The 55,761-nt window shown below is 43.0% G+C and carries 50 protein-coding genes, 21 tRNA genes, 1 rRNA gene, 1 pseudogene, 1 riboswitch and 1 other annotated feature (1 of these 75 cut by a window edge); of the genes and pseudogenes, 51 read left to right on the top strand and 22 right to left on the bottom strand.

Annotated elements, in window-relative coordinates:
• From rrf to ACFVS1_RS24255, 22 genes are all read left to right on the top strand, one after another.
• Positions 1-104: ribosomal RNA gene (rrf, locus tag ACFVS1_RS24360) — 5S ribosomal RNA — on the top strand; the annotation flags it as partial.
• 11 nt (positions 105-115) lie between these two features.
• A tRNA-Val gene (locus ACFVS1_RS24355) sits at positions 116-191 on the top strand.
• 10 nt (positions 192-201) lie between these two features.
• Positions 202-277: transfer RNA gene (locus ACFVS1_RS24350), tRNA-Thr, on the top strand.
• Between the two features lie 21 nt (positions 278-298).
• Positions 299-374 (top strand) — tRNA-Lys (locus ACFVS1_RS24345).
• 8 nt (positions 375-382) lie between these two features.
• Positions 383-464: transfer RNA gene (locus ACFVS1_RS24340), tRNA-Leu, on the top strand.
• 8 nt (positions 465-472) lie between these two features.
• Positions 473-547, top strand: a tRNA-Gly gene (locus ACFVS1_RS24335).
• A 12-nt stretch (positions 548-559) separates the two neighbouring features.
• Positions 560-648: transfer RNA gene (locus ACFVS1_RS24330), tRNA-Leu, on the top strand.
• 9 nt (positions 649-657) lie between these two features.
• Positions 658-734: transfer RNA gene (locus tag ACFVS1_RS24325), tRNA-Arg, on the top strand.
• Between the two features lie 11 nt (positions 735-745).
• Positions 746-822, top strand: a tRNA-Pro gene (locus ACFVS1_RS24320).
• Between the two features lie 17 nt (positions 823-839).
• Positions 840-915 (top strand) — tRNA-Ala (locus ACFVS1_RS24315).
• 28 nt (positions 916-943) lie between these two features.
• Positions 944-1,020, top strand: a tRNA-Met gene (locus ACFVS1_RS24310).
• A 10-nt stretch (positions 1,021-1,030) separates the two neighbouring features.
• Positions 1,031-1,107 (top strand) — tRNA-Ile (locus ACFVS1_RS24305).
• 21 nt (positions 1,108-1,128) lie between these two features.
• Positions 1,129-1,221 (top strand) — tRNA-Ser (locus ACFVS1_RS24300).
• Positions 1,222-1,323: 102 nt separating this feature from the next.
• Positions 1,324-1,397: transfer RNA gene (locus ACFVS1_RS24295), tRNA-Met, on the top strand.
• Between the two features lie 6 nt (positions 1,398-1,403).
• Positions 1,404-1,479: transfer RNA gene (locus tag ACFVS1_RS24290), tRNA-Asp, on the top strand.
• Between the two features lie 22 nt (positions 1,480-1,501).
• Positions 1,502-1,577 (top strand) — tRNA-Phe (locus tag ACFVS1_RS24285).
• A gap of 17 nt (positions 1,578-1,594) precedes the next feature.
• Positions 1,595-1,670, top strand: a tRNA-His gene (locus ACFVS1_RS24280).
• 4 nt (positions 1,671-1,674) lie between these two features.
• Positions 1,675-1,748, top strand: a tRNA-Gly gene (locus ACFVS1_RS24275).
• A gap of 5 nt (positions 1,749-1,753) precedes the next feature.
• Positions 1,754-1,830, top strand: a tRNA-Ile gene (locus ACFVS1_RS24270).
• A 12-nt stretch (positions 1,831-1,842) separates the two neighbouring features.
• Positions 1,843-1,917 (top strand) — tRNA-Asn (locus ACFVS1_RS24265).
• A gap of 1 nt (position 1,918) precedes the next feature.
• Positions 1,919-2,009 (top strand) — tRNA-Ser (locus ACFVS1_RS24260).
• 3 nt (positions 2,010-2,012) lie between these two features.
• A tRNA-Glu gene (locus tag ACFVS1_RS24255) sits at positions 2,013-2,084 on the top strand.
• Between the two features lie 41 nt (positions 2,085-2,125).
• Here the strand turns inward: ACFVS1_RS24255 and ACFVS1_RS24250 are convergent.
• Positions 2,126-2,875, bottom strand: coding sequence for a TraR/DksA C4-type zinc finger protein (locus ACFVS1_RS24250; protein WP_352926038.1), 750 nt, complete (start codon positions 2,873-2,875; stop codon positions 2,126-2,128).
• Positions 2,876-3,021: 146 nt separating this feature from the next.
• Positions 3,022-3,942, bottom strand: coding sequence for a 1,4-dihydroxy-2-naphthoate polyprenyltransferase (locus ACFVS1_RS24245; RefSeq protein WP_387551424.1), 921 nt, complete (start codon positions 3,940-3,942; stop codon positions 3,022-3,024).
• Between the two features lie 299 nt (positions 3,943-4,241).
• On the opposite strand from ACFVS1_RS24245, the gene ACFVS1_RS24240 reads away from it, so the two are divergent.
• The 8 genes from ACFVS1_RS24240 (at position 4,242) to ACFVS1_RS24205 (ending at position 12,527) form a co-directional block, all read left to right on the top strand.
• Positions 4,242-5,651 carry an isochorismate synthase gene (locus ACFVS1_RS24240; RefSeq protein ID WP_387551421.1) on the top strand — a complete coding sequence of 470 codons (1,410 nt, stop codon included), beginning with the start codon at positions 4,242-4,244 and terminating at the stop codon, positions 5,649-5,651.
• The gene (gene menD, locus ACFVS1_RS24235) at positions 5,644-7,395 is read left to right on the top strand and encodes a 2-succinyl-5-enolpyruvyl-6-hydroxy-3-cyclohexene-1-carboxylic-acid synthase (protein ID WP_387551418.1); all 1,752 of its coding nucleotides are present in this window, start codon (positions 5,644-5,646) and stop codon (positions 7,393-7,395) included. The genes ACFVS1_RS24240 and menD overlap by 8 nt, the downstream gene beginning before the upstream one ends.
• Positions 7,392-8,213: a 2-succinyl-6-hydroxy-2,4-cyclohexadiene-1-carboxylate synthase gene (gene menH / locus ACFVS1_RS24230; RefSeq protein ID WP_387551415.1), complete on the top strand. Its 822-nt coding sequence runs from the start codon at positions 7,392-7,394 to the stop codon at positions 8,211-8,213. Before menD ends, menH begins: the two co-directional genes overlap by 4 nt.
• A gap of 7 nt (positions 8,214-8,220) precedes the next feature.
• On the top strand, positions 8,221-9,033 hold the full coding sequence (menB, locus tag ACFVS1_RS24225; RefSeq protein WP_370029151.1) for a 1,4-dihydroxy-2-naphthoyl-CoA synthase: 813 nt from the start codon (positions 8,221-8,223) through the stop codon (positions 9,031-9,033).
• An 86-nt stretch (positions 9,034-9,119) separates the two neighbouring features.
• Positions 9,120-10,601 carry an o-succinylbenzoate--CoA ligase gene (locus ACFVS1_RS24220; RefSeq protein WP_387551412.1) on the top strand — a complete coding sequence of 494 codons (1,482 nt, stop codon included), beginning with the start codon at positions 9,120-9,122 and terminating at the stop codon, positions 10,599-10,601.
• Positions 10,598-11,701 (top strand): o-succinylbenzoate synthase, encoded by a 1,104-nt coding sequence (gene menC, locus ACFVS1_RS24215; protein ID WP_387551409.1) that lies wholly within the window; start codon positions 10,598-10,600, stop codon positions 11,699-11,701. Before ACFVS1_RS24220 ends, menC begins: the two co-directional genes overlap by 4 nt.
• A gap of 31 nt (positions 11,702-11,732) precedes the next feature.
• Complete coding sequence (locus ACFVS1_RS24210) at positions 11,733-12,005, top strand: hypothetical protein (protein ID WP_387551406.1); 273 nt, start codon at positions 11,733-11,735, stop codon at positions 12,003-12,005.
• 372 nt (positions 12,006-12,377) lie between these two features.
• Positions 12,378-12,527 (top strand): hypothetical protein, encoded by a 150-nt coding sequence (locus ACFVS1_RS24205; protein WP_352926052.1) that lies wholly within the window; start codon positions 12,378-12,380, stop codon positions 12,525-12,527.
• Between the two features lie 47 nt (positions 12,528-12,574).
• Here the strand turns inward: ACFVS1_RS24205 and ACFVS1_RS24200 are convergent, their stop codons facing one another.
• Entirely contained in the window at positions 12,575-13,270 is a 696-nt protein-coding gene (locus ACFVS1_RS24200) for a response regulator (protein ID WP_352926054.1), read from the bottom strand.
• Positions 13,263-14,873, bottom strand: a complete 1,611-nt coding sequence (locus tag ACFVS1_RS24195; protein WP_387551401.1) for an ATP-binding protein — start codon at positions 14,871-14,873, stop codon at positions 13,263-13,265. The genes ACFVS1_RS24200 and ACFVS1_RS24195 overlap by 8 nt, the downstream gene beginning before the upstream one ends.
• Positions 14,874-15,012: 139 nt before the next feature.
• Between ACFVS1_RS24195 and ACFVS1_RS24190 the strand changes: the two genes are divergently transcribed.
• Positions 15,013-16,077 carry a DctP family TRAP transporter solute-binding subunit gene (locus ACFVS1_RS24190; protein WP_387551398.1) on the top strand — a complete coding sequence of 355 codons (1,065 nt, stop codon included), beginning with the start codon at positions 15,013-15,015 and terminating at the stop codon, positions 16,075-16,077.
• A 49-nt stretch (positions 16,078-16,126) separates the two neighbouring features.
• Here the strand turns inward: ACFVS1_RS24190 and ACFVS1_RS24185 are convergent, their stop codons facing one another.
• Positions 16,127-17,062 carry a metal ABC transporter solute-binding protein, Zn/Mn family gene (locus ACFVS1_RS24185; RefSeq protein WP_387551395.1) on the bottom strand — a complete coding sequence of 312 codons (936 nt, stop codon included), beginning with the start codon at positions 17,060-17,062 and terminating at the stop codon, positions 16,127-16,129.
• A gap of 121 nt (positions 17,063-17,183) precedes the next feature.
• On the bottom strand, positions 17,184-17,405 hold the full coding sequence (gene yidD, locus ACFVS1_RS24180; RefSeq protein ID WP_245406465.1) for a membrane protein insertion efficiency factor YidD: 222 nt from the start codon (positions 17,403-17,405) through the stop codon (positions 17,184-17,186).
• Between the two features lie 209 nt (positions 17,406-17,614).
• On the opposite strand from yidD, the gene ACFVS1_RS24175 reads away from it, so the two are divergent.
• Positions 17,615-18,088, top strand: a complete 474-nt coding sequence (locus ACFVS1_RS24175; RefSeq protein WP_137019600.1) for an S-ribosylhomocysteine lyase — start codon at positions 17,615-17,617, stop codon at positions 18,086-18,088.
• A 38-nt stretch (positions 18,089-18,126) separates the two neighbouring features.
• On the opposite strand, the gene ytzI is transcribed toward ACFVS1_RS24175, so the two are convergent.
• Complete coding sequence (gene ytzI, locus ACFVS1_RS24170; RefSeq protein WP_387551391.1) at positions 18,127-18,282, bottom strand: YtzI protein; 156 nt, start codon at positions 18,280-18,282, stop codon at positions 18,127-18,129.
• A gap of 124 nt (positions 18,283-18,406) precedes the next feature.
• Between ytzI and ACFVS1_RS24165 the strand changes: the two genes are divergently transcribed.
• Entirely contained in the window at positions 18,407-18,847 is a 441-nt protein-coding gene (locus tag ACFVS1_RS24165) for a Dps family protein (protein WP_352926065.1), read from the top strand.
• Positions 18,848-18,942: 95 nt separating this feature from the next.
• Here ACFVS1_RS24165 and ACFVS1_RS24160 read toward each other — a convergent pair whose 3' ends face one another.
• Positions 18,943-19,209 carry a DUF6154 family protein gene (locus tag ACFVS1_RS24160; protein ID WP_370694063.1) on the bottom strand — a complete coding sequence of 89 codons (267 nt, stop codon included), beginning with the start codon at positions 19,207-19,209 and terminating at the stop codon, positions 18,943-18,945.
• A 226-nt stretch (positions 19,210-19,435) separates the two neighbouring features.
• On the opposite strand from ACFVS1_RS24160, the gene ACFVS1_RS24155 reads away from it, so the two are divergent.
• Both ACFVS1_RS24155 and ytkD read left to right on the top strand, forming a co-directional pair.
• Positions 19,436-19,786: a hydrolase gene (locus tag ACFVS1_RS24155; RefSeq protein ID WP_387551387.1), complete on the top strand. Its 351-nt coding sequence runs from the start codon at positions 19,436-19,438 to the stop codon at positions 19,784-19,786.
• Positions 19,787-19,893: 107 nt separating this feature from the next.
• The gene (ytkD, locus tag ACFVS1_RS24150) at positions 19,894-20,385 is read left to right on the top strand and encodes an RNA deprotection pyrophosphohydrolase (protein ID WP_387551384.1); all 492 of its coding nucleotides are present in this window, start codon (positions 19,894-19,896) and stop codon (positions 20,383-20,385) included.
• A gap of 158 nt (positions 20,386-20,543) precedes the next feature.
• On the opposite strand, the gene ACFVS1_RS24145 is transcribed toward ytkD, so the two are convergent.
• Genes ACFVS1_RS24145 through ACFVS1_RS24135 form a run of 3 tightly spaced genes read right to left on the bottom strand, consistent with a single transcriptional unit; the run spans position 20,544 to position 23,124 of the window.
• Complete coding sequence (locus ACFVS1_RS24145) at positions 20,544-21,335, bottom strand: ABC transporter permease (protein WP_387551380.1); 792 nt, start codon at positions 21,333-21,335, stop codon at positions 20,544-20,546.
• Positions 21,325-22,095, bottom strand: coding sequence for an ABC transporter ATP-binding protein (locus tag ACFVS1_RS24140; RefSeq protein WP_387551377.1), 771 nt, complete (start codon positions 22,093-22,095; stop codon positions 21,325-21,327). Before ACFVS1_RS24140 ends, ACFVS1_RS24145 begins: the two co-directional genes overlap by 11 nt.
• A gap of 27 nt (positions 22,096-22,122) precedes the next feature.
• A complete protein-coding gene (locus ACFVS1_RS24135; protein WP_387551374.1) occupies positions 22,123-23,124 on the bottom strand; it encodes an ABC transporter substrate-binding protein in 1,002 nt (333 codons plus the stop codon).
• A 96-nt stretch (positions 23,125-23,220) separates the two neighbouring features.
• Between ACFVS1_RS24135 and ACFVS1_RS24130 the strand changes: the two genes are divergently transcribed.
• Both ACFVS1_RS24130 and ACFVS1_RS24125 read left to right on the top strand, forming a co-directional pair.
• Positions 23,221-24,048 carry an alpha/beta hydrolase family protein gene (locus ACFVS1_RS24130; RefSeq protein WP_352926075.1) on the top strand — a complete coding sequence of 276 codons (828 nt, stop codon included), beginning with the start codon at positions 23,221-23,223 and terminating at the stop codon, positions 24,046-24,048.
• A 41-nt stretch (positions 24,049-24,089) separates the two neighbouring features.
• On the top strand, positions 24,090-24,332 hold the full coding sequence (locus ACFVS1_RS24125) for a DUF2584 domain-containing protein (protein WP_076370015.1): 243 nt from the start codon (positions 24,090-24,092) through the stop codon (positions 24,330-24,332).
• Between the two features lie 102 nt (positions 24,333-24,434).
• On the opposite strand, the gene ACFVS1_RS24120 is transcribed toward ACFVS1_RS24125, so the two are convergent.
• Positions 24,435-24,821, bottom strand: coding sequence for a hypothetical protein (locus ACFVS1_RS24120; RefSeq protein ID WP_387551370.1), 387 nt, complete (start codon positions 24,819-24,821; stop codon positions 24,435-24,437).
• 56 nt (positions 24,822-24,877) lie between these two features.
• Between ACFVS1_RS24120 and ACFVS1_RS24115 the strand changes: the two genes are divergently transcribed.
• Both ACFVS1_RS24115 and ACFVS1_RS24110 read left to right on the top strand, forming a co-directional pair.
• Positions 24,878-25,330 carry a 2-thiouracil desulfurase family protein gene (locus ACFVS1_RS24115; RefSeq protein WP_352926319.1) on the top strand — a complete coding sequence of 151 codons (453 nt, stop codon included), beginning with the start codon at positions 24,878-24,880 and terminating at the stop codon, positions 25,328-25,330.
• 42 nt (positions 25,331-25,372) lie between these two features.
• Positions 25,373-26,143 (top strand): sulfite exporter TauE/SafE family protein, encoded by a 771-nt coding sequence (locus ACFVS1_RS24110; RefSeq protein WP_387551367.1) that lies wholly within the window; start codon positions 25,373-25,375, stop codon positions 26,141-26,143.
• Between the two features lie 72 nt (positions 26,144-26,215).
• Here the strand turns inward: ACFVS1_RS24110 and ACFVS1_RS24105 are convergent, their stop codons facing one another.
• Positions 26,216-26,623, bottom strand: a complete 408-nt coding sequence (locus ACFVS1_RS24105) for a VOC family protein (RefSeq protein WP_352926079.1) — start codon at positions 26,621-26,623, stop codon at positions 26,216-26,218.
• Positions 26,624-26,998: 375 nt separating this feature from the next.
• Positions 26,999-28,135 (bottom strand): non-hydrolyzing UDP-N-acetylglucosamine 2-epimerase, encoded by a 1,137-nt coding sequence (gene wecB / locus ACFVS1_RS24100; protein WP_387551364.1) that lies wholly within the window; start codon positions 28,133-28,135, stop codon positions 26,999-27,001.
• Between the two features lie 196 nt (positions 28,136-28,331).
• On the opposite strand from wecB, the gene ACFVS1_RS24095 reads away from it, so the two are divergent.
• The 4 genes from ACFVS1_RS24095 to ACFVS1_RS24080 are packed head-to-tail and all read left to right on the top strand — an operon-like array spanning position 28,332 to position 32,484.
• Positions 28,332-29,537 carry a glycosyltransferase family 4 protein gene (locus ACFVS1_RS24095; RefSeq protein ID WP_387551361.1) on the top strand — a complete coding sequence of 402 codons (1,206 nt, stop codon included), beginning with the start codon at positions 28,332-28,334 and terminating at the stop codon, positions 29,535-29,537.
• Positions 29,538-29,560: 23 nt separating this feature from the next.
• Positions 29,561-30,877 (top strand): glycosyltransferase, encoded by a 1,317-nt coding sequence (locus ACFVS1_RS24090; RefSeq protein WP_387551358.1) that lies wholly within the window; start codon positions 29,561-29,563, stop codon positions 30,875-30,877.
• A gap of 41 nt (positions 30,878-30,918) precedes the next feature.
• The gene (locus ACFVS1_RS24085) at positions 30,919-32,220 is read left to right on the top strand and encodes a nucleotide sugar dehydrogenase (protein ID WP_352926084.1); all 1,302 of its coding nucleotides are present in this window, start codon (positions 30,919-30,921) and stop codon (positions 32,218-32,220) included.
• A 48-nt stretch (positions 32,221-32,268) separates the two neighbouring features.
• Positions 32,269-32,484 carry a hypothetical protein gene (locus ACFVS1_RS24080; RefSeq protein WP_387551355.1) on the top strand — a complete coding sequence of 72 codons (216 nt, stop codon included), beginning with the start codon at positions 32,269-32,271 and terminating at the stop codon, positions 32,482-32,484.
• A gap of 369 nt (positions 32,485-32,853) precedes the next feature.
• Here the strand turns inward: ACFVS1_RS24080 and pckA are convergent, their stop codons facing one another.
• Complete coding sequence (gene pckA, locus ACFVS1_RS24075; protein ID WP_101225563.1) at positions 32,854-34,440, bottom strand: phosphoenolpyruvate carboxykinase (ATP); 1,587 nt, start codon at positions 34,438-34,440, stop codon at positions 32,854-32,856.
• A gap of 405 nt (positions 34,441-34,845) precedes the next feature.
• A riboswitch (SAM riboswitch) is annotated at positions 34,846-35,008 on the top strand.
• A 163-nt stretch (positions 35,009-35,171) separates the two neighbouring features.
• On the opposite strand from pckA, the gene metK reads away from it, so the two are divergent.
• Positions 35,172-36,365, top strand: a complete 1,194-nt coding sequence (metK, locus tag ACFVS1_RS24070; protein ID WP_241594195.1) for a methionine adenosyltransferase — start codon at positions 35,172-35,174, stop codon at positions 36,363-36,365.
• A gap of 342 nt (positions 36,366-36,707) precedes the next feature.
• Here metK and ACFVS1_RS24065 read toward each other — a convergent pair whose 3' ends face one another.
• Complete coding sequence (locus tag ACFVS1_RS24065; protein WP_352926324.1) at positions 36,708-37,226, bottom strand: gamma carbonic anhydrase; 519 nt, start codon at positions 37,224-37,226, stop codon at positions 36,708-36,710.
• Between the two features lie 210 nt (positions 37,227-37,436).
• Between ACFVS1_RS24065 and ACFVS1_RS24060 the strand changes: the two genes are divergently transcribed.
• Positions 37,437-38,240, top strand: a complete 804-nt coding sequence (locus tag ACFVS1_RS24060; protein WP_352926086.1) for an alpha/beta hydrolase — start codon at positions 37,437-37,439, stop codon at positions 38,238-38,240.
• A gap of 66 nt (positions 38,241-38,306) precedes the next feature.
• On the opposite strand, the gene ACFVS1_RS24055 is transcribed toward ACFVS1_RS24060, so the two are convergent.
• From ACFVS1_RS24055 to mnmL, 3 genes are all read right to left on the bottom strand, one after another.
• On the bottom strand, positions 38,307-38,702 hold the full coding sequence (locus tag ACFVS1_RS24055; RefSeq protein ID WP_352926088.1) for a hypothetical protein: 396 nt from the start codon (positions 38,700-38,702) through the stop codon (positions 38,307-38,309).
• A gap of 131 nt (positions 38,703-38,833) precedes the next feature.
• A complete protein-coding gene (mnmM, locus tag ACFVS1_RS24050) occupies positions 38,834-39,409 on the bottom strand; it encodes a tRNA 5-(aminomethyl)-2-thiouridylate-methyltransferase MnmM (RefSeq protein WP_387551349.1) in 576 nt (191 codons plus the stop codon).
• A complete protein-coding gene (gene mnmL / locus ACFVS1_RS24045; protein WP_387551346.1) occupies positions 39,406-40,365 on the bottom strand; it encodes a tRNA modification radical SAM protein MnmL/YtqA in 960 nt (319 codons plus the stop codon). The genes mnmM and mnmL overlap by 4 nt, the downstream gene beginning before the upstream one ends.
• A 166-nt stretch (positions 40,366-40,531) precedes the next feature.
• Here mnmL and ACFVS1_RS24040 point away from each other — a divergent pair, with 166 nt between their 5' ends.
• The 5 genes from ACFVS1_RS24040 to ACFVS1_RS24020 all read left to right on the top strand — a co-directional run bounded on the left by ACFVS1_RS24040 (position 40,532) and on the right by ACFVS1_RS24020 (position 50,007).
• Positions 40,532-41,038: an SMI1/KNR4 family protein gene (locus ACFVS1_RS24040; protein ID WP_387551343.1), complete on the top strand. Its 507-nt coding sequence runs from the start codon at positions 40,532-40,534 to the stop codon at positions 41,036-41,038.
• 96 nt (positions 41,039-41,134) lie between these two features.
• On the top strand, positions 41,135-41,398 hold the full coding sequence (locus ACFVS1_RS24035; protein WP_101225556.1) for a DUF2524 family protein: 264 nt from the start codon (positions 41,135-41,137) through the stop codon (positions 41,396-41,398).
• A 154-nt stretch (positions 41,399-41,552) separates the two neighbouring features.
• Positions 41,553-41,783 (top strand) — a binding site (T-box leader).
• Between the two features lie 54 nt (positions 41,784-41,837).
• Positions 41,838-44,252 carry a leucine--tRNA ligase gene (leuS, locus tag ACFVS1_RS24030; protein ID WP_352926096.1) on the top strand — a complete coding sequence of 805 codons (2,415 nt, stop codon included), beginning with the start codon at positions 41,838-41,840 and terminating at the stop codon, positions 44,250-44,252.
• A gap of 332 nt (positions 44,253-44,584) precedes the next feature.
• Positions 44,585-47,752, top strand: coding sequence for an Ig-like domain-containing protein (locus tag ACFVS1_RS24025; RefSeq protein ID WP_387551339.1), 3,168 nt, complete (start codon positions 44,585-44,587; stop codon positions 47,750-47,752).
• Between the two features lie 503 nt (positions 47,753-48,255).
• A complete protein-coding gene (locus ACFVS1_RS24020) occupies positions 48,256-50,007 on the top strand; it encodes a right-handed parallel beta-helix repeat-containing protein (RefSeq protein WP_387551336.1) in 1,752 nt (583 codons plus the stop codon).
• A gap of 748 nt (positions 50,008-50,755) precedes the next feature.
• Here the strand turns inward: ACFVS1_RS24020 and ACFVS1_RS24015 are convergent.
• The 3 genes and pseudogenes from ACFVS1_RS24015 to gltC all read right to left on the bottom strand — a co-directional run bounded on the left by ACFVS1_RS24015 (position 50,756) and on the right by gltC (position 53,015).
• Positions 50,756-51,355, bottom strand: a complete 600-nt coding sequence (locus tag ACFVS1_RS24015; RefSeq protein ID WP_387551333.1) for a hypothetical protein — start codon at positions 51,353-51,355, stop codon at positions 50,756-50,758.
• Between the two features lie 127 nt (positions 51,356-51,482).
• Positions 51,483-51,976: pseudogene (locus tag ACFVS1_RS24010) on the bottom strand (spore coat protein).
• 136 nt (positions 51,977-52,112) lie between these two features.
• Positions 52,113-53,015, bottom strand: coding sequence for a glutamate biosynthesis transcriptional regulator GltC (gltC, locus tag ACFVS1_RS24005; protein WP_352926103.1), 903 nt, complete (start codon positions 53,013-53,015; stop codon positions 52,113-52,115).
• Positions 53,016-53,148: 133 nt separating this feature from the next.
• Between gltC and gltB the strand changes: the two genes are divergently transcribed.
• Positions 53,149-55,761: the 5' portion of a glutamate synthase large subunit gene (gene gltB / locus ACFVS1_RS24000; RefSeq protein WP_387551329.1), read on the top strand. It continues 1,938 nt past the right edge of the window; 2,613 of the gene's 4,551 nt are visible here — the first part of the coding sequence; it begins with the start codon at positions 53,149-53,151; its stop codon lies off the right edge, out of view.

Raw genomic sequence — 55,761 nt, 5'->3', positions numbered from 1 at the left:
AGCGAAGAGGTCACACCCGTTCCCATTCCGAACACGGCAGTTAAGCTCTTCAGCGCCGATGGTAGTTGGGGGTTTCCCCCTGTGAGAGTAGGACGTCGCCAAGCAGGTTTTATATGGAGGATTAGCTCAGCTGGGAGAGCATCTGCCTTACAAGCAGAGGGTCGGCGGTTCGATCCCGTCATCCTCCACCATTTTACACCTGCCGGTGTAGCTCAACTGGTAGAGCAACTGACTTGTAATCAGTAGGTTGGGGGTTCAAGTCCTCTTGCCGGCACCATTTTAAGATAAGTACAAGCACGAGCCATTAGCTCAGTTGGTAGAGCATCTGACTTTTAATCAGAGGGTCGAAGGTTCGAATCCTTCATGGCTCACCATTTTATATGCGGGTGTGGCGGAATTGGCAGACGCACCAGACTTAGGATCTGGCGCCGCAAGGCGTGGGGGTTCAAGTCCCTTCACCCGCATCTTTCATGCGGAAGTAGTTCAGTGGTAGAATACAACCTTGCCAAGGTTGGGGTCGCGGGTTCGAATCCCGTCTTCCGCTCCACTTTTCGTATGTGCCGGGGTGGCGGAACTGGCAGACGCACAGGACTTAAAATCCTGCGGTAGGTGACTACCGTACCGGTTCGATTCCGGTCCTCGGCACCATCATAATATGCGCCCGTAGCTCAATTGGATAGAGCATCTGACTACGAATCAGAAGGTTGTAGGTTCGACTCCCGCCGGGCGCACCATGTTTTTATTGCGGGAAGTAGCTCAGCTTGGTAGAGCACTTGGTTTGGGACCAAGGGGTCGCAGGTTCGAATCCTGTCTTCCCGACCACGTGATTTTTAATGAATGGGGCCTTAGCTCAGCTGGGAGAGCGCCTGCCTTGCACGCAGGAGGTCAGCGGTTCGATCCCGCTAGGCTCCACCATTTTTCAATCAGATACTTATATTATATTGGCGGTGTAGCTCAGCTGGCTAGAGCGTACGGTTCATACCCGTGAGGTCGGGGGTTCGATCCCCTCCGCCGCTACCAATAAATATAAGGACCTTTAGCTCAGCTGGTTAGAGCAGACGGCTCATAACCGTCCGGTCGTAGGTTCGAGTCCTACAAGGTCCACCATATTCATTTCTTTAATGCCGTGGAGGTATACCCAAGTTCGGCTGAAGGGATCGGTCTTGAAAACCGACAGGGGAGTCAAATCCCGCGGGGGTTCGAATCCCTCTACCTCCTCCATTTTTTTAAAAAGCAACAAGTTGTTTTTAAACAACCTTACATAGAGGAAGCCAAAAAACGATATACACGAAAACTTGATGCAAATCGTTTCATTATTACCGTCGCGGGGTGGAGCAGTCCGGTAGCTCGTCGGGCTCATAACCCGAAGGTCGCAGGTTCAAATCCTGTCCCCGCAATTATTAGGTCCCGTGGTGTAGCGGTTAACATGCCTGCCTGTCACGCAGGAGATCGCGGGTTCGATTCCCGTCGGGACCGCCATTTTTTAAATTAATACAAATGTGGCTCAGTAGCTCAGTCGGTAGAGCAAAGGACTGAAAATCCTTGTGTCGGCGGTTCGATTCCGTCCTGAGCCACCATATCTTACAAAATTACGGCGATTGTGGCGAAGTGGTTAACGCACCTGATTGTGGTTCAGGCATTCGTGGGTTCGATTCCCATCAGTCGCCCCATTTCGCGGGTGTAGTTTAGTGGTAAAACCTCAGCCTTCCAAGCTGATGATGAGGGTTCGATTCCCTTCACCCGCTCCAAATATGGGCCTATAGCTCAGCTGGTTAGAGCGCACGCCTGATAAGCGTGAGGTCGATGGTTCGAGTCCATTTAGGCCCACCATATTCATATTGTTCCGCAGTAGCTCAGTGGTAGAGCATTCGGCTGTTAACCGAACGGTCGTAGGTTCGAGTCCTACCTGCGGAGCCATGGGGAAGTACTCAAGAGGCTGAAGAGGCGCCCCTGCTAAGGGTGTAGGTCGCGCGAGCGGCGCGAGGGTTCAAATCCCTCCTTCTCCGCCATTTGGCCCGTTGGTCAAGCGGTTAAGACACCGCCCTTTCACGGCGGTAACACGGGTTCGAATCCCGTACGGGTCATAACAAAAAAGGAAGCATACATTCATGTATGCTTCCTTTTTTCATTTCTTTTCATTGATATAACTATCTTTTTGTTTATAAGGAATGTCTCCAAGCTGGGAATCGATATTTTCTTCTTCTAATGTATTTTCATATTCCTTTTGTTTTTTGTTCGGTATATCCACCCTATTTTTTCCTTCGATATCATTTGCTGCAAATCCTTCATAGTCTTCTGGAAATCCATCCGTTTCATCTTCGGTTTTATAAAGATCATTATAATTGTCATGATCGCCGGTGTAATCAGATGGCGTCTCGGATGTACCGAATTTGGCGACTTCACCAAAGCTATCCTCTTTATCCACTATTTCATTTCCATGACGATTTTCAAAATGATCACCCTTGGATGGAATCAGTATTTCCTCCTCCACTGGCCGGTCTTGTGAAAGTGATCGTTCCGGGGCATGCTCGACACAGTAGAGAGTGCTTGGAATCGCTTCAAGCCTCTCGATGGGGATTTCCCTATTGCAGGTTATACAATGGCCATACGAACCTTCTTCCATTGCTTTTAATGCTTCGTCGATTTTCTCCATTTCTGATTGTGCATGCTCATCGAGTGCTTGATTCCGTTCCATCTCGAATAATTCGGTTCCTAGGTCAGCAGGATGATTATCATAAGATGATAATTCCCCTACTGATTCCGTCTGGCTTTTATCCAGAACGGATTGTTCATCATTTTGAATTCTACTACTTAACTCATTTTTTTCTTGAAGCAGTTCCTTTTTTAATTTCTGCGTTTGTTGTTTCGTTGCCATATCCTATTCACTCCTTCTATAGTCCAAATCTCATTTTATATTGGTAAGATGGTTGTATTATCTATTACCCGAATCGGAGTATAGGAAAACAATATGCAATGGAATACAGAAAAAAGGACTGAGCGGATGAGCTCAGTCCTCGGAGATTAGATAAAATAACTGATGAATAATCCAATGGCCATGAGTAAGCCAAAGAAGGTGTTCGTTTGGGCCGTGGCTTTCATTGCCGGGACCATTGTGATCGGCTGCGTTTTGCCTACGAAGCCTTTGATTGCGGCCATGGCCTTCGGTATGCTAAGGAAGGCAAGGAGAATCCACGCCGTTACGCTTCCGGTAAGAACTAGCCCAACAAGCCATAGATAACAGAAAGCGAACATGATTGCCATGAATGTCAGGGCGTTTTTCCTGCCCATCACTACTGGCATCGTTTTGCGGCCATGTGCCTTATCCCCATCGTGGTCACGAAGGTTATTGGATAAGTTGATCAACCCGACCAAAACCCCACTTGGAATGGCGATTAAGATGGCTGTTGAAGAAACATCACCGGTTTGAATGAAAAAGGCGATCAGGATTATCAAAAAGCCCATGAACAATCCAGAAAAAAGTTCCCCGAATGGTGTATATGAAATGGGCAGGGGACCGCCTGTATAAAGATAGCCGACAAGCATGCAAACCAGTCCGACTGCAGCAAGCCACCAAGATGATGCGGCACAAATATAGATTCCAATTATCAAGGCGATGGCATACATGCCAAGGGCCAAGCTCATGATTAGTTTGGGGGTCATCCCATGACGGACGATCCCGCCGCCGATGCCTACGGATTCCTCCGTATCCAAGCCTCTCTTGAAATCATAGTATTCATTGAATAAATTGGTTGCAGCTTGAATCAGGATACTGGCAATCATCATGGCAGCGAATAGTAACCAATTCACTCCATCTTCCAAAAGTGCAATCACAGTTCCAAGTAAGACTGGTACAAAAGCTGCGGTTAGTGTATGTGGACGAATTAACTCCCACCAAATCTTCCAGGTCCGTTTAAGGGGAAGTCCGTCGTATTCTGTTTGCATTATTTCTCTCCTCAAAATCATTATTGGTTCTCTCGAAATTATAACAAATATTGAAATGTTGCACAAAAGGTTATCCTAATAAATGCAGGAAAAGTGGGTAAGGGTGATAATAGGAATTCCTGGATGATCCATTTCCAAAATCAAGGATATTTCTCTACATTCGCTAAGAATCATATAATAAGGAAAAAAGCAGGAAAGAATCGTTCGGCAAAGGGGCGTTTTATTGACATGGGGTTCAAGTGAGGTGTATCTTTAAATAGGTTAAAAAGCTTTTAAAATGTACATTTGGGGGGATTTTTTTGGCTATCTCAGAGGAAACTGAACAGTTTCAGGGACTGGCTTCAGCTATACAAAAGGCGAAGGACTTGAATGATCAAGTTCTATTCAGTCATATTAAGAAGATTAAATGCAACAACCCCCTTTCATTTTATCAAGCTGGAAGAGAACGGTACGCGGGTGAACGCTTTTTCTGGGAGGACCCTGCAAAGGAGATAACCATCACCGGTTTAGGCAATGTTAAGAAACTCAAAGCGGCATCGAATGCCGAACGTTACAGAGAAGTCGAAAAGAGCTGGATCAAACTGCAGAATAATGCTGTCAAAACAGGAGTGACCGATGTAGAAGCGACAGGTCCTTTACTGTTTGGGGGCTTTTCTTTTGATTATGAAACTGACAGTACGCTCCTTTGGAATCAGTTCGGGGACAACCTTTTTTATATACCCGCTTTCATGCTGTCAATAGTGGGGAAACAAGCTTACTTAACGACAAACTTACTTTGTTCGCCTGATGATTCAGAAAAACTCTTCATAGATATGATAAATGAACGGGAAGCTTTCCTTTTCGAAAGCGTGGATGGCAATGGATTGGGTGCAAATTCCCTGGTTATGCAGAGGGAAGTCGAACCTGAGGAATGGAAACGGACGGTCGCAGAGGCTGTTCAGGAAATCAAGACGACAAATCTCGACAAAATCGTTTTGGCAAGGGAGCTTCGGCTTGGTTTTGAACATTCCATTGATTCAGGGAAAGTGCTTGAACAATTGCTTGCTGAGCAGCCATTGAGTTATATTTTCAGTTTGGAAGCTGGTGGTGACTGTTTTGTCGGTGCCACCCCTGAACGTTTAATTAAGAAACAGGGAAATGAAGTTTTTTCTACCTGTCTTGCTGGATCGATGGGACGAGGGAAAGATGAGCAGGAAGATGTTTGTCTTGGTGAAGAATTGCTTCATGACCAAAAGAATTTACAAGAGCATCAATATGTCGTGTCGATGATATCGAATGCCTTTGATTCAGTATGCGAAAAGGTGATGGTCCCGGCCGGACCGACACTTATGAAAAACCGCCATATCCAGCATTTGTACACTCCGGTCCGCGGTATATCAAAGGAAGGTGTCACGATTTTTGAATTTGTCGAGAGTCTCCACCCAACACCTGCTATGGGCGGACTTCCCAAAGAAAAGGCCGTTGTCCGAATCAGGGAAATGGAAGGTCTGGAACGTGGCTTTTATGCGGGTCCTTTAGGCTGGGTGGATACGTATGGAAACGGGGAATTCGCTGTCGGGATCCGTTCTGCACTAATACAGAACAATGAGGCATCGCTCTTTGCCGGATGCGGAGTAGTGGAAGATTCGACTCCCGAAAGTGAATACCGGGAAACGGGGATTAAATTCAATCCGATGTTAAGTGCTTTAGGAGGAAATCTTAATGAATGACCGAGATGCATTGACAGCTTATGCTGCTTCATTCGTCGATGAGCTGGCACAAAATGAGGTGAAGCATGTGGTGGTGAGCCCTGGTTCACGATCCACACCCCTGGCTTTGTTGCTGGTGGAACATCCTGATATCGAAATTCATATTAATGTGGATGAGCGTTCGGCTGCTTTTTTTGCCCTTGGTTTGGCTAAGGCCCTAAAAGAACCTATCGGACTTCTTTGTACGTCAGGTACAGCCGCCGCAAACTATTACCCAGCCGTCATTGAGGCTTTCTATTCAAGAGTGCCGCTTATTGTACTTACCGCTGACCGCCCGCATGAATTGCGTGATGTCGGAGCCCCGCAGGCGATCGATCAGATACACCTTTACGGGAGACATGTTAAATGGTTTGTCGAAATGGCACTTCCTGAAAGCACGGATGGGATGATGCGGTATGCCAGAACGGTCGGTGCAAGGGCAGTGGCAACAGCTGCAGCCGAGCCGGCAGGGCCTGTACATTTGAATTTCCCGCTTCGAGAACCATTGATACCGGATTTGGAGAAAGCAAAGGAATGCAGGCAAAATAAAATGACGCCTGCAGTGTTGATTGACAGTGGAGAACTGTCATTGTCATCATCACAAATAGAAGCTGTCGCAACTACATTGTCACAAGCTAAGCAAGGTATGATTGTATGTGGCGAATTACCTCATCCAGAGATGAAGGAAGCCATCGTCGCATTAGCGGAAAAACTTGCTTTTCCGGTACTGGCTGATCCTCTTTCACAGTTAAGGAGCGGAAGTCATGACAAGGCCGTCATCATTGATGCGTACGATACGTTTCTACGCGATGAAACGGCAAAAGCGGCTTTCAGGCCGGAAGTGATCTTGCGATTCGGAGCAATGCCTGTTTCTAAACCGTTATTGTTATTCATGAAAGAACAAAAACAGGCAATCACTTTGGTCGTCGATGGCGGAGCAGGCTGGCGCGAACCAGCGGGATTGGCAACGAATATGATTTACAGCGAAGAGAAAGATTTTTGTCTGCGAATCGCTGAAAGCATTACTTCCTCCCCTGATGATGAATGGCTTCGCTTATGGCAAACCGTCAACGGTGCGACGAAGGAGGCCTTAGCCTCCGTCAGAGATGAAGCGGAGTTAAGCGAAGGCAAGCTGTTCGCCCTGCTTGCCGATATGATGCCGTTGGAATCGACGTTGTTTGTCGGGAATAGTATGCCCATACGTGATTTGGATACTTTCTTTTTGAATAATGGAAAAGGAATCAAAACCATTGCAAATCGCGGGGCAAATGGCATCGATGGTGTCGTTTCCACTGCGCTTGGCGTAAGCACGGTATCAAAAAATACAGTGCTGGCAATTGGGGATTTAAGCTTTTACCATGATATGAATGGCTTGCTTGCTGCAAAGCTTCAAAAACAAAATATCACGATATTGCTGGTTAATAATGATGGCGGCGGCATTTTCTCCTTCTTGCCGCAGGCGAATGATAGGGAACATTTCGAAACGCTATTCGGCACGCCTCATGGGCTTGATTTTTCCCATACGGCCGAGCTTTATGGCGGTAAATACAACAAGGTTCAAAATTGGGATGAGTTAGAGAAGGTATTTACAGAGTCATTCGAAATCGAAGGACTCAAAATCATTGAAGTTCCGACAGAAAGAGAGTCGAATCTACAAAAACATCGAATTTTGTGGAGCTTTGTTTCCCAGGAAATAAAAATGGTGTTAGATAGGGAAATATCATGAATATTGTCAGTAATGATGTCAATTATGCTGTTGAAATAACGGGAAATGGAGATCCTCTAGTACTTTTACATGGATTTACGGGAAATCGGGATACATGGAAATTCCTCATTCCGCTACTGAGTGACAGGTATACGTTAATCATGGTCGATATCATCGGTCATGGTATGTCTGCGTCACCAGCCGATCATCGAAGGTATGAAATGGAGCGTGTCGCTGAGGATATCAAGTATATTCTGGATGTGTTACATTTCCCGAAAGCCCATATCCTTGGATACTCGATGGGCGGAAGGCTCGGATTGGGATTTGCCTGTTTGTTTCCTGAGTATGTTGACACATTGATATTGGAGAGCGCTTCACCGGGCCTTTTAACAGAAGGGGAACGTGAAGTGCGAAGGGAAAATGATCGGAAGCTTGCCGAAAGGATTCTTGAAAATGGCATGGAAGCGTTTGTGGATCAATGGGAAAACATCCCTTTGTTTGAAAGTCAAAAACGGTTGTCGGCCAAAACCAGGTCAGCCATTCGGGAGCAGCGGTTGGCAAATAGTCCTGCCGGCCTTTCCAATAGCCTTCTTGGTATGGGGACCGGCAGTCAGGCTTCATACTGGGAACAACTGCAAACCCTTGATTTCCCTGTGCTCCTTGTAACTGGTGAACTTGACCGGAAGTTTTGTCGAATTGCGGACTCGATGAAAAAAAAGCTGAAGCGGGTCGAATGGAAAATAATAAATGATGCGGGACATGCGATTCATGTGGAAGTTGGAGAAAAGTTTGGTAAAATAATAAGTGAGTTCTTAAAGCGAAATAAAAGGAGGAATTAAGGTGACGATTCAATGGGAAACAATACGTGAGTATGATGAAATTTTGTATGAAAAATATAACGGGATTGCGAAAGTGTCCATCAATCGACCACATGTACATAATGCATTCACGCCAAAAACGACTGCTGAAATGATTGATGCATTCGCAAGAGCGCGTGATGATTCCAGCATTGGTGTCATTATTTTAACAGGTGTAGGCGGCAAAGCATTCTGTTCAGGCGGAGACCAAAAAGTACGCGGAAATGGGGGATATGTGGGTGAAGATAACATTCCGCGTCTAAATGTTCTTGATTTACAACGTTTGATTCGCGTCATTCCAAAACCAGTCGTAGCCATGGTTGCAGGATATGCAATTGGTGGCGGTAATGTCTTGAACGTGGTATGTGACTTGACGATTGCTGCTGACAATGCGATTTTCGGACAAACTGGACCGAATGTAGGAAGCTTTGATGCTGGTTATGGTTCTGGTTACCTTGCACGTATCGTGGGTCATAAAAAGGCGCGTGAAATCTGGTACCTATGCCGTCAATACAATGCACAGGAAGCATTGGATATGGGATTGGTCAACACAGTCGTACCATTAGACCAATTAGAAGCGGAAACGGTTAAATGGTGTGAAGAAATGCTTGAGAAGAGCCCTACTGCACTCCGTTTCTTGAAAGCGGCAATGAACGCTGATACGGATGGCCTTGCAGGTCTTCAACAATTGGCTGGTGACGCTACACTTTTATACTATACAACAGAAGAAGCAAAAGAAGGCCGCGATGCATTCAAAGAAAAGCGCACTCCGGACTTTGGGCAATTCCCTCGTTTCCCTTAATGAAACGCGTGAATCGATGAGACTGACAGCTTGGCGGAAAATCGCCGGGCTGTTTTCTATATCAAAATGGAAGAGGGTAAGCAGCAATGGCAGAAGAAAAGTTGCCGAACTGGCTGAAAAATCGGGCGCATCTTTCACCGGGGCGCCCGGCAATCGAGTTTGAAGGTCATACGTATAGCTTTCTTGAACTGCATACATTATCGGAGAAGATGGCTGGTAAGCTGGCAAGCATTGGTCTGGGCTCCGGTGATTCATGCGCGGTTTTGCTCCGCAACCATATTGATGGTGTTGTCGTTATCCATGCACTATTTTATCTCGGTGTGAAGATTGTGATGCTGAATAATAAGTTAACGGCAAAAGAGCTGTCCTGGCAGATTGGGGATAGTGGGACTGCCTATTTGGTTTCAGAAGGTGCCTTCTCCGACAAACTTTCTGATATTGATGAGATTCTCCCGGAATTGAACCTTCATTTAATGGAAGAATTGCCGAATGAAGGCACGGCGGAGATACTTCAAGAGTTTTACCTTGAGGATACCGCTACGATCATGTATACATCAGGTACGACAGGAAATCCAAAGGGTGTGATCCAAACATTCGGCAACCATTGGTGGAGTGCAGTAGGGTCGGTTCTGAACCTCGGATTGCATGAGGAGGATTCTTGGTATTGTGCGGTTCCGATCTTTCATATTAGCGGTTTATCCATTCTGATGAAAAACGTGATTTATGGCATGAAAGTCGTTTTGGCGGAACGATTCGATGAACGGGAAGCAAACCGGAGCATTCAGGAAAATGGCGTGACGATCATTTCGGTCGTGACGGCCATGCTGAATAGGATGGTTCAGGATTTGAAGGGAACAAGCTATCCAAAAACCTTTCGCTGTTTCCTGTTGGGCGGCGGCCCTGCACCCGTCCATTTACTTGAAGCCTGTAAGGAGAAGGGGATTCCCGTCTATCAAACATATGGGATGACCGAAACGTCTTCACAGATTGTGACACTGGCACCGGAGTATAGCATGTCAAAAATCGGATCAGCTGGGAAACCTTTGTTTCCTTCACAGTTACGGATAGAGAAAGACGGCACGATGTGTGAACCGGGTGCAGTGGGCGAAATCGTGGTTTCAGGTCCGAATGTCACGAAAGGTTATTTTAATCGAATGGATGCTACACAGCAGGCGATTACCGATGGATGGCTTTATACCGGGGATCTTGGTTATCTTGATGAGGAAGGCTTTTTATATGTACTTGACCGACGTTCGGATTTAATCATCTCTGGCGGCGAAAATGTCTATCCGGCCGAGATTGAGAACGTCCTCAGTATGCATCCTGATGTTTTCGAAGCGGGAGTGACTGGGACTGATGATGAAAAGTGGGGACAGGTCCCGCTTGCTTTTGTCGTCTTGCAACAAGGTGCAGAGCTTGATGAGAGTGAACTGTTGGAATATTGCAGGGGATATTTAGCATCCTATAAGCTTCCCCGGAACGTGATTTTTTGTAAGGAGCTTCCCCGTAATGGCGCAAGCAAGCTTCTGAGACGAGAACTGAAGAAGGAAATGGGGGAAGGGCAATGAGGTTATCCTCCATTACCCTAAAGCTTATTAAGGCTCCTTTAAAACGGCCATTCAAGACGCATCTCGAAACGGTAAGCGATCGGGAAGTGATCATTGTCGAAGCCATGGATAAGGATGGGTTTATTGGATACGGTGAAGCTGTACCTTTTACAAGTCCTTGGTATACCGAGGAAACGATCAAAACCTGCTTTCATATATTGGAGGACTTCTTAATCCCGTTGACATTGGCCAGTCAGGTCAAACATCCCGATGAGCTGCCGAACCTATGGAGCGGAATCCGGCGGAATGGGATGGCGAAGTCAGCTTTAGAGCAGGCAATCCTCGATTTATATGCGAAGCAGAAAGGAGTCTACCTCGGACGGCTGATGGGCGGCGAACGAAGTGAAGTGGCCGCTGGTGTAGTCGTTGCATCCAATGATATTGAAGATGCGATGCGCCAGATAGAGGATTTTTCCGGATCTGGTTATCAGCGTTACAAAATAAAAATCAATCCTCAAAATGATCTGGAGTTTTTAGCGGAAATCCGTCGGGCTCATCCTCATATCCCGCTCATGGCAGATGCCAATTCAGCGTACACTCTTGATGACATCACCCACCTTCAGAAACTTGATGTGTTTAAGCTGATGATGATTGAACAGCCGCTGGGACATGACGACATTGTGGAACATTCCTTTTTGCAGAAACAGTTGCAGACACCCATTTGCCTTGATGAAAGCATAAATTCATTTCATGATGCCAAAAGTGCGCTGTCGCTCCAGAGCTGTGGGGTGATCAGCATTAAGATGGCTAAAGTCGGCGGCTGGATGGAAGCTGTAAGAATCCATGATCTATGTCTGAGGAATGATGTGCCGGTTTGGTGCGGCGGTATGATTGAATTTGGGATTTCACGTGCACATAATATTGCACTTGCCACATTAAAAGGATTCACGATTCCCGGGGATATATCATCTTCATCCCGTTATTGGGATGAAGATATAATAGATCCTGAAGTACTTGTCGAAAATGGCATGATCCAAGTTCCCGATAAAGCTGGAATCGGTTTTGCCATCAATGAAAAGCGGCTAAAGGAACTGACTGCATATAGTAAGTTGTACAGGTGAAAACATCAAAGAGGTGCATTGCCCACCTCTTTTGACCAAATTTGATAATCCTCTCACTCCTCTCACTCCCCTTGTCTATGTAACTCACCCAATTAGAATTTTCTTGGACGGAAACCCCACCCTTTTGGAAAATGATTTTAATAGGAAACTAACAAATCAGTTCTTTGTGTTTCCTGTTAAAACTCTTACTAAATTGAAGAAATTTACGACACTTCTGCCGGATAACCGGCTAGCCAAGATCCCGCTAGATGCTTGCTTAGATGAGGCCTGGCAGACAGTCGGCGGAAAGGGAACGAATGACTGAAATCAACCAGCAACTTTTTTTTGAGGTTTTGTAAAATTTGATCGTTGATTGGAACGTAAACTCGCTTTCCGCGGGCTCCCTTGACATGCTTTTCCCGCGGGAGTCTCGTACCCTCCATTCCAAGAATGATCTTTAGAAAAAACTCTAGGTAAGCTGGATTTACTTCGAGTTTGTCTACAGTCTGCAACTACTTTTTGTTCTCCAGTATTCCATGTATAAAACGTGATTTTAGAGAAGGAAAATCATTTAAATGGCCGGATAGATCATAATTTTTTTTCGGAAAATGGGGCTTTGTCTATTTTTTCTTTATTGGATTATTTTGTATAATGAGATTAAAAGAATGGCAACCAAGGGAAAGGGAGGGGAGAGTGTATGAAGAAAAAACCGTACCTTATTGCGGAGATTCTACTAAAAAGGGGCATGCCGGACTATGTCATTAAAGAAGTGACGGCATTGAAAGAGTGTGAGCTGTTTCTTTTGAAGAGAAAGTGGGGCCTATATGACCGGAAGACAGGTGCGTAAAGAGTAAAAGTAAAAAGGGAACCGTTTCGAGCCGGTCCCCATGCGTTTTAAGGTTTTTTAAGCCGGTATCTATTGACTGGACGGCCTATGCTGCCATATTGTACGTCAAGCTGAAGGACTTCTTCGCCATGCAAGTATTCAAGATAGCGCCTTGCTGTAACTCTGGCGATTCCAATCCCATCAGCCACTTCTTCTGCAGATAGTGACCCAGGCTGGGTCTTTATGAACTTCGTAACCTGCTCAAGAGTCGCGCCATTCAATCCTTTGGGAACATCATATTTCCGACTCGCTTCAGAATGTGTTTTATGTTGAAAAAGAATTCGGTCGAGCTGGGTTTGAGATATTTGATGGTCAGGTTCAACCTCCATCCGAAAAGCGAAGTATTGTTCCAGCGTATGTTTAAGCCTATCGAATTTAAATGGCTTGATTAAATAGTCAAAAGCCCCATTCTGCATCATTTTTCTGATCGTTTTCTGATCATTTGCCGCTGAAATGATGATGACATCCACATCCATTTGCTCTTTTCTGATTTGATAAAGTGTATCAACCCCGTTTAAAGATGGCATGAAGATGTCCAAAATGACCAGGTCGGGTTTAGACTGCCTGATTTTTTCCAGCCCTTCAAGCCCATTTGAAGCTGTATCAACGACTTTAAAGGCAGGCAGGCGCTCGATGAATTGTTTGTTGACCTCTTGGACCATGGGGTCATCTTCAATTAAAAGTACACGAATTTCGTTAGTCATTTTGGTTCTCCTCTATATCGTGCATCGGAAAAGAAAGAAAAAAGCTTGTTCCTTCGTCAGGGAGTGTCGTGAATTTCATTTCGCCGTTCGCTTTTTTTACAATTTGGTCTATTAGATAAAGACCAATTCCTGATCCTTCCGCACCTTTTGTTGTAAAACCATACTCGAATATATCTTTATGAATGTCTTCTGGAATGCCGGGTCCATTATCCTCAAGCACAATTTGACAATGACGTTCATCCTGGTAGATGGATAGATAAACCTGTTTTGTTTCCTCTGAACAATGCTTTAGCGCTGCAAATGAATTTTCGATCAGGTTTCCGATTATCAATACAAAATCGTGATGATCCAAATCAGCGGGGAAGCGGTCCAATTTCGTGTGCTTGTCCATGATGAGCTCGATTCCGAGTTCCCTACCCAAGGAAATCTTACTTAATATCAGCCCCACTAAATTATCATCGTGAATGTGCTTCGTTAAAAACCTGGTCAATTCCTCTTGTTCTTCCGTGATCTGAAAAATGTAATGCAGCGCTTCGTCAAGATTTCCTAGCTGGATCAAACCTGCTATCGTATGAAGTTTGTTCATATGTTCATGGTTTTGAACGCGCAGAGCTTCAACGAATGCTTTGACACTAGTCAACTCTTCAGCTAGCTTCGTCACATCGGTGCGATCCTGGAAAATGGCCACCGCACCGATCGTTTTATCCGCAATCTTTATCGGTACCCGGTTGCTTACAATATTCCTGTTTTGAACCGAGATCTCCTGATTAAAGATGGGAGATGTCCGGTCAAGCACTTCCGGGAGACGGGTATCGTGTATAATATCATTGATATTCTTACCAATGACCGCACCGTTAATATTGAATATTTGCTTAGCCTTTTCATTGAAAATCGTGATTGTCTGATTTTTATCTATGGCGATCACCCCTTCATGCATCGCATTGAAAGCGGCTGTCCTTTCAACTAACATCCGTGAAATTTCATGTGGTTCAAGTTGGAAGGTCTCTTTTTTTATCCTTCTTGCCATGAGCCATGAGCCGCATACACCGAATAAAAGTGTAAGGACCAGGATAATCGCGATTTCACCTTTCAAGTCCTTGATTAATTCCGGTATCGTAGGCAAGATATTCCCAACCAGTACGACGCCGATTTGCTCTCTATCTTTATCAAGGATCGGGACAAAGGCGCGGATGGAAATGCCAAGTTCGCCAGCGGCCTTTGAAAGGTATTCGTGTTCAGCGAACGCAGCGCTTTCGTCGCTGCTGCCAGAAGGGGTCCCCAATTGACTAAACACCGGGTGGGAATAGCGTATATGCTGATTGTTGAGTACAACTATATAATCCGCTTGATGGATTTTCCTTAAGTTTTCAATAATCGGATTAAGCTCAGTCCATCCTTCAGGCTTACGAACCAATTTTTGTACTTCAGGGAGTTCGGCGATAGTATGGGCAGTGATCATGGAGCGTTTGCCTATTTCATCCTCCCTGACCGAAACGATATTTCCGAATATAAAAATCCCGCCTATTAGTATCGAAAAAGCGACGATTACGAATGATAGCAGGGTGATTTTAATTTGAATGGGCATATGAAAGGATTTATCCATTGTTTTTCCTCCATTACTTCTATACTTTATAGTAACAGAATTTCTACCACTTTTCGCTATTTTTCGCGCATTGTATTACGACAGCAAAAAGCTGTGATAGAATAGTGATATGTGAAGTGAGCGGTGAGGAGTTGTCGGTATGCGTGCATTATGGGGGTACTTCTTATTAATTGGCTTGGGGCTGTTGATAGCTGTGTTTATATCGTTTCAATCGTTCTTTTCAGGCTTCGGTTTCAATTTGCCGAAGGATGAGGAGCAGGTCGGGATGAAGGATCAAATCGTTATTAAGTTCAGTCATGTCGTTGCTGAAAATACACCTAAAGGGCTAGCTGCGAACCGATTTGCCAAACTGGTAGATGAATATACAGGTCATCGTGTCAAAATTGAAGTTTATCCTAATCAGTCATTATATAGTGATCATGAAGAAATCGAAGCGTTACAAGAAAACAAGGTGCAGATGATTGCTCCGACTACATCTAAAATTACGAGCATATCAAAGAAATGGATGCTATTGGACCTTCCTTATGTCTTTCCAACGGACGCTGCCTTGCAGGAAGCATTGAATGGGGAAGTGGGGGAAGAGCTGCTTAAGCAGCTGAACACGATCGATATCGAGGGACTCGCATTTTGGTCGAATAACTATAAACAGATTACAAGCAGTAAACCGATCAGGCATCCAAGTGATTTTGCAGGAAAGAATTTTAGAATCATGCCAAGTGCAGTCCTGAAAAGCCAATTCAATCATTTTGGGGCGACAACATCTGAGCTGGAGTTTAACGAAACGTTTAAAAGCCTTGAAATCAATGAGACGGACAGTCAGGAAAATACGATTTCGAATATCTATTCCAAGAAATTATATGAGGTGCAAAAATATTTAACGATCAGTGACCATGGCTATTTAGGGTATGTAGTCATGATAAACAAACCGTTTTGGAACAAACTCCCTTTGGACATTCAGCAGCAAATTCAACGGGCGATGGATGATACAACGAGATGGCTATGGATCAAATCAAATGAATTGAACCAGGAACAGCTTAAGGAAATCCAGCAAAAATCGAATATCGACATCTATAAACTGACAGATGAAGAAAAGAAAGAATGGATGGATGAGATGACCGTCATCTATCCGGAATTCGAATCAACGATTGGAACCGAATTGATGACGAAGATGGAAAAGATCCGTGAAAAGCATTTAAAGGAATAACTAAATGATGGGGACAAAAAAGGAGCGGACCCAAGGCCCGCTCTTTTTCCTATTGTAATGCAGTTTGCAGTGTTTTTACGTTATTTTCCATTATACTGAAGTAATCTTCACCGGCTTCGATATCTTTATCCGTCAACACGGAAAGGTTATGGAGCTCAAGTGATTTCGCTCCCATTTCCTTTTGGATGATCTCGGTTAGTTTAGAACTGATATTTTGCTCAAAGATGACGTAGTTCAAGTCTTCTTCTTTAGCCATGGTTACGATTTTCCCCAGTTCCTTTTGAGAAGGTTCGTTTGAAGATGTTAGTCCTGTGACGCCAATTTGCTCCAATCCATAGCGTTCTTCCCAATAGCCATATGCAGAATGGGAAACAATGATCTTATTGGTACGGCCTGACTCGATTGTCGTCGCGAATTTTTCATCAAGTGCCTCAAGTTTTTTGGAAAGCTCGTTGAAACGATTGTTGAAATATTCTTCCTGTTCCGGCATTTTTTTCGTTAATTCGTCCTTGATGGTTTTAGCCATGTCAATGGAATAGATGGGATCTAACCACAAATGCGGATTAACGCCCCCATGGTCATGACCGTCTTCCTCTTCGTGTGCATGCTCATCAAGATGAACCGTTTCGCCCACCGCAACCGTACTGACGCCTTCTTTGCTTAGAATTGGTTCAGCCTTGGTTACAAAGCCTTCAAGATTATAGCCAATATAGAAAAATAGGTCTGACTCAGCCATTTTTACAATATCTTTTTGAGAGGGTTCGAATGAGTGTTCATCCGTTCCGGGAGGATAAACCGTCTCGACATTTACGTACTCCCCGCCAATGGCTTCTGTGAAGTATTGTAAAGGGTAAACCGTCGTATATATATCCAAGGCATCCTTGGTTTCTTCTTTACTCGATTCTCCCTTCGAGTTGCCGTTGCCGCAGGCTGACAGAAATACCGCAGTAACAAGGAAAAGTGAGAGCAATGCTCGAATTTTCATATGAAATGCTCCTTTATAATTCGTATTGATTACGATTTGAATGTTATATGGAAAAAACGAAATGATTACGATTTGACTTCTGTATGATACAAAAGATTGCAAAAGAAAGCAAGGTTTTTTTCTATTGGTCCTCACTTTTTTCTTTTTTTTCAGGAACAAGGTCAATGCCCCCTGGATGAAACGGATGACATTTAAGAATGCGGATGAGTGCTAACCAGCTTCCTTTTATAGGTCCGAAACGATTGATCGCTTCCAAACCATAATGGGAACAAGTTGGGTAAAAACGGCAGGTAGGCGGCTTTATTGGAGAAATAGCAACTTGGTAAAAACGAATGATTCCCATTAATATTTTTTTCAACACAATGCTTTCATCTCTTTTCGAGTAAATTCACTACCCTTAATTATAGCATATTTTCTAAATTTCCAATAAGGGTAAAAAAGGAATAAGCATGTAGGTATTCCGAGTGATATAATAAGAATTGATTTTAAAGGATGAAATATATTGTTATTCAAGGTAAAATAGAGATGACATACAATTAAGGAGTGAATTAAATGCCTTCAGTTGAAAGCTTTGAATTAGATCATAATGCTGTTAAAGCCCCATATGTTAGACATTGCGGTGTCCATAAGGTCGGAACAGACGGTGTTGTTAATAAATTTGATATCCGTTTTTGCCAGCCGAATAAACAAGCGATGAAGCCGGATACGATCCATACCTTGGAACACTTGCTTGCATTCAATATCCGTAAGCATTCCGAGCGCTACGATCATTTTGATATAATCGATATATCGCCAATGGGATGTCAAACAGGATATTACCTTGTTGTCAGCGGTGAGCCGACAGTGACGGAAATCATCGATGTTCTTGAAGATACATTCAAGGATGCTGTTACAATTACCGAAATTCCAGCTGCAAATGAAAAACAATGCGGCCAAGCAAAATTGCATGATCTTGAAGGAGCCAAGAAATTGATGAATTTCTGGCTTGCACAAGATAAAGAAGATCTTCATAAAGTTTTTGGTTAATAAAAAAAGTTCCTGTCCATTTGTGACAGGAACTTTTTTTATTTTTCATGTTCTTCTTTTTTGGCCTCATCCTCAGGCAAAGGATCGACGGGGTCCACTGTATGCTTGTAGCTGTAACCCTTTCCGATTGTTAGGACCGATAATGCCAATACAATCAGAATCACAATGATGGAGATAACTAAAACCGTAATCATACTTTACAGCTCCTAACGTTCACAATTTAGATTCATTTTAGCATAAGAACCTAGTCAGATAATGTTTCAATTTTCGAATAGAGGGAATTATAAAGGTATAACCAACTTACGGAGGTAGATATTTGTGGCTCAGAAAAAATTAGGAACTTTAGTGAATAAGGAAATTGCAAACTTCAGTGTTCTTTATACGAAAATTCATAATTACCACTGGTTCGTGAATGGACCGCACTTCTTTGAACTTCACCAAAAACTGGAAGAATTATATAAAGAAGTGACATCCAACTATGACGAATTGGCTGAAAGATTATTGGCCATTGGTGAAAAGCCGGTTGCTACGCTTAAAGAATACCTGGAATTAACGACGATCGAAGAAGCGACAGGTAATGAAAATACAGAAGATATGGTTCAAAGCGTCATCAGTGATTTTGAGAAGCTTTCCGAAGAGTTCCTTGAAATCATCGAAGTTGCCGAAGAAGAAGATCCGGTTACGGCTGATATGCTGACAGGCATGAAGAAAAGCTTAAATAAACATGCTTGGATGCTGCGTGCGTATTTAGGACATTAAGATTTAGGAAAAGCCCTGCTTCGGCAGGGCTTTTTTTATGGGTAAAACAATAAAAAAGGCATCCATCAAAAGAAGGACACCTGTCAAGGTATGTATTAATGAATATTCCTTGGCGGAAAATGTGTAGGTTTCGTGTCGTTCATACTATTTTGAGCGAACTTCCCTTTTAACGTTTCTATAATGTAAAGGCCCATTAAATTGGTTAGTTCTTGATCATCCATCTCTTGAAGCAATTCGAAAATTTCCTTGCGGTCAAGCTGTTCCAGAACCGCAAAAGTAAGCATATCAATATCTTCTTCATCACCAGTCATCTTATCACGGTACATATTGTATAATTCTTCAATTAACTTCAAAACTCTCACCTCACATTTATTAGAAATCCGTTATCTCTTTATATGTAGGTTATCAAAAAAACCTCTGGGTGCATATAAAAATCTTAAGGGATGCTTGGGCTTATTATATGTTTTACCCTTTGAAAGATACTTTAATCTATTATTTAACATCTTTGTTCTTCTGTAAACAAAATTTTCCATTGTATGAAGTAGGGAAATACGTGAAAAATAAGCGTAGGATATATGGAAAGGGTGGATGGATGTGTCTGAAAACAGGAAAAAATATTACATTTGGCTTCCGAATGGGCAGATAACACAAGATAGGGAAAGTTCTCCATGGAATTTTGAGATCGAGGCGACAGATAATGAAATCATAAAATTACGTGAATTATTTGATTATAATTATTCAGTAGGGGAAGAAAATTTTTACCGGGCACATGTCCCATACCTCCAATATCATTTTGACCGCGAAAATGATAAACAGGATATAACGCTCCAAAAAATTTACGAGATGATTTATGCCCTAGGTACTGAAGAAGGAAGACAGCATATAGAAAGCATGGGGATTTTACAGGCAAAACCAACAGACGATGGCCTCGAATATTGAGGGTCCATCGTTTTTTTTGATGGTTTCTTGCTGGATAGTGGTTTTCTTTACCCATATAATGAGAGAAGGGACATAGCATTATTTCTTATACGGAGAGAAGGGGAAAAATGAAACGTTTTCTTGATAAGAACGGATATAAGGTCGAATTCTCCGAGAATCCTGTCTTTGGAGAGTCTTGGCATGTTTTTGTACTCAGCAGATATAAGGGCAGTTGGGTATTGACCAAACACAGAGAACGGGGATTGGAGTTCCCTGGAGGTAAACGGGAAGCAGGCGAATCGATTGAAGAAACAGCCATACGTGAAGTGTATGAAGAAACAGGAGGCCTGGTGGGCCAGTTGCAATTTTTGGGACAATATAAGGTACATCATCCAGTCAAACCATTTGTTAAAACGATATACTATGCTGCATTGAGTGGGGTAGAAAAGAAACAAAATTACCTGGAAACAGATGGCCCGGTCTTTTTGGAAGCATTGCCGGATGAACTCGGTGAGGAGTTTAGCTTCATCATGAAAGATGAGATTGTACCGTTGAGCTTATCAAGACTGGATGAAGGCAATTTGCTGAGAAACGATTCAATCGCTGGAACTCGCGAGTAAACCGCCGAACTCACGAGTAAATCGCCTAAGATCACGAGTAAACCGTCAAAATTCACGAGTAAACGCCCGAACAACAAGTAAACAATCCGAAACTCAACTAAATTCAATTTTCATCTCAAGCATGAATGAAAAACTGCCGAGGTTTATCGGCAGTTTGGTTAGTCTTTGATTAATTTTCTCTCGAGCAGTTCTACTAGCTGATACATGATTGTGGCAAATACGGCAATGATCATTAGGGATAGCATTACAAGGGTGAAGTTGAAGACTTGAAAGCCATAAATGATGAGGTAGCCGAGTCCTTTGGCTGAAACAAGGAATTCCCCTACGATGACGCCGACCCATGAGAGGCCGACATTCACTTTCAATGTTGAGATGATCGTTGGGAAGGAGGCGGGTAATATGGCTTCCCGAAAAGCTTGTGTTCTTGTGGCGCCAAAAGTTTGGAGCACCTTCAAGTAGTTTGGGTCCACTTCGCGAAATGCGGTGTAGACGACGATGGTGGTGATGATGATGGAGATGATCGCCCCCATCGAGATGATGGATGGAAAGCCAGGGCCGAATGCCACGATGATGATAGGGCCGAGTGCCACTTTCGGCATGGCATTTAAAATGACGAGATAGGGGTCAAGTGTTTTGGATAATCTTGGCGACCACCATAGCAGGGATGCCAGGATCGTTCCAAGCAGTGTCCCAATGATAAAGCCGAGAACGGTCTCGAATAGGGTCACTCCGGAATGGGATAGAAGTGTTCCATCACCCAATTTCTGTATGAAAAGATGCCACACTTTTGTTGGGGAGCTGAAGATGAGCGGATCGATCATTTTCATTCTGGATAAAAGTTCCCAACTGCTGAAAAAAACGATGAAAATCAGGATCTGATAAAAGCGAATGAGCCTGTTTTCTTTTTTTACTGAGGTTTTATATTGGTTATGAAGCTGTTCAATATTCAAGGCTCTCAAGCTCCTTCCAGATCGTTTGGAATAGCGTCGGATACTGTGGATGGTTGCGTGCATGGAAAGGTGTGAGATCCCGCAGTTCATCGGGAACTTTGAAAGTTTTGTGCACGCTCCCCGGGTTCGCGGAAAACAGATAGATGCGGTCACTCATTGCAATGGCTTCACCAATATCATGGGTGACGAGCACAGCTGTCTTTCCGAAGGATTTCAGGGTTTCAAAAATAAGGTCTTCCAGTTTCAACTTCGTTTGGTAATCAAGAGCCGAAAATGGCTCATCAAGCAAAAGGATTTTTGGGTCGACCGCCAGTGTCCGTGCCAGTGCAGCCCTTTGCCTCATTCCTCCCGAGAGTTCGCGCGGATATAATTTTCCGGTGCCTCCCAATCCAACGTCACTTAAAAGTTTCAGCGTTTTTATTCTCTCAAGACCTTCATCTTTTTTAATCAGTTTCAATCCTAATAATATATTTTCTTCAATCGTCTTCCATGGAAATAAATAATCCTGCTGCAGCATATAGCCGATTGAAAGGTCACTGTTGGCTTTCAGCGGTTTGTTTTCGAGCAGGATCTTTCCTGCAGTGGGCGGAAATAACCCCGCGATGATGGAAAGCAGGGTGGTTTTTCCGCAGCCGCTCGGACCTAGAAAAGAGACGAATTCACCTTTTTCAATGTCGAGGGAAATGTCCGCTAATGCGGTCGCTGCCGTCTGATTTGAAAAATAAGTATGGTGAATGTCTTGGATTTTTAAAAAGCTCATCTGACATCCTCCTTACCTTTAGCTATGCTATTTTGTGACTTCTTCAGCAAAATCGGTATTGACCAGCTCTTCATGGCTTATACGTGAAGGTAGCTCGCCAGCTTCATCCATGATGTTTTGCAGATTGTTCCATTCTTCTTCATCAAGGATGGGGTCGGTGGCAAAGGAACCTTGTTCTTTGTAACGGTTGATGACTGTTTCCATCGTTTCGATATTGGTATCTTCAAAATACGGCTGAATAACTTCGGCAATTTCAGCAGCATCATTTTCCTGAACCCAATCCTGTGCTTTCTTTAATGCTCTCGTGAATTTTTCGACAGTCTCTTTATCTTCTTTCAAATAGCTTTCCTTAGCCATATAAACTGTATAGGGAAGATGCCCGGACTCGGTACCGAAAGAAGCGACGATATAGCCTTTTCCTTCTTTTTCAAACACACTGGCCGTTGGTTCGAACAGTTGAACAAAATCGCCGGTTCCGGAAGCGAAGGCAGTTGCGACATTCGCAAAATCAATGTTCTGGATGAGGGTCAAATCTTTTTTCGGATCTATGTTATGTTTTTTCAATACGAACTCGCCGGCCATTTGCGGCATCCCGCCTTTTCGCTGGCCTAGGAATGTAGAGTTTTTCAGCATATCCCAATTGAAGTTATCAATTTTTTCACGTGAAACAAGAAACGTTCCATCCGTTTGTGTTAATTGAGCGAAGTTGATGACGGGATCGTTCGAACCTTGTGCCTGAACGTAAATCGATGTTTCAGAGCCAACGAGAGCAATATCCGCCCCATCGGACAGAAGCGTGGTCATGGTCTTGTCGCCGCCTGCTGTCGTTTTCAAATCAATGCTGAGACCCTCATCTTTAAAAAATCCTTTTTCAATCGCTACATATTGAGGTGTATAGAAAAGGGAGCGGGTTACTTCGGCAACCCTGACCTTCGTTGTTTCCTGTTCCTTGTTGCCGCATGCACCAAGCGGGATCACCAGCATGCACAAAAGTAAAAATACGACACCTGCTTTACACCATTTTTTCAAAATTCCTTCCTCCTTGATATATAGGTATTTTGCCTACATTATCGTATGAACGGAAGAAAAAAATGTGAATGCCTCGCAGGGGATAAAAACAAGCGGATGTTTTACAATAAGATTAAAGAGAAAGGAGAGTGGAAATTGGAGAACGGGACGATTATTTCAAAACGGCGGTTTCCATCACCGCATCCACGAATCCATCTTTATTCAGTTACGTACATATCACAAGGCCTGAAGGTAAAGGGGTTGCTGGCTGAACCTGTTGATGGGGAAATACATGATGCCTTCTTATATTTACGCGGCGGGATTAAAAATGTAGGCAAGGTGAGACCCGCTAGGATCGTGCAGTATGCCGTAGAAGGTTTCATCGTTTTTGCCCCTTTTTACCGTGGAAATCAAGGCGGAGAGGGAGATGAGGATTTTGGAGGCGAAGATAGATTCGATGCGATATCAGGATTCAATCTTCTTGAACAGCATCCCCGAGTGAATAAGGATCACATTCATATCCTTGGATTTTCTCGTGGCGGCATCATGGCGCTTTGGACGGGGATATACTGCAGGAATGCAGCGTCGATCGTCACATGGGGTGGAGTGTCGGATATGTTTTTAACATATGTCGAACGTGTCGATATGCGCCGGATGATGAAGCGGGTCATCGGCGGTACACCTAATAAATGCCCCGATCAATATGAATACCGTACGCCATTGTTTGCGATTGAAGATTTGAATGTACCCGTACTGATCATTCATGGTGAAAAAGATGATAATGTCGCCATTGAACACGCGTACCGGTTGGAAAAAAGGCTGAAAATGCATGACAAAAAGGTCGAAAGCTGGTATTTCCCTCAATTCACACATTACTTCCCACCGGCCGTGAACAGAAAAGTAGTCGAAGATTTAACATCTTGGATGAAAAGTAAAACCGAATAATGATAGAATGAAGTATATATTGGCAAGAGGAGGAGATACACATGGGCATGCCTATGGAGCTAAATACCATGATCGTTACAAAAGGGAACGAAACCCGTGAAGAAGAAAACATTTTTCGGCTCTCGAAAGATGGATACAGGTTATACCCTATCGATATTCCAATCGATGTCCGCAAGACGATTCAATCTGACTCAAGCGGAACAGCCGTTATCCAAAAAATTGAATGGACCAGTGAAAAGACCATCATTACGTACCAACTACTATCACTGAACTCAACTAACTAAATAGACAAGCGCTTGCCGGGAATCGTCTTCGCTGCAAGCGCTTTTTTTGATTTGTGGCAGAATTCGACCAGGTGTGCGAAAGATTCGGTCTTTATACGCCCGTCATTCGACCCACGCATCCGACCGTACACGCTCAAAATTCGACCCACGCATCAACAAAATCGACCGTACACGCCCATCATTCGACCCACGCATCAACAAAATCGACCGTACACGCTCATCATTCGACCCACGCATCAACAAAATCGACCGTACACGCCCATCATTCGACCCACGCATCAACAAATTGGGCCGTACATACTCATCATTCGACCCACGCATCAACAAATTGGGCCGTACACGCTCATCATTCGCCCCACGCATCAACAAAATCGACCGTACACGCTCATCATTCGACCCACGCATCAACAAAATCGACCGTACACGCTCATCATTCGACCCACGCATCAACAAAATCGACCGTACACGCTCATCATTCGACCTCTGCACCAATAATCCAACCTACGTGGTAAAATGGTGGAAAGTGCATGATGCGGGGTGATTTGATGATTTTGGTGAGTGCTTGTTTAGCGGGTCTAGAGGTAAGATACAATGGTACACATAGCCTGGATGATGGAATTATGGAATTAATGAGGGAGAAAAAGGCTATAGCGGTTTGTCCTGAGTTGCTTGGCGGTTTTTCGACACCGAGGGAGCCTGCTGAGATAGTTGGCGGTGAAGGTGGGGATGTACTTGATGGAAAAGCGAAGATCATTGAAAAGTCGGGCAGGGATGTAACGGAATTGTACATAAAGGGAGCCAAACTTACGTTATTGAAAGCCCAGGAGGTAGGGGCGACGTTAGTCGTTTTAAAAGAAAATAGTCCATCCTGTGGAAGTGCCACGATTTATAATGGGAAATTCAACGGGGAGAAGAAGGTCGGGAATGGAGTGACCGCGGCTTTGCTTAGGCGGCATGGATTCACTGTCATTTCAGAGGAAGGGTTATATGAAAAATGAGTAATGGCATTTTTGATAATGCTCTTGAAAGAAGGGGAATACATGGAGGATATCAATCTCTATACTTTGCTATTTTTAGTACTTGCGGGTTTTATTGCCGCATTCATCGATTCCGTTGTGGGCGGGGGCGGATTAATTTCCATTCCGGCTTTATTATTCACGGGGATTTCGCCTTCAGCGGCACTTGCCACTAACAAGCTGGCGGGTACTATGGGATCTTTAACGAGTACGATTTCATTCATTCGGGCTGGAAAAGTGGATTTCAAATTTGTCATCAAGCTGTTTCCGATTACCGTGATTGGAGCGGCGTTAGGAGCATACGTTGTACATTTTGTTTCCGCAGAGGTACTGAAGCCCCTCATTTTGATTTTATTGGTCGTGGTTGCGATTTATACGTTGGTAAAAAAAGATTGGGGTAAAGATGCAAAGTATAAAGGGCTAACAAGGAAGAAAATGATTCTTTTGATTGTCATAATATTTGCGATTGGTTTTTATGATGGTTTTCTTGGACCAGGTACAGGTTCCTTTTTATTATTTTCATTGTTGATCATCGGGTTTGATTTTGTCCAGGCAGCCGGGAATGCAAGAATATTGAATTTTGGAAGCAATATTGCCGCACTTATCATTTTCTTATCTTTGGGGACCGTTAATTTTGCCTATGGAATTCCGATGGGTCTGGCAATGGTCGCAGGAGCACTGGTAGGAACGAACTTCGCAATTAAAAAAGGTGCTTCCTATGTACGAATATTATTCATTTGTGTCACGATTTTATTGATTGGAAAAAATGTCCTTAATTATTTTCATGTGTTTTGATGCATCGTATCCACGAATGATTCTATTAAAAATGGCCGGGGATACAAATCGTATTTTCGGCCATTTTTACATTCATTTTGTGAAATTCAAGTCCCAGTGAATGCCGAATTTATCCTTGACCTTACCATACTTAGCTCCCCAAAAGGTATCTTGCAGTTCCATTAAGGATAATCCTTGTTCACACATAACCTCATATAAATGCTTGATTTCCGTGTCGCTTTCACATTCGAGAACCAAGGCAACATTATTCCCGGCTTCAAAGGGATTGCCTGGAAACGTATCGGATACCATGATCAACAAATCGCCTTTTTTGATTTTGGCATGCAGAACAAGGTCATTCGCTTCTTCAGGTGTTGGGAAATTAGCTTCCCCGTAAGTTTGCATATCGGTAATCTCTGCATGAAATACCTCTGCATAAAAGGCTAATGCGTCTTTTGCTTGTCCATCGAAGATTAAATAGGGGGTAACTTGATTTTTCATACTAATCCTCCTGTTTCGTGTCATGACTATCAATTCGACAGGGAGATCTTATCCTCCTTTATATTCACGGGGGCTTAGCTGCATTTTCACAAGAACGACTTCATATTACCACATTTAACACACTTAGGATCTTTCCCGAACATTACAACACCTCCAAGCAGGTTTTAATCATATACGATTGACTTCAATGAAACTTTGATTTTCCAAACTATCACATATGAATTTAGCATTTTAAATTTAAATTAGTTATGTACTCTTTGCGTTTATCCGGCGCTAATAAAAGGGCAAATGAAAATGGAAGCAGCCGTTTCATAATTTGACTGAAAAGAAAAAGCCTGCCGCTTACGTGACAGGCTTTTCTCACTATTTGATTTTTCATAATGGAAGGGGGGATTTCATTCCGCAATGCTTCAATAGGATTTCAACTATGCGTTTTGAAGCGAATCCATCTCCGTATGGGTTGGAAGCTGTCGCCATTTTTTTATAGGTTTCTTCATTTGTAAGTAAGTTTGAGGCTAATTGATAAATTCGTTCTTCCTCAATTCCTGCCAGTAAAAGGGTACCAGCATCGATTCCTTCCGGACGTTCTGTTGTATCCCGTAACACAAGGACAGGAACGCCGAGTGAGGGAGCTTCTTCTTGTACTCCTCCAGAATCTGTCAATATTAGATGGGCGTGCGCCGCAAAATTATGAAAATCAAGCACCTCAAGCGGCTCAATTAAGTGAAGTCTTTCCGTTTCACCAAAAATCCGGTAAGCAATTTCACGGACAACCGGGTTTTTATGTAGCGGGAAAACAACTTGGATATCCGTGTAATCTTCAAGCAGACGTTTGACGGAACGGAATATTTCTTCCATTGGTTTTCCGATATTTTCCCGTCTGTGCGCTGTCATCAATAACATGCGGTCTCCATTTAAACCAGATAGAATCGGATGTTCATAATCTTTCTGTACTGTTGTTTTCAACGCATCGATAGCCGTATTGCCAGTAATGTGGATACAATCACTCTTTTTATTTTCCAAAATTAGATTCTCTGCCGCCTGATTTGTTGGCGCAAAGTGCAAATCAGCCAGGACGCCTGTCAGCTGCCTATTCATTTCTTCAGGATATGGAGAATACTTATTACCAGTCCGGAGACCAGCTTCAACGTGACCAATCTGTATCTTATTATAGAAAGCTGCCAAGCTTGCGATGAAAGTTGTCGTTGTATCCCCATGTACGAGGACGATATCCGGTTTTATATCTTTCATGAGCGAACTCAATTTTTCAAGCCCTCGAGTTGTAATTTCTTCTAATGTTTGTCTATCCTTCATCATATCCAAATCGTGATCAGGCTTTATTTTAAAACATTGCAAGACTTGGTCGAGCATTTCCCTATGCTGGGCGGTGACCACCACGATGGTTTCTATTTCTTCTGGATGCTTTTTCAGTTCCAAAACGACTGGTGCCATTTTGATAGCCTCTGGTCTTGTACCAAATACGGTCATGACCTTAATACGTTGTTTAGGCATGCTCATTTCCTCCCCTTCTGAATGTCTCCCTCATTATAACGGGAAGTTCATGGGAAATATAAAAACGAAACAATAATTAACGGAATGTTTACAATATTAATAAGGACTTTATATTTCTTTAACCCTCAGTTAATATCTGGCATTTACAATATAAAGCAGGAAGTAAAGCACAGCAGAATAGAGGTGATAGGCGAATATGAAAAGCGTCCTGATGATCGTGCAAAACTTTTATCCGGAAATCGGAAGTGCGGGAAATAGAATGAAAAATATATATCTCCATTTGAAAAGGAACGGATTTGAGGTAACGGTCATCACATTGAAGCCGAGTTATCCTAATCAAAGTTTATATCAAGATACAAAGTTTTGGGATGAAGACAGCATTGAAGAAGATGTCATCAGGATTAAACCGGACAAAGTGAAGAGGTATACAAGCAATATGGGGAAGCGGTTGCTTCATTATCTTGAAGCGATGTGGCTTTTCATTTATACAATCATCCGTCTCGAAAAAAAATATGACTATGTGTTTGCCACGACCCCGCCGATCTTCCCGACAATGGCGGCTTTGATCGCCAAGAAAAAGATGAAGGCGAAACTCATTACCGATGTCAGGGATTTATGGCCGGAATCGTTGATAGGAGTAGGAGTATTTACTAATAAGTGGGTTTTGAAAGTCGCTTTTTTCCTGGAAAGGAAGCTATATCGGCATTCAGATTTTATTATCATCAATAGTCCTGGTTTCAGGGATTATATCGTTGCAAAGGGAGTTAAGGAAGAGGCCATCCAATACATCCCCAATTCGCTTACTGCGGATGAGCTTACGTTAAAGAATTTACTTACACCCGTATCGGAAAAGGTAATCAAGGTTGTTTATGCTGGGAATATCGGACTGGCCCAGGACTTGAAAAAACTGATAGCCGTAGCTGAAAAGCTAAGGGAACATAAACAAATCGAGTTCTCGATGATTGGATATGGATATCGGATATCCGAAGTGGAGAAGGAGATAAGCTCTAGAGGGCTGACAAATATTAAAATGATTAATGCGATGAATCGAAGAGTGACTCTTCATGAAGTTTCATCGTCCCATATTGCTTATGTGAGCCTGGTTGAAAAAGAAGTCTTCAATAAGGTGCTGCCTGGTAAAATCATCGATTATATGTGTGTCGGAATACCCATTGTCGGTGATGTGGACGGCAGGGCCAAAAAGATGCTTTCAGAGGCGAAATGCGGGCTGGTGGCAGAGAGCAGGAATGTTGATGAAATCTGCCAGCATATCTTGACCATGGCCTCAGATCCATCCCTTCGTGAAGAACTGGGGGAAAACGGTCATCGGTATGCTAAACAACATTTTCAATGGTCTAAAAATATTAAAGGTCTCATCAATGTGATGGAAGCGTCAGGCTGAAAAATCCGGAAGTGGAGGACAACATGGCGAAGAAAGTATGTATGTTCGTGTGGAATCACTTTACAAACGATGCAAGGGTTCTAAGAGAATGCACAGCACTTACTGAAAGTGGTTATGAAGTCGATTTAATTGCCATTCATAACTGGAAAATAGAGGGTTTGCCCAAAAAGGAGAAACACCAAAATGGTTTCTCTGTCACCAGGGTGAATAACCGCTGGGAGGCGCTTCATAGGATTCTCAGGATCGTAGGCAAATTGAAGAAGAAGAAGTTTGAAATCGTTCTGTTGGCCTTATTGGTCTGGAATACGTTGTGGAACTTGAACTTGATCAACGGCTGGTTGGGATCGGCAATACTGTTCGGTTCATTTGCACTCCTTGCGATGGGCACCCTGATGATCACCAAAACGAAGCTGCCGACACTATTAACGAGGAGCTACATTTTTGGTCAAATGATCTATCATGGCAGGAAAAGGAAATATGATTTTTATCATTCAAATGACTTGAATACGCTCATGCAGGGAGCAATCAGCAGTAAATGGTTGAGAAGGAAGAAGTTAATTTATGACTCGCATGAGGTACAAACGAGCAGAACGGGATATAATAGCCGAATTTACGGGATGATGGAGAAATTCCTATTAATGTTCGTCGATGAAATGATTGCCGAAAACCATACGAGAGCTAAGTATAACGAAGACTTATATGGTCTATATCCCAAGGTGGTCCATAACTACCCGATTCCAACGAATCCGGAGGAAAGTACGGCCGTGAATTTGCATGAGCTGCTCGATTTGCCAGAGAATGAACCGATTTTGTTATACCAAGGCGGCGTGCAAATGGGAAGAGGGCTGGAGCAATTGGTTGATGCTGTACCGATGATCGAGGGCGGGACGGTAGTTTTTATCGGAGATGGAAGAATCAAGGATGATTTAATGAAAAAAGTAAGCGACATGAATCTGGAGCATCGTGTGAAGTTCCTGCCGAAGGTTCCGGTCGACGAGCTGCTTCATTATACAAAAAATGCGTATTTAGGTTTTCAGATATTGAATAATGTCTGCTTTAATCACTACTCCGCTTCTTCAAATAAATTGTTTGAATACATGATGAGCGGTGTGCCTGTGGTTGCCTGCAGCTTTCCTGAAATTCAAAAGGTTGTCGATACGGAAAAAATCGGTGTTTGTGTCGATTCACATGATCCAAAATCAATTGCCGAAGGCGTCAATTACTTATTGAAACATCCTGAAAAAAGGGCGGAAATGAGCAATAACTGCCTGAAGGCGCGACAAAAATACAATTGGAAACAAGAGAAGGAAATCTTTATCGAAATCTATCAAACAGCCTAGGAAATTTGAGTGTAGCAGAAAAATAGATAGGAGTGGTTTATATGAAACTTTGTACAATCGGACTTGGTTATATAGGACTTCCGACTTCTTTAATGTTTGCGAAACACGGTGTCGATGTTGTCGGCGTGGATATCCATCCTGAGATTATTTCCAATTTGAATAGCGGCAGGCTCCATATCGAAGAACCTGGATTGGAGGAGGTATTGCAAGAAGTGCTTATTTCCAATAAGTTCCGAGCTGCGTTAAGCCCGGAGCATGCGGATGTTTTCATTATCGCGGTGCCTACACCAAATAAAAAGGACATACACCAATCTTGTGATTTAACTCATGTCCTGGATGCAACCTCTAACATTCTTCCTTTTATCAAAAAAGGAAATGTCATCATTATCGAATCGACGATAGCGCCGAGAAGTATGGATGATTATATTAAACCGATGATCGAGAGGACGGGCCTTACCATCGGAAAAGATATTTTCCTCGTTCATTGTCCGGAACGTGTTTTACCTGGAAGGATTCTTGAAGAGTTGGTTCATAATAACCGTATCGTCGGGGGCATCACGGAAACATGCTCATATAAAGGAAGTCTTGTTTATAAAACCTTCGTTCAAGGAGAGATCATTCAGACGGATGCGAAAACGGCTGAAATGTCCAAACTGATGGAAAACACCTTCAGGGATGTCAATATCGCCCTTGCGAATGAGCTGACGAAAATCTGTTTCGAGCTGGATATCAATGTTTTGGATGTCATATCGATGGCAAACAAACACCCTCGTGTCAATATTCACCAACCAGGACCAGGAGTTGGCGGCCATTGTTTAGCGGTCGATCCGTATTTCGTGGTTGCAAAGGCACCAGAGCAAGCGAGAATCATTAAATTGGCCCGCGATACCAACGTATCGATGCCTTATTATATCGTTAATTCCGTAAGGATGATGCTAGAGGGGATCCGGAAGCCAAAAGTAGCTGTTTTCGGTCTTGCATACAAAGGAAATGTAGATGATATTCGTGAAAGCCCAGCCATTGATGTCGTCAATATCTTGATGGGGATGGAAAACATCGAAGTATCCTTGCATGACCCGCATGTCCAATCTGGAAAGATGCCAGTCGTATCAGTGGAAGACGCTGTAAATGATGCCGACTTGATACTTGTCCTGACCGACCATGATGAATTTAAACAAATGGATTATGATAATCTATCAAATCTCATGAGAAATAAATTGATTTTGGATACACGCAATTGCATTGATGCAACTAAAACAGATGTCCCGGTTGCCAATCTAGGCAATATATATCAATACAAAACGATGTCCATGAAAAAAGCCAGGAATAAAGTGATCATCTAAAAACTTGGACAAACATAAATAAGTTATAAGGATTCAGGGGCGCTGACTATGACAGTGCCCTTTTTGAATTTCATCATCTGGCGGAGGAACGGAGGGCAGAAAATCATTGAAGAAAAGGACCAAGCGAGAGCTTGTCCTTTCAGAAACTGTGGAAACGTTTCAGTTGGTCTCAGAAATCTGCTCACTTCCGCCAAGCCCCGCCAAACAATCTGGAGGGGCTTGGCTAGCCATATATTAGGCCGTTGCAGCCGTTATTCTACCTAAACCGTACTTATTGACCTAAGACGCGGTTAATCGACCTACAGGGCACACTATTCGACCGTTGACGCAGTAAATCGACCTATCCGGCACATTATTCGACCGTTCACAAATTTAATCTACACCTCACTATTCGGACTCCGAAGCATTTATTTTTAAGGTCCACGCATGATATCCGCTTCATTTCCGCCGACTGTTGTCTGCCAAGTCTCTCGCTAATGTATCTAGCGGGTTCTTGGTTAGCCAGTGGCAGGAGTGTAGCAAATTTCTGAGGAATCCATTCAAAAAGTAAACCATGAGGGAACCAAGTCCAATCCGCTTTTTTGACAAACTGAAAGGACCAAGCAAGAGCTTGGTCCTTTTGTGTACAATTTATTAAGCTGTTGGTCCGCCAAGTTCTTCGATTTCACTTGGAACGCTGCCGAATTTCTTGAAGTTAGCACGGAATTGTGCGGCAAGGTCCGTCGCTGCTTCTTTATAAGCGGCAGGATCTGCCCAAGTCTTGATTGGTTGAAGCACTTCATCAGGAACACCAGGAACATGAAGCGGGATATCCAAGCCGAAGATATCATCTTTGATCGTTTCGATGTTCGCTAATTCACCTTCAAGTGCCGCTTGTACCATTGCACGAGTGTAAGCAAGTTTCATACGGCTTCCAGTTCCGTATGCTCCGCCAGTCCAGCCAGTGTTGACAAGGTATACCTTTGCATTGTGCTCGTCAATTTTATCACCAAGCATCTCAGCATAGCGTTGAGCTGGAAGCGGTAAGAATGGTGAACCGAAGCAAGTGGAGAATGTAGCTTCCGGCGAAGTTACACCTCTTTCAGTACCAGCCAATTTACTAGTGTATCCGCTTAGGAAGTGGAACATTGCCTGTTCTTTGGAAAGCTTGCTGATTGGAGGCAGAACGCCTGAAGCATCAGCTGTTAAGAAAATGATTGTATTTGGATGTCCTGCAATACTTGGGTTCACGATATTATCGATCGCTTGCATTTGGTAAGCAGCACGAGTGTTTTCAGTCAATGAACTGTCATCATAGTTCGCTTCACGTGTATCCGGATCAACAACAACATTTTCCAATACGGCACCGAAACGGATTGCATCGAAAATTTGTGGTTCTTTCTCACGTGAAAGATTGATCGTTTTCGCATAGCAGCCGCCTTCGATGTTGAATACGCCGTTAGAAGACCAGCCATGCTCGTCATCGCCAATCAGCTTACGGCTAGTGTCTGCTGATAAAGTTGTTTTGCCAGTACCGGACAGTCCAAAGAATAAAGCGACGTCCCCTTCACGTCCTACGTTAGCAGAGCAATGCATTGGAAGGATTCCAGCCTCTGGAAGTAAGTAGTTCATGATCGAGAAGATCGATTTTTTCATTTCTCCTGCATATTCCGTTCCGCCGATCAGGATGGTACGGCGTTCAAATGAAACGATGATGAAAGTTTCGGAAGTGGTTCCGTCCACTTCTGGGTCTGCTTTGAAGTTAGGCGCAGAAAGGATTGTGAATTCAGCTTCGTGACCTCTTAGTTCCTCTTCATTTGGACGGATGAACAAAGTATGGGCGAAAAGGTTATGCCAAGCATATTCATTAACAACACGGATTGGAAGACGAGATGATTCGTCTGCACCAGCGAAACCTTTAAAAACAAAAATCTCTTCTTTTGCTTTTAGGTAGTCAACTACTTTATTATATAGTTTATTGAATACATCTTCGGAAATTGGCTGGTTCACTGAACCCCAATCGATTTTATCTTTAACGGATGCTTCTTCCACGATAAATTTATCTTTAGGTGAACGACCAGTATATTTGCCAGTTTCAGCTTTTACTGCACCGGTTGATGTTAAAACGCCTTCATTTCTGCTTAATACTTTTTCGACCAATTGAGGAACTGAAAGTTGAGTTTGCACATTGTTTCCTGTTAATAACTGGTGTAACTCATTAGAAACATCTACAGAATTCATATATGAGGTACCTTCCTTTGTTTAAGTTTTTAGATTACAATTAGTATAACACATTCATTTGAATAGTCTATACTATTTCTTCTAATTTGTGATTATTTTCAGATGGTCGCGTTAATCATTTTATTCCGGCAGGAACCGAGTCAGGATTATCACATATACTTTAATGAAATCAATTTATTTTAATAGGAAGTAAGTAAGCAATAATTTCCATTGTTGAAGTCGTTTTTCATCTGCTTAATACTTATTATTAATGGAAATTCCCAGCATTTCTATTCGTATTTTGCATTGTAAGGCGCTGTATCAACATGTTTTTCAGATGAACGCCATACTGGGCGGAAATGTTCTTTTTAGAAAAGCATTGACAAATTCCAATCAGATACGATATTATCTTAAATTGTACGGATTCTCTTATCCCGAGTTGGTGGAGGGACAGGCCCTTTGAAACCCAGCAACCTGCCATTTTGAACTTGACTCCAAGATCAATCGCCGAAAATAAAGCGAAGGTCTTCAAGGAATAGTGGTGATGGTGCTAACCTGAGCAAGGTAAAAAACCCTTGAACGATAAGAGTGAAAGGATAGAAGACAGAATTTTAAACCTTTCCTCATTTGCCAGGGAAGGTTTTTGTGTTTTTTATAAGTAATTCTGTGTCTATAGTTGAAACTAATGAGGGAAACGAGTTCCGTAAAAATCAGGCTTATGCCTACAACATACTAACTTCCAAGGAGGAAATATGATGTCAAAGAAACGTCTATTTACTTCTGAATCTGTTACAGAGGGCCATCCGGACAAAATTTGTGATCAGATTTCAGATTCCATTTTAGATGCTATCCTAGCTAAGGATGCAAATGCACGTGTTGCGTGTGAAACTAGTGTAACAACAGGACTTGTACTTGTTGCTGGTGAAATTACAACGTCCGCTTACGTGGATATTCCGCGTATCGTTCGTGATACGATTAAAGGAATTGGCTATACACGTGCGAAATACGGTTTCGATGCTGAAACTTGTGCCGTGTTGAGTTCCATTGATGAGCAGTCTGCCGATATCGCAGCTGGTGTCGATAAAGCATTGGAAGCTCGTGAAGGAAACATGTCTGAGGAAGAAATCGATGCAATCGGTGCAGGAGACCAAGGTCTTATGTTCGGATTTGCTTGCAATGAAACAGAAGAGCTTATGCCGCTTCCGATTTCATTGGCACATAAACTTTCATTCCGCTTGGCTCAAGTTCGTAAAGATGAAACTCTTGCTTACCTGCGCCCTGATGGTAAAACACAGGTAACAGTGGAATATGATGAGAATAACCGTCCTGTACGTGTAGATACGATCGTTATCTCTACACAGCATGATGCAGAAATTACACTTGAACAAATTCAAGCCGATTTAAAAGAACATGTGATTAAAGCAGTCGTTCCAGCTGAATTGATCGATGCTCAAACTAAATACTTCATCAACCCTACTGGCCGTTTCGTTATTGGCGGACCTCAAGGGGATGCTGGTCTTACTGGACGTAAAATCATCGTTGATACTTACGGCGGATACGCTCGTCATGGCGGCGGTGCATTCTCTGGTAAGGATGCTACTAAAGTTGACCGTTCTGCTGCCTACGCTGCTCGTTACGTTGCGAAAAACATCGTGGCAGCAGGCCTTGCCGACAAAGCGGAAGTTCAATTGGCATACGCAATTGGTGTGGCAGAGCCTGTATCGATTTCAATTGATACGTTCGGAACTGGTACAGTTAGCGAAGAAGTCCTTGTTGACCTAGTTCGCGCCAACTTCGACCTTCGTCCAGCTGGCATCATCAAAATGCTTGACCTTCGTCGCCCGATCTACAAACAAACAGCTGCCTACGGACACTTTGGCCGTACAGATGTCGATCTTCCATGGGAACGCACGGACAAAGCAGAAACATTAAAAGCACAAGCGTAAATCATATAAATAAGGTGTCCCGCAATTTGCGGGGCACCTTATTTTTTGTGGATTAATTTTGCCGTCAGCGGGAATAATTCAAGAAATCCCTAAGAAATTCAACTTACGTGCAATACGCGTGAGTCAGGGTCGTTTACAGTTTGTTTGGGTCAACTACTCGTGAGTTTGTAGCTTTACTTGTGAGTAAGAGCAGTTTACACGTGAATTAGAGCGATTTACTCGTGGATTAGAACGGTTTACTCGTGAGTCAGAGTAGTTTACTCGTGAGTTAGAGCGATTTACTCGTGAGTTTGTAGCAAATACTCGTGAGTTTGAGTACAATACTCGTAACTTTCAGTCAATTCACTTTATTCGTTCCGCCGTTTTATAGTATTGTCCTTTTTCGGCATATTCGCGAACGATGCGTTCCATATCCTGGCGATCTTCTTCGTTGATTTCGCGAATGACTTTAGCTGGGCGTCCGAATGCCAGCATGTTCGGTGGAATGATTTTACCTTGGGGAACGAGGCTGCCGGCACCGATGAAGGCTCCTTCGCCGATTTCGGCTTCATCAAGTACAATCGATCCCATGCCGATCAAAGCTCCTCTACGGATTTTACAGCTATGTAAAATGACCTGATGGCCAATGGTTACTTCATCCTCGATGATCAATGGATTATTTGGGCTTTGGTGCAGGACGCTGTTATCCTGTATACTGACTTTTTTCCCGATGATGGTTGGGGATACATCACCGCGAATGACGGAATTGAACCAAATGGATGTTTCGTCGCCAATTTTGACGTCACCTGTCACGACAGCATTCTCAGCGATATAAGCGCTTTCGGCGATTTCAGGTTCTTTGCCTTTATACGGATAAATAATCATTTTCAATCATTTCCTTTCCGAAGTGAATGTTTTTATGTATTATTTTAATATACCGTATGCAAATACACTTGGCTATTTATAATAGCAATGTACAACTTGTTAGATTTCTTTTTTGTCGAAAATCACGAATATGGTTATAATTTATATATATTATTTTAACTATCATGGATCGTACACAACAAGTGAAAAGTGAAAGGGGGATTTCGAATGTGGAAATGGGAGACAGAAGGAGACGCAAAGGGCGTCATTGTCATCATTCATGGGGCAATGGAACATCACGGTCGTTATAAGTGGGTAACACAAATGTGGCTTTCGGCTGGATACCATGTCGTCATGGGCGACCTTCCCGGGCAGGGTATGACAACTCGCGCCTACCGGGGACATATCGATTCCTTTGATGAGTATTTGGACGAAGTGAAAAGCTGGATAGAAGAGGCTTACGAATATTCGTTGCCGGTCTTTTTACTTGGACATAGCATGGGCGGTTTGATTTCGATACGCCTTCTTCAGGAAGAGGAATGGGACATTGCAGGGGTGATTCTTTCTTCTCCATGCCTGGGCCTCATGACGAAGCCGCCGAAGGTCCTGACAACCATCTCGCATGGTTTGAACATCGTGATGCCTAAGTTCAGGGTTGAATCTGGATTGACACCTGAAATGGCGACGAGAAGTGCGGAAATCCGTGAATCTGATAGAAACGATACATTATATATCACAAAGGTTTCGGTTCGCTGGTATCGCGAGCTTGCACAGGCCATGAAGGATGCTTTTGAAGAGATTCCTGAATTTCAGGATGTGCCGCTTTTGGTCATGCAGGGCGGAGATGACCGAGTCGTGAACAAGAAGGCGGTTCGTGAGTGGTTTAATTATAACTTGGCCAGTGAAAAGCAATATAAGGAATGGCCGAAGCTATATCATGAAATCTTCAATGAACCAGAACGTGATGATGTATTTCAATATGCGCTGAGTTTTGTTGAAAACCGTTTAAAAATATTAGGGTATGTCGTTTGATCAGTACATACTTCAGGATAAATAAAAAACTGCCGAGGTTGGACCTTCGGCAGTTTTTTATTTGAATCAGCCTGCGTTTTTAAGCAACTCGTTCGACTTGATCACCGGTGCCCAGAAAGTAACCGGGTACATAAATTGGTTCAAGTGTGTAAGTTCTTTTTTATTGGATAATGCAGTGGATAGAAGGTAAATGGATTTGAAGGTTAAGTCATTGGCGAATAAGTCCAAAAGCGTCGCTTTCATATTCATGATCGCTTCATGGTTTTGAGTGGAAATCATTAAATCGAGCTGTGGCAGGAACCTATCAAAATGGCGATCGAATTGTTTGAGGTCCTCCATGGTTTTTTGGTTTTCTGTCAATGAGTTAAGCGAGCTGACAAACTCCCCGTATTGTTCACTTGAATCCCTTTTGATTTTTTCAGTCAATATATCCGTCAGTAATGAAGTAGGCAAATGTTCCATTTTCTGCACCCTCTTATCTATTTTCTATCATTATAATCAGTATAGACGAAAAATTCAAAATGTTATGATTGGTAATTCTGCTCTACGAGTTGGGAATGAAAAAACACCGTTCGGTTGAACGGTGTCAAAAGTCATCGTCTCTTTTCAATCGCGACAATGAATGGCGGATTGTTTGATTGGTTGATGAACCCGTATTTTAGGATATGGGCTTTCTGTTGAGGGAAGTTCTGTACATAATCCATCAATGCATCCCGTTCTGCCGATCCCCCTGGATGACCATGGTAAATGACGATGATGATGAGGCCTTCAGGCGCCAGCAGTTCGAATAGCTGTTCAATGGCTGATATCGTCGTATCGGCTTGGGTGATGACTGATTTGTCACCGCCAGGAAGGTAGCCCAGGTTGAATATGGCACCCGTGACCTTTTCGGAATGCTCTTTTCTGATATACTTGTTCAAATGTTGATGCCCATCGTGAATGAGGGTGCAGCACTCTTGTAAATTCTCAGCCTTTAGTTTCGCTGCTGTGGTTTGGATCGCTTCTTTCTGAATATCAAAACTATAGACATGCCCGCTTTCACCTGTAAGTCCTGCAAGAAAGACCGTATCAAAACCGTTGCCCATCGTGCAATCAATGGTTATATCCCCGGGATGGACCGCTTTTTCCAACAGGATCCTAGCGAATGGCAAAATTCGGTCAAGCTTCATGATTGTACCTCCGTATGATGATTTTTTCCTTGCCAGCTGTTACGGCGTTTCAATTCGGCATCAATGGCATTCAAGACATCCCATTTATTGACGCTCCACATTGGACCGATCATCAAGTCGATCGGACCGTCACCCGTAATGCGGTGAACGATCATTTCTGGAGGGATTATTTCCAGCTGGTCACATACCAGGCTGACATAATCGTCAAGGTCAAGAAACTCGAGCAGGCCTTTTTCGTATTGTTTGACCATCGGTGTCCCTTTTAATAAATGAAGTAAATGGATCTTTATCCCCTGCACATCGAGTTTGCCGACTTCCTGGGCTGTTTCCAGCATCATGCTGTAATCTTCCTGAGGAAGGCCATTGATGATATGGGAGCATACGCGGATGCCGTGTTTCCGCAGTTTATCGACGCCTTCTTTGTAGCAATCGAAGTCATGCGCACGGTTGATCATTGTCGCAGTCTTTTCATGAACCGTCTGGAGACCCAGCTCCACCCAAAGATAGGTCCGTTCGTTCAATTCCGCTAAATACTCGACTACATCATCTGGAAGGCAATCCGGACGTGTCGCAATGGAAAGTCCGACGACACCCTCCTGGGTCAATACACTTTCATATTTCTCGCGAAGCTCTTCCACTGGGGCATGCGTATTCGTGAACGCCTGGAAATAGGCCATATATTTTCCATCTTTCCACTTATGATGCATCCGTTCGCTGATCTTCTTAAACTGGACGTCGAGGGGTTCAACCCTGCTGCCCGCAAAGTCACCAGAGCCTGAGGCACTGCAGAAGGTACAGCCGCCATGTGCGACGGTGCCATCACGGTTCGGGCAGTCAAAACCGCCGTCTAGGGCAACTTTAAAGACCTTATGTCCAAAATGTTCCCTCAGATGGTAGTTCCATGTATGATATCGTTTGTTATCCGTTGCATATATAAACGGGTTTGCCTGATTCAAATCAGCAACCTCCTAAATAAATTAAATCGCAACATATATTATACAACATTCTCGCAGCTAGGTCTTTTTTTGAAAAATAAGCGTATACTGTATACTTGAGGGCTAAACATTTTGCTGCTATTTCCAGTTATCTTTGAAGACTATATCGAATCGGGAGCTGATGGACATGACCGGTCAAGTTGAAGAAGCGATTAATCAAATGAAAAAGAAATTAGCCGAAAATAATCAGGTGATCGAAGTTAATGAAGATGGATTCATATACAAAGCCACTTGCACCTTCAATTCACCTGCTTCGGATGAACAAATTCATTCCTTTGAAATGAAAACCGGACTGCTTCTGCCCGAGGATTATAAGGAGTTTTTAAAAATAACCAATGGATGCCGTCTGTTCGATAATGTGGAATCGGGCGGGGAAAATGATTTATACAGCTTGGATGATATTATTAATTACACATATGAAAATTCCTACGAGGGATGCTATAAAGTGGCCTGCATTTATCAAGATAATATCGTCATCGATGGGGAAGCTGTCGCCAAAGGCGATAAGGAGTATTTAATGGTAAAAGGCCATATCGATGATTTTGAAGAAGGTGAGAAGCTCCATATGGGCTTTGCCGAATGGATCGAGCAGTTCATTTCCCATCAAGGTGAGAAGTTTTGGGATAAAGGTTGATTTCTTAAAAAAAAATGATAATCCTCCCGCCATTTGCTCAAACTAGAAAAGATGATTCCGAATCATCCAAATGAGACGCGAAGGAGAGGGTTTGAAATGGCAACCAGACAATCCGTCGATCATTTTTTAGAGCAATGTGAAGGGGCTCTCCATTTTGCAGAGTTTGAATTTAATGAGGCCTCACGACAGGAGCATTATGATGATGAACAATTTCAAAATTCGCAAAGGTATATCGAAGAGGCTTTGACGGATATGGAACGATTGTATGCCAGTTCGAATGACCAGCAACGGGAAATGCTTTCGCGGATGAAGCAGCAGTTGAATCAATTGAGGAATGAAATGACTTTACTGCGACATTAAATGGAAGCAAGGGAGCTATGAATGAATAGCTCCCTTTTTTGCACGATTTTTCTTGAATTCGCATATATAATGTAAAACCTGTCGATAATGTTTATGTACGGCTATTGCAATTATCGTTGAAATTGACTAGAATGTAATAAAATCCAATATTCTCATAAAGACTATGATGAGGAATAGTAGCGGTTTAAACCAGTAAAGAGAGTTGACGGGTGGTGCAAGTCAACCTGGGATGGTCGTGAACTCGCCTTGGAGTCCCGGGTGTGAAGGTGAAAAGTAATGCCTGGCGTTTGATCCATGTTACGGATATTTTAAGCTGGGCGGATTTTAGCTATCGCCAATGTGGGTGGTACCGCGGGAAGATATACATAATCCTCTCGTCCCTATTTTGGGATGAGGGGTTTTTTATTGTTTTTTTATACGGAAATTAGGAGGAAATCATATGAGTTTTGACCATAGGAGCATAGAAACGAAATGGCAAAAGTATTGGGAAGGCAATAAGACATTCAAGACGGGTGAAGAAAGCGGCAAACGCAAATTCTACGCGCTGGATATGTTCCCATATCCTTCAGGGGCAGGTCTGCATGTAGGGCATCCGGAAGGATATACGGCAAGCGATATCCTGGCACGGATGAAACGGGCGCAGGGGTATAATGTATTGCATCCGATCGGCTGGGACGCTTTTGGACTTCCTGCAGAGCAATATGCGATCGATACGGGGAATGATCCAGCCGAATTCACGGAGCACAACATCAACACGTTCCGCCGCCAAATCAAAGCCCTTGGTTTTTCTTATGACTGGGATCGCGAAATAAATACGACAGATCCCGACTATTACAAATGGACTCAGTGGATCTTCTTGAAATTATATGAAAAGGGCCTTGCATATATTGATGAAGTGGCCGTTAACTGGTGTCCGGCACTTGGTACGGTATTGGCTAATGAAGAAGTCATCGATGGGAAAAGTGAGCGTGGAGGGCATCCGGTTGAGCGCCGCCCGATGAAACAGTGGATGCTTCGTATCACTGCGTATGCAGACCGCTTGATCGACGATTTGAATGATGTGGATTGGCCGGAAAACATCAAGGATATGCAGCGTAACTGGATTGGCCGTTCCGAGGGAGCGGAGGTTACATTCCATATCGATGGCTTTAATGAAACATTCACGGTGTTCACGACTCGTCCGGATACGTTATTCGGTGCAACATATGCCGTATTGGCACCTGAACATCAGTTTGTAGATAAGATTACGTCAGCTGATCAAAGGGCGGCGGTTGAAGCCTATTTAGATGAAGTAAAACATAAAAGCGATTTGGAAAGAACAGACTTGGCCAAGGATAAATCAGGCGTGTTCACGGGGGCTTATGCCATTAACCCGGTAAATGGCGAAAAAATGCCGATCTGGATTGCCGATTACGTGTTGATCAGCTATGGAACAGGTGCGATCATGGCCGTTCCTGCCCATGATGAGCGTGATTATGAATTTGCAGTCAAGTTCAACTTGCCGATCAAGGAAGTCGTAGCTGGCGGAGATGTGACAAGTGAAGCATATACAGGCGATGGTCTTCATGTGAATTCGGAATTCCTTGATGGATTGAATAAAGAAGAAGCCATTTCAACCATGATCAAATGGCTGGAAGAAAAAGAAATCGGTACGAAGAAAATAACATACCGTCTTCGCGACTGGTTATTCAGCCGTCAGCGTTACTGGGGTGAACCGATTCCAATCATTCATTGGGAAGACGGCACGATGTCTCCAGTGAAGGAAGAAGATCTTCCATTGATTTTACCGAAAGCTACGGACATCAAGCCTTCAGGTACAGGCGAATCACCACTTGCAAACATATCGGAATGGGTGAATGTAACGGATGAAAATGGACGAAAAGGGCGCCGTGAGACAAACACGATGCCGCAGTGGGCAGGCAGCAGCTGGTACTTCCTTCGTTATATCGATCCAGATAATAAAGAAGCACTTGCAGATCCTGAAAAATTAAAAGAATGGATGCCGGTCGACATTTATATTGGCGGTGCTGAGCATGCGGTGCTTCACTTGCTTTACGCTCGTTTCTGGCATAAATTCCTGTACGATATCGGTGTCGTGCCAACGAAGGAACCATTCCAGAACCTATTCAACCAAGGAATGATCCTTGGCGAGAATAATGAAAAAATGAGTAAATCCAAAGGGAATGTCGTGAACCCGGATGATATCGTTGAAAGCCATGGTGCCGATACACTTCGCATGTACGAAATGTTCATGGGTCCATTGGATGCTTCGATTGCCTGGTCCACAAACGGATTGGACGGTTCCCGCAGATTCCTTGACCGTATCTGGCGTTTATTAGTCAACGATGACGGTACACTCACAGATAAGATGACAGAGACGGATGACACGGGCAAGCTCGAAAAAGTCTATCATCAAACGGTTAAAAAAGTGACCGAGAACTATGAGGAATTGAAATTCAATACGGCGATATCACAATTGATGGTATTCATTAATGATGCATATAAAGCGGATTCGCTTCCTAAGGTGTATATCGAAGGCTTCGTAAAGCTGCTTGCACCAGTTGCACCTCATATTGCTGAGGAGCTTTGGTCTAAACTCGGTCATTCCGAGAGCATCACTTACGGAACATGGCCGGCTTTCGACGAAGCGAAGTTAGTGGATAACGAAGTAGAAATCGTCATCCAAATCAACGGAAAAGTCAAAGCGAAATTAATGGTGCCGACTGACACTACGAGAGAAAAACTGGAAGAGATCGCGATGGGTGATGATTCCATCAAAGAACAAATCGATGGGAAAACCATTCGTAAAGTGATTGCCGTACCAGGCAAATTAGTCAATATCGTCGCAAACTAAATAAAAATGATTGGAAGCTGTCCAGCATATTTTACTGCTTGGACAGCTTTTTTTCGTGGCATTGGCCGGCCATAGGAATTAGGTCATATTAGGATCTCACCGATTTAAATCTATTAGCGATCAATCTACCAATTGGGTTACTATCGTCATGTTAGGAATAGCGGAACGCAAACATCTTGCTTAATTGGTTCATGGGAATCATTTTTCAGCTCTATGGCCAAATAAATCAAGCATTTTACATAAAAAAGGGAAAAAATTGGTTGATAAAATTTTACAGTGTGATAGTTTGGTATAGTACTGTTATTTTTTAACCAATTATTGGAGGGAAAACTGTGAAATTTAAGAATGTGAGTCGAATTACGGCGTGTGTACTTATTTTTGCACTGATATTCAGCTTGATGGTTCCGCTAAATTCTCAAGCTGCAGCTGCAACGCCTATTGAAAATGTAAAAACGATTAAAAATGGGGACACTCTGAACGGAAAGTTTGAAAAACCGGATGTCCAATGGTACCAAATCAGTCCCACAACAGAAGAAGTACAAAAGTTCTCCCATATTGAGTTCGAAGTCAATTCGGACAAAATCTTGAATATCTCCGTATATCAAGATAAAGAAAAAGCAGAAAAGGATGAGAGCCATTATATTGTCTCTTCTTATCCTGATGAAAAAGCTGTAGTCGATTTCCCATATGCTTGGGAAGGAACATATTATGTTAAAGTTGAATATTTCGGCGATACGGATGATGAGGGGAATCCGAAGCCAGATGCGGAAAATGTAGCTGAATACTCCATCAATGCGCATTCAGTAACATTGCCGCCATCTGCCGGGGACGAAGGGGAAGAGCTCGAATCATGCCCGGTTGAAGTGAGTGTAAACGATAAGAAAACGGGAGAATCCATGTTGAAAACACTCCGCGTGTTTAGAGATGAAGTTCTCACGAAGTCGCCTGAGGGACGTACCCTTTCCTCTTTATACTATAAAGCTTCGCCATTCCTGGCTCTACATCTTGCTGGTAATAAAACGGCAAGGGAAGCCGTTTTTAATCACTTAGTCGAGATTAAGCCCCTTATTGAGGATCTTAATGAAAATGGAGCAAGCAGTACGGCAGTCATTAGCAACAAGCAGCAAGAGGCGATTAAAGCCTTATTCAATAAGTCGGCAGACGTCGCTCCGGCCGGATTGAAAAAGGATATGGACGCCATTGCAAAGAAAGTCAATCTGGATAAGCTTGCAGGTGAGAGAATCATCGATATCGCAAGCAAAGCGGGAATCGAACTTCCTGCTTCGAAAAATGTAAAGAACAAATATATCGTCAAACTTAAACCTGGGAAGTCATTAAGCACTGTCCAATCCAAGATTAGCGGAAAAGGATTTGGAACATTATCGGCACCTAAGCAACAAGAGGTTCTGTATGATGATATGTATGTTGTAGAGTTAAAGAACCAAGCTAAAATGAGCACTGCTGCTCTATCCAGTATCGAAAAGCTTCCGGAAGTGGAGTATATCGAAGCGGTAAAAACGTACAAAGCACTTTCTGCCGACATTCAATCTCCGTATCAATGGTCTTTAAATAACGCCGGCGGGGAAGAAGGCATTAAGGGAGCGGACATCGATAACGAAAAACTGCAGAACCTTATTAAGAAACGTAATTTAAAAGATACGTTGGTAGCGGTTATCGACACAGGTGTCGATGATTCACTGGCGGATCTACAAAGTGTCGTTGAAATGGAGTCAGGTAAGAATTTCATCGATAAGAAAGAAAAAGCAATTGATGACAATGGTCATGGTACGCATGTATCAGGTATCATTGCTGCCAAAGCAGATAATGGTTATTCCATGCAAGGAATCAATCCAGTAGCTAAAATCATGCCTGTGAAGGTCTTGGATTCTTCAGGGTATGGAGACAATGAGAAAATTGCATTAGGCATTAAATATGCCGTGGATCATGGTGCAAAGGTCATAAACCTTAGCTTGGGCGGAGAATATAGCAGGACGATTGAATATGCCTTGAAACATGCGGCTGCCAAGAATGTAATGGTTGTCGTAGCAAGCGGTAATGATGGGATGGGAGATCTTTCTTATCCTGCATCATCAAAATACGCCATTTCCGTCGGTGCAACCAATGCCCTTGATTTAGTATCCGATTATTCCAATTATGGATCGAAGTTGGACTTGGTCGCTCCAGGGACAGCCATCCCGAGCCTTGTGCCTAATGGGAATGTTACCTACATGGATGGTACATCAATGGCAGCTCCGCATGTTGCGGCAGCTACAGCCTTGTTATTATCCGGAAACCCTGGGTTGAAAGTGAATGAAGTAAGGGGAATCCTTCATGAGACATCGGAATATGTCGCTTTTGAAGAAGAAGATAATGTAGATCCTTATGAGGACTATGAACCGGAAGATGGGGAAATCATCATACCGGAAGAAGAACTTCCTGTCGGTAAAGATTTAGTATCAGGATACGGAAGATTGAATGCGTACAGTGCACTTAGTGCAGTGGATTTACAAGCTAAAGTCAATCTAGTGATGGATACGCAAACAAAACTGACTGGTTCAGCTAAAAAAGGTTCAGTAATCGAAGTGAAAAGCGGAAACAAAACGCTTGGTAAAGGAACGGCGGCAGCTAATGGAACGTTCACTGTTACTATTCCGGTTCAAAAAGCAGAGCAGCAGCTTACTGTGAATATCTCTGATTCTTCCAAACTAGCAGTATCTTCTATCAAAGTATTCGTGAATAAGGGTGCAACCCCTAACAAGCCGACTGTAAAAGCTTTAAGTGACAAAGATACGTATGTAACGGGTCAATCACAAGCGGACATGAAAATCACGATCAAAAATAGCGCAAAAAAAGTGATTGGTTCAGGTAACACGGACAGCAAAGGGAATTTCAAAGTGAAAATCAGCAAGCAAAAGGCTGGCACTAAACTGTCAGTCACAGCTACAGACTTAGCAAAACGTGAAAGCAAGGCGGCAACCGTGACTGTTCTCGATAAAACCGCTCCGGATGCACCGAAAGTGAATGAAGTAAGCGATAAAGCTACTACAGTAACAGGTAAAGCGGAAATCGGTTCAACCGTTACCGTGAAGCACAGCAATAAAAACATCGGAACGGCAAAAGCTGATAGTAAGGGGAACTTCTCCATCAAGATCAGCAAGAAAAAAGCAGGGTCCGCATTATACGTCTCAGCAAAAGACAAAGCAGGCAATACAGGGAAAGCAGCAAAAGTAACGGTTAAAGATAAAACCGCTCCAGGTACACCGAAAGTGAATGAAGTAAACGATAAAGCAACAAAAGTAACAGGTAAAGCGGAAATCGGTTCAACCGTTACCGTGAAGTACAGCAATAAAAACATCGGAACAGCAAAAGCTGATGGTAAAGGGAACTTCTCCATCAAAATCAGCAAGAAAAAAGCAGGGTCAGCATTATACGTCTCAGCAAAAGATAAAGCGGGCAATACAGGAAAAGCAACAAAAGTAACCGTAAAAAAATCTAAATAGCAGTGAAGGCCGTTTAACTACATGTTAAACGGTCTTTTTTGTGAGAAAACGAATGGAAACACCGCTCGATAATGAGCGGTGTTTTTGCCATGGGCGTGTTCTTTTGCCTGTGCGTTGTCATTGCATGATTTCAGATCTGGAGTTTCGCGTTTTAATTCTGAAATAGAACGTACGCTTTTTTCTTGTACTATAAATCTTTATTAGAGAAAAGGAGAGGAGAGAATGAAAATGCAAGAAAAAACAATGGCAACGATTCTTACAGAGATAGCAATGATGTGTGGCTGGTAAGTTCTTATTTGGCGTTTGCTTTACATAATTACATAACTTTGCTTAAAGCTGTGGCTGATGAAGACCTAAGAAAAAGCATTACTTGTATTTAAAGAGAACACATCAATTGAAGAATGTATACTGGCACTCGATTGGCATCATGAATGAACGTCTCAGGGGAAAGCATTCAACGTTTTCAATTATCAAGGAATTATAACTTGCATGGGAGTTTTCAAATGAAAGTATGTAGAAGTATAGTAATATTCATTCTGTTTACGGCCGTTTTCGTTTCGCTCCCATCCATGACATCCGCGGCAAATCCGGTTTGTGAAACAACAACAGGAACGACAATCCAACAATTCGACAACAATAATACGCTTATGGAAACGTCAACATTAGCACCCAACTCTACGACGTCATCAGTAAGAGTTGCTGTTAATAATGCCATTCTAAGCGTTTCAAAATTTCCGAAGGATGGGGCAACCGGAAAACGGGGGACCGTTCTCTTATCAAAAGGACATTTCACGGCAAGTGCCTTTCTTGTGATGAGATCTGGAGTTACATTGGAAGGAACCATGGAGAATGGAAAGTCTGTCACGACAATCTGTACTGAATCAAGAAGTGAACCTGTTACCATTAAAATACTGGAAAGTCAGGTGGGCATCAATAATCTTATTCTGGATGGAAAACGAAAAACAGAAGATACCGTAACAGGAGAACCAAGGAAGTATTATGTATCTCAGCATAGAGGGATCCAGGTTACCGCTATTGATCAAACGAAATCAACGGATAACTTAGTCAGTACATACCCGACAACTGATAGAGATGGTGATGCGAAACGGATAAAAAATATCATTATTGAGGATGTTCAAATTATCGGATATGAAGGGTATGGCATCTATTTAGAGCATGTGGATGGGGTAACCATCAAAGGATCCGATACCGTTTATAAAAAAAACATGAACATTACGGATATTGGATATGCGGGCATTGGCGGCGTCTCAGCGAATAACGTGACCGTAAAGGATACTAAGGTTAGTGATATTTGGCCGGGAGTAAAGGTGGCAAGTTCCCAGCAAAGCTATGGCATGGCCTTTAGCCATAGGAAAGTAAATACCAAAGATGATGCCAATGCACAAGCAAAGTTCCCGCCAAGCAACAACATTGTGGTAGATCAGAACGTGGTCGCCAACAACCCGACATGGGAGGGAATCGACACACACTCGGGACAAAACGTATCCTTCACGAACAATGTCATTTTAAATACACGTTTCCCTATTGTTGTTGGAGGAATGGATTATAATGGTGGGAAGGTCTCCGCCTATCCGCCTCGAAACATTACGATTTCAGGGAATCGGATTAACAGTCATAGAATGGGCATCCAGGATGATTATGATGTTTACGATATAGAAAAAAATGACACGATTACAGAACGGGGCATCACCGTTAACGGAACGCAATTTACGGACCTGACCAAAATGGAGATGGGATTCTTGGATTCGGTTGTGATTAAGGATAATTACGTAAGCGATGTCCGAACCACCGTCGAGACACAAGGAGGCATCAGTATCCACGTGACAAAAAATGCAATCATTGAAGACAATACCATTGAAAACAGTTTCAACAACGGGATTGTGTTTCTTAGTTCCAACAAGTTCACGAAACTACATAGAAACAAAATTCAACATGTCAAAAAATCCGAAAATAACTATATCCAAGCTGGAATTGGCATACGCGGCTCTCATAATAATGGGAACTTTAATAATGACTACACAACCCTGCCATTGACCTTGACCAACACCTTGATTGAAAATGATCACATATTTACCGAGGTTGGACGTGAGATTCATTTTCAAGTAGAATCAGAAAGTAATTTATTGAATAATCGGATCGGTATCCCTCCTGACTTTAAAAATCAGGACGGTTTTACATTGAAACCAGAATGTGGGGTTGACACAACATTGAAGTGTCACCAAAGCTATAATTGAAAAACCGGATACCTCATAGAGATGAACTCTAAAACCGAAAATTTGCAAACTGTCGATGTAAAATTGATGAAAATATAAAAAAGCCAATCGAAATTGAACTAAAAAATGGGCATAACGTATCTATCGATAAAATAGGAAAAGATGGATATATATCAAATGAGTGAAAAATAATGAGGAAAGGAAGTAATTTAAGGGGATTTAATACCTAGATTAAATGGGTGATAAGTTTGCACAGGTTCAAATTCCATGAACGTTTCTTAAAAATGATAATATTCATTGACTTCCAAAATGATAAGGAATCAAGCTCAAAAGCGGATTCCTTATTTCAAATGTATATACCTAGGGCGGGATTTACGAGGGTCATTATATCCGCCGGTTATTTGATGTCCGAGAGAGCTCGCAATGACTACTGCTGCAAAGAGGAGGATGATTTTCTTCAAATTAATGATCTTCTTTCCGTTTTATTATTTTAAAAGATTACACCCAAATCTCTCTTCCTTCAACCCCTTTTTAATATGTAGAAGAATTTACTACATTAAAATCTTCCATACCCGTAATTTGGGCTTACACATCTATCGTATGAGCAAAATCAGTCATCTAATGGGGCTTTTTCATCTTAGCCCATTAGATGACAACCCTTTTTTTGATTCTTCAACTGCCCCATTTATTTTCTCGAAGTCATATAGTTGAAGGATCCACTTTTGCAATAGTATCGTGCTAAAACAATCTTGCCTCTGCATTTGTCAGCTCATTTAGTGAATTCACTTCTGAGGAGGTAGACAACATCGTATTCCTTCAACTCGTCCATATGTCCATCACTATCTCCATAAAAATCAGTGGAAAGTGAATGTATGCCTTTATTACCGCTTGAGTAACATATACTCGCCAATGCAAGCTTGTTTGTGCTGTTTATTTTGAGTTTGCCAATACTGCCCCATACGCTGGAATCCATTTCATCAATGGTTTCAGGATAAGTAACTGTATCCGAACCATCATCGCTTTGAATGCTGATGTTGAACATCGATCGTTTTTGGTCAGCATCCGTTTTGGATGTGGTGAAGATGATCGTTCCATTCTTATCAACCCCAGTTGTCATGCGGCCTTTTTCCTCTTCGACCAGTTTGCCGAATTCATATTTTTCAACCCAAACTGACATCTCCTTGTATGTATCATCAACACTGAAATTGATAAGGAAGGAATGTTCACTTGAATTCTCCAGGATGGCCTTTTCCCTTGCTGTCAGCTCAGGAACTGAAAGGTTATTTTCGGATTTTGGATCATCTGCCTTACATGCGACTAAAGAAAATGAGAGCAGGGATAGGATGATGGATAAAAAGATCTTTCTCATGTTTTTCACCTCTTGTATACTATTACCTAATTAAAACCAATTCTTAAATATTATAACATTCTATAAAAGAAACGGAATCGGAACGCGGCAAAAAGGCAAGCAATCGGTATGCTTGCCTTTTTTGCATTTACAATGGTTGGGAAAGAGCCTTATTGGCAACATCGACGTCATTTTGGAGCAATTGGTTCAAGTCGTAAGCAGGATAGAGGTTTCTTTCATAAAGGTAGTTGAAAATCTTGGCATGGGTATCGATGGCTCCATTTAAATGTTTCTTAAATACTTTTCGAAGGGAAGGGGCGGCTGTTTCCGTAATGGCACCTGCATAACTTTTAATCGATGATTTGGCAAAGCCCAGCAATTCCCCGGCGGCAGCTGCCGATGCATCATCCCTTGATACATCGTCATCCCGGGGCGCTTTAGGCGTCAATGGGTAAAATTGCAGCAGCTCCATGATGTTTTGGGTAAGGGTATCGATCGTTTGCTTATAAATCGTTTTTAGAATCGGGTCTTTTATTTTGGATAAGCTTTTTTAAATTTCATAAAGGCATTGGACTGGGCGGCAACCAACTCATGAAGCTCGAGTGTTTCATGCCAAGCAAGATGTGAATAGGTGGGTTGCATGTAAATTCCTCCTGAACGAATAATCTTGATAAATTATTCGTCCAGTGGGCTACAGGCAAGTTGTCTAGTGAAATATTCATGGGAAGAGCTGTCCCATCTACGATTCCCATTTACCGTTTAGTAGGATCGCCATGTTTTATTGATATTGCTCGAGAACAGAGAAGAACTTTTTGGCAAATTGGTAAAAAAGTTTTTCTGATGGAGCCAAGTCCCTGTTTTTAGGAGTGATGATGCCGACCGTCCGTTTTACTTCGGGTGTATCGATCGGAATTTTAACGGTCAGTCTTGGAGTGACTTCATAAAAGGTACTGTCAGGGAGCAGGCTGACTCCGATTCCGGCAGAAACGAGCCCTTTTATGGAATCCATGTCTTCACCTTCCGAGGCGATGTTCGGTGCGAAACCGGCGGCTTTGCACGCTTCAAGAGCAATAGTGTGAAAGATGTATCCCTTTGGAAACAAGACGAAGGGGTCATTTCGTAAGTCACTAAGACGCAGACTTTTCTTTTCAGCTAATGGGTGAGTGATGGGCAGTAAAGCGGATATGTTTTCCGTGAACAGGATATGACCTTCGATATCCGGATCATCTGTCGGGATCGGTCCAAGGAAGGCTAATCCGATTTCGCGATTTTTGACAGCCTCTTTTAAAGAGGAATAAGATCCCTGTCTTAAGTGGAAGCCGATATTCGGCTGCTCATCTTTAAAAGCGGAAATGACGGTAGGCAGTAAATGGGTGGAAAGGCTGGTCGGGAACCCGATTTTAATGCTTCCGTGTTCAGGGTCCAAAAACTCCTCAATTTGATATTTGGCATATTCAATCGCCTGTATCGCCGTTTTGGCATGGTTCAAGAAAATCTTGCCAATTGGGGTTAACTGGATATTCCGGCCGATTTTCTCGAATAAAAGTACGCCAAGCTCATCTTCCAGTCTGGAGATTTGCCGGCTGATTGCTGATTGTGCGATATGCAGGTGTTCTGCGGCTTCTGAGACGTGTTCCCTCTCGGCGACTTCAACAAAATAACGTAATTGTCGTAGTTCCATTTATTCATCCTCCTGCCATTCATCTCAAATTGAGATAGATTCTACTAGAATTATATATTGTTTATATCGATTTGAAAACCTAGAATAAATGTAAGTGACATAACGGTGTAAGAATACGATGGGGGCGATTAATATGACATACAATCAAATACCAAAAGCACAAGGGCTCTACCATCCTGAATTTGAACATGATGCATGTGGGATCGGTTTATACGCTCATTTAAAAGGGCTTGCTACACATGACATCGTCAAACAAGGACTGAATATGCTGTGCCAACTAGATCATCGCGGCGGACAAGGCAGCGATCCCCTTACAGGAGATGGCGCAGGATTAATGGTGCAGATTCCTGATGAATATTTCAGGCTGGCATGCCCGGAAATGAATTTGCCGGCAAAAGGACGCTATGGTGTAGGCATGCTCTTTTTCTCTAACAATGATGATGAACGGAATGAAATCGAAGCTCGTTTGAATGCATTTATCGAACAAGAGGGTCAAACGTTATTAGGCTGGAGAACGGTTCCTGTTGATGCAACGAAAATCGGGGAGGTCGGCAAGGAGACATGTCCGACGATTCGCCAAGTATTCATCGGGGCAAGTGAAGGGATGACTGATGATTTAGCTTTTGAGCGTAAATTGTTCATTATCAGAAAACAAGCTGAAAACTGGGCTCGTGAACGCGGCAATCGCTTTTATTTTGCCAGCCTTTCAAGTGCTACGATCGTTTACAAAGGATTGTTGACGCCAGAGCAGGTGGATGCTTTTTATCTTGACCTTCAACAGGAGTCCTTCGTTTCGGCTTTCGCTTTAGTGCATTCCCGCTTCAGTACGAATACTTTTCCTAGTTGGGAACGGGCACATCCAAACCGTTATCTGATCCATAATGGCGAAATCAATACGCTTAGAGGTAATGTGAATTGGATGAAAGCGCGTGAGCAGCAGTTTGTTTCGGAAGCTTTCGGGGATGACCTGCAAAAGGTCCTGCCAATTCTGGATATAGACGGCAGTGATTCCTCGATTCTTGATAATGCACTTGAATTCTTCGTGCTTGCCGGGCGTAAACCGGCACATGCGGCGATGATGCTCATTCCTGAACCGTGGACGGAAAATCCGCATATGACAAAGGAAAAGAAGGCATTTTACGAATATCATAGCATGCTCATGGAGCCCTGGGATGGACCGACGGCCATATCCTTTACGAATGGCAAGCAAATCGGTGCCATCCTGGATCGAAATGGTTTAAGGCCGGCAAGGTATTATGTAACAAAAGATGATTACATCATTTTCTCCTCTGAAGTCGGCGTGATCGATGTGGAGCCTGAGAATGTATTATATAAAGATCGTTTAAGCCCAGGCAGAATGCTTTTAATAGATTTAGAGGAAGGCCGTATTGTTTCCGATGAAGAGATCAAGTCGGAAATGGCTCAGGAAAATCCATACCAGCAATGGCTGGACGAACAGCTTGTTCAATTAAGTGACGAAGAACCTGTGCTCGAAGGGGAGCCATTGAGTGATTTACTATTCAGGCAAAAAGCGTTTGGATACACATATGAAGATGTCCAAAAATATTTACTGCCGGTCATTAACGAAGGCAAAGATCCGCTGGGCAGCATGGGGAATGACATTCCGTTAGCGGTCTTATCAGATCGCCCGCAATCGCTATTCAACTATTTCAAGCAATCCTTTGCACAGGTAACCAATCCGCCAATCGATTCGCTTCGTGAACAGATTGTCACGTCAACAATGACATTCCTCGGTGCGGAAGGAGATTTGCTGAAACCGGATGAAACGAACAGCCGCCGCATTCAATTGGATTCACCTGTTTTGACGCCAGGTCAAATGCAGCAGTTGAAAGAAAATGCCTATCCTGAATTCAGGAGCAAAGTCATTCACACTTTATTTTCAGAAGATTTAGAGAGCGGACTTGATCGCATCTGCCGTGAAGCGGAACAAGCGATCGCTGATGGTATCAGCCTTTTGATTTTATCAGACAAGGATATGAGCAAGGAAAAGGCCGCGATTCCTTCCCTGCTGGCTGCGAGCGCCCTTCATCAGGAGCTGATCCGTCATGGGAACCGTACGAAAGTGAGCATTATCGTTGAATCGGGGGAAGCCAGGGAGGTCCATCATTATGCGTCCCTTATCGGGTATGGAGTGGATGCGATTTACCCGTACCTTGCTTATGAAACATATAAGCAGGCGGTATTGGAAGAAAGTTTGGCCATCAGCTACGAAGAAACGGTGAGGAAATATGTACGCTCGTTGACGGAAGGCATCGTAAAAGTGATGTCGAAAATGGGGATTTCAACAATTCAAAGTTATCGCGGAGCGCAAATTTTCGAAGCGGTCGGAATCGGTGCTGATGTGATTGAACGCTATTTCAGCGGTACGGCATCGCAACTTAGTGGGATCGATTTGGAAACGATCGCAGATGAAGCGTTGATTCGTCATAGAAAAGCTGCAGCTGATTCCCTTGACGAAACTCTTGAAAGCGGAAGTGATTTTCAATGGAGAAAAACAGGGGAACATCATGCTTTCAATCCGAAAACGATCCATACACTGCAATGGGCCTGCCGGAAAGGCGATTATAATTTATTTAAGCAATATTCAAACTTGGCGAATGAAGAGAGACTCGGATTTTTACGGAATTTATTCTCGTTCGATCAAAAACGCCAAAGTATTTCTATAGATGAAGTGGAATCCGTGGAATCCATCGTCAGCCGATTCAAAACGGGCGCGATGTCATTC

Origin of the sequence: Peribacillus sp. NPDC058075 (genome assembly GCF_042885195.1) — a bacterium.
GTDB lineage: Bacteria > Bacillota > Bacilli > Bacillales > DSM-1321 > Peribacillus.
The sequence above is the reverse complement of the archived record's forward strand: the minus strand, read 5'-3'. Positions and strand labels throughout refer to the sequence as shown.

Bases quoted from the DNA above. Each gene is read 5' to 3' on its own strand.
- ACFVS1_RS24250 (WP_352926038.1), bottom strand. From the start codon at position 2,875: ATGGCAACGAAACAACAAACGCAGAAATTAAAAAAGGAACTGCTTCAA.
- ACFVS1_RS24245 (WP_387551424.1), bottom strand. From the start codon at position 3,942: ATGCAAACAGAATACGACGGACTTCCCCTTAAACGGACCTGGAAGATT.
- menD (WP_387551418.1), top strand. From the start codon at position 5,644: ATGAATGACCGAGATGCATTGACAGCTTATGCTGCTTCATTCGTCGAT.
- menH (WP_387551415.1), top strand. From the start codon at position 7,392: ATGAATATTGTCAGTAATGATGTCAATTATGCTGTTGAAATAACGGGA.
- ACFVS1_RS24220 (WP_387551412.1), top strand. From the start codon at position 9,120: ATGGCAGAAGAAAAGTTGCCGAACTGGCTGAAAAATCGGGCGCATCTT.
- menC (WP_387551409.1), top strand. From the start codon at position 10,598: ATGAGGTTATCCTCCATTACCCTAAAGCTTATTAAGGCTCCTTTAAAA.
- ACFVS1_RS24205 (WP_352926052.1), top strand. From the start codon at position 12,378: ATGAAGAAAAAACCGTACCTTATTGCGGAGATTCTACTAAAAAGGGGC.
- ACFVS1_RS24200 (WP_352926054.1), bottom strand. From the start codon at position 13,270: ATGACTAACGAAATTCGTGTACTTTTAATTGAAGATGACCCCATGGTC.
- ACFVS1_RS24195 (WP_387551401.1), bottom strand. From the start codon at position 14,873: ATGGATAAATCCTTTCATATGCCCATTCAAATTAAAATCACCCTGCTA.
- ACFVS1_RS24190 (WP_387551398.1), top strand. From the start codon at position 15,013: ATGCGTGCATTATGGGGGTACTTCTTATTAATTGGCTTGGGGCTGTTG.
- ACFVS1_RS24185 (WP_387551395.1), bottom strand. From the start codon at position 17,062: ATGAAAATTCGAGCATTGCTCTCACTTTTCCTTGTTACTGCGGTATTT.
- yidD (WP_245406465.1), bottom strand. From the start codon at position 17,405: ATGGGAATCATTCGTTTTTACCAAGTTGCTATTTCTCCAATAAAGCCG.
- ACFVS1_RS24175 (WP_137019600.1), top strand. From the start codon at position 17,615: ATGCCTTCAGTTGAAAGCTTTGAATTAGATCATAATGCTGTTAAAGCC.
- ytzI (WP_387551391.1), bottom strand. From the start codon at position 18,282: ATGATTACGGTTTTAGTTATCTCCATCATTGTGATTCTGATTGTATTG.
- ACFVS1_RS24155 (WP_387551387.1), top strand. From the start codon at position 19,436: ATGGATGTGTCTGAAAACAGGAAAAAATATTACATTTGGCTTCCGAAT.
- ytkD (WP_387551384.1), top strand. From the start codon at position 19,894: ATGAAACGTTTTCTTGATAAGAACGGATATAAGGTCGAATTCTCCGAG.
- ACFVS1_RS24140 (WP_387551377.1), bottom strand. From the start codon at position 22,095: ATGAGCTTTTTAAAAATCCAAGACATTCACCATACTTATTTTTCAAAT.
- ACFVS1_RS24130 (WP_352926075.1), top strand. From the start codon at position 23,221: ATGTTTTACAATAAGATTAAAGAGAAAGGAGAGTGGAAATTGGAGAAC.
- ACFVS1_RS24125 (WP_076370015.1), top strand. From the start codon at position 24,090: ATGGGCATGCCTATGGAGCTAAATACCATGATCGTTACAAAAGGGAAC.
- ACFVS1_RS24115 (WP_352926319.1), top strand. From the start codon at position 24,878: ATGATTTTGGTGAGTGCTTGTTTAGCGGGTCTAGAGGTAAGATACAAT.
- ACFVS1_RS24110 (WP_387551367.1), top strand. From the start codon at position 25,373: ATGGAGGATATCAATCTCTATACTTTGCTATTTTTAGTACTTGCGGGT.
- ACFVS1_RS24105 (WP_352926079.1), bottom strand. From the start codon at position 26,623: ATGAAAAATCAAGTTACCCCCTATTTAATCTTCGATGGACAAGCAAAA.
- wecB (WP_387551364.1), bottom strand. From the start codon at position 28,135: ATGCCTAAACAACGTATTAAGGTCATGACCGTATTTGGTACAAGACCA.
- ACFVS1_RS24095 (WP_387551361.1), top strand. From the start codon at position 28,332: ATGAAAAGCGTCCTGATGATCGTGCAAAACTTTTATCCGGAAATCGGA.
- ACFVS1_RS24090 (WP_387551358.1), top strand. From the start codon at position 29,561: ATGGCGAAGAAAGTATGTATGTTCGTGTGGAATCACTTTACAAACGAT.
- ACFVS1_RS24085 (WP_352926084.1), top strand. From the start codon at position 30,919: ATGAAACTTTGTACAATCGGACTTGGTTATATAGGACTTCCGACTTCT.
- ACFVS1_RS24080 (WP_387551355.1), top strand. From the start codon at position 32,269: ATGACAGTGCCCTTTTTGAATTTCATCATCTGGCGGAGGAACGGAGGG.
- pckA (WP_101225563.1), bottom strand. From the start codon at position 34,440: ATGAATTCTGTAGATGTTTCTAATGAGTTACACCAGTTATTAACAGGA.
- metK (WP_241594195.1), top strand. From the start codon at position 35,172: ATGATGTCAAAGAAACGTCTATTTACTTCTGAATCTGTTACAGAGGGC.
- ACFVS1_RS24060 (WP_352926086.1), top strand. From the start codon at position 37,437: ATGTGGAAATGGGAGACAGAAGGAGACGCAAAGGGCGTCATTGTCATC.
- ACFVS1_RS24055 (WP_352926088.1), bottom strand. From the start codon at position 38,702: ATGGAACATTTGCCTACTTCATTACTGACGGATATATTGACTGAAAAA.
- mnmM (WP_387551349.1), bottom strand. From the start codon at position 39,409: ATGAAGCTTGACCGAATTTTGCCATTCGCTAGGATCCTGTTGGAAAAA.
- ACFVS1_RS24040 (WP_387551343.1), top strand. From the start codon at position 40,532: ATGACCGGTCAAGTTGAAGAAGCGATTAATCAAATGAAAAAGAAATTA.
- ACFVS1_RS24035 (WP_101225556.1), top strand. From the start codon at position 41,135: ATGGCAACCAGACAATCCGTCGATCATTTTTTAGAGCAATGTGAAGGG.
- leuS (WP_352926096.1), top strand. From the start codon at position 41,838: ATGAGTTTTGACCATAGGAGCATAGAAACGAAATGGCAAAAGTATTGG.
- ACFVS1_RS24020 (WP_387551336.1), top strand. From the start codon at position 48,256: ATGAAAGTATGTAGAAGTATAGTAATATTCATTCTGTTTACGGCCGTT.
- ACFVS1_RS24015 (WP_387551333.1), bottom strand. From the start codon at position 51,355: ATGAGAAAGATCTTTTTATCCATCATCCTATCCCTGCTCTCATTTTCT.
- gltC (WP_352926103.1), bottom strand. From the start codon at position 53,015: ATGGAACTACGACAATTACGTTATTTTGTTGAAGTCGCCGAGAGGGAA.